The sequence below is a fragment of the Sulfitobacter sp. OXR-159 genome, from assembly GCF_034377145.1.
Taxonomy (GTDB): Bacteria; Pseudomonadota; Alphaproteobacteria; order Rhodobacterales; family Rhodobacteraceae; genus Sulfitobacter.
Genome location: NZ_CP139707.1, coordinates 2,492,501 through 2,547,332, shown reverse-complemented (window position 1 = coordinate 2,547,332; position 54,832 = coordinate 2,492,501). Strand labels below are relative to the sequence as shown.

Annotated in this window: 56 protein-coding genes, 1 tRNA gene and 1 pseudogene (2 of these 58 cut by a window edge); 36 read left to right on the top strand and 22 right to left on the bottom strand. The window is 61.0% G+C overall.

Features of this window, described 5'->3' with window-relative positions:
• From rpsA to T8A63_RS13045, 4 genes are all read left to right on the top strand, one after another.
• Nucleotides 1-1,565, top strand: the 3' portion of a protein-coding gene (gene rpsA, locus T8A63_RS13060) for a 30S ribosomal protein S1 (protein WP_322344050.1). Its footprint begins 379 nt before the window's first position; only the last 1,565 of its 1,944 coding nucleotides appear in the window; its start codon lies off the left edge, out of view; its stop codon occupies nt 1,563-1,565.
• Nucleotides 1,566-1,849: 284 nt separating this feature from the next.
• The gene (gene ihfB / locus T8A63_RS13055) at nt 1,850-2,134 is read left to right on the top strand and encodes an integration host factor subunit beta (RefSeq protein ID WP_067626061.1); all 285 of its coding nucleotides are present in this window, start codon (nt 1,850-1,852) and stop codon (nt 2,132-2,134) included.
• A complete protein-coding gene (locus T8A63_RS13050; RefSeq protein ID WP_067626059.1) occupies nt 2,134-2,484 on the top strand; it encodes a lipopolysaccharide assembly protein LapA domain-containing protein in 351 nt (116 codons plus the stop codon). The genes ihfB and T8A63_RS13050 overlap by 1 nt, the downstream gene beginning before the upstream one ends.
• 9 nt (nt 2,485-2,493) lie before the next feature.
• A complete protein-coding gene (locus T8A63_RS13045; protein ID WP_067626056.1) occupies nt 2,494-3,141 on the top strand; it encodes a phosphoribosylanthranilate isomerase in 648 nt (215 codons plus the stop codon).
• 77 nt (nt 3,142-3,218) lie between these two features.
• Here the strand turns inward: T8A63_RS13045 and T8A63_RS13040 are convergent, their stop codons facing one another.
• The 5 genes from T8A63_RS13040 to T8A63_RS13020 all read right to left on the bottom strand — a co-directional run bounded on the left by T8A63_RS13040 (nt 3,219) and on the right by T8A63_RS13020 (nt 8,784).
• Nucleotides 3,219-4,715, bottom strand: coding sequence for a phosphomannomutase/phosphoglucomutase (locus T8A63_RS13040; protein ID WP_300055231.1), 1,497 nt, complete (start codon nt 4,713-4,715; stop codon nt 3,219-3,221).
• Nucleotides 4,716-4,742: 27 nt separating this feature from the next.
• On the bottom strand, nt 4,743-5,576 hold the full coding sequence (kdsA, locus tag T8A63_RS13035) for a 3-deoxy-8-phosphooctulonate synthase (protein ID WP_067626052.1): 834 nt from the start codon (nt 5,574-5,576) through the stop codon (nt 4,743-4,745).
• Complete coding sequence (locus T8A63_RS13030) at nt 5,573-7,309, bottom strand: capsule biosynthesis protein (RefSeq protein WP_322344049.1); 1,737 nt, start codon at nt 7,307-7,309, stop codon at nt 5,573-5,575. The genes kdsA and T8A63_RS13030 overlap by 4 nt, the downstream gene beginning before the upstream one ends.
• Nucleotides 7,287-7,946 (bottom strand): ABC transporter ATP-binding protein, encoded by a 660-nt coding sequence (locus tag T8A63_RS13025; protein WP_067628983.1) that lies wholly within the window; start codon nt 7,944-7,946, stop codon nt 7,287-7,289. The genes T8A63_RS13030 and T8A63_RS13025 overlap by 23 nt, the downstream gene beginning before the upstream one ends.
• 244 nt (nt 7,947-8,190) lie before the next feature.
• Complete coding sequence (locus T8A63_RS13020) at nt 8,191-8,784, bottom strand: acyl-homoserine-lactone synthase (protein ID WP_322345727.1); 594 nt, start codon at nt 8,782-8,784, stop codon at nt 8,191-8,193.
• A gap of 423 nt (nt 8,785-9,207) precedes the next feature.
• On the opposite strand from T8A63_RS13020, the gene T8A63_RS13015 reads away from it, so the two are divergent.
• Complete coding sequence (locus tag T8A63_RS13015) at nt 9,208-10,683, top strand: sensor histidine kinase (RefSeq protein WP_067628987.1); 1,476 nt, start codon at nt 9,208-9,210, stop codon at nt 10,681-10,683.
• A 102-nt stretch (nt 10,684-10,785) separates the two neighbouring features.
• Complete coding sequence (locus tag T8A63_RS13010; protein WP_174857890.1) at nt 10,786-11,829, top strand: IS5 family transposase; 1,044 nt, start codon at nt 10,786-10,788, stop codon at nt 11,827-11,829.
• Between the two features lie 171 nt (nt 11,830-12,000).
• Here the strand turns inward: T8A63_RS13010 and T8A63_RS13005 are convergent, their stop codons facing one another.
• From T8A63_RS13005 to T8A63_RS12995, 3 genes are read right to left on the bottom strand one after another with little or no spacing between them, the layout of a single operon-like run.
• A complete protein-coding gene (locus tag T8A63_RS13005) occupies nt 12,001-12,909 on the bottom strand; it encodes a cation diffusion facilitator family transporter (RefSeq protein ID WP_322344048.1) in 909 nt (302 codons plus the stop codon).
• Nucleotides 12,909-13,940, bottom strand: a complete 1,032-nt coding sequence (locus T8A63_RS13000) for a permease (RefSeq protein WP_067939083.1) — start codon at nt 13,938-13,940, stop codon at nt 12,909-12,911. Before T8A63_RS13000 ends, T8A63_RS13005 begins: the two co-directional genes overlap by 1 nt.
• Nucleotides 13,933-14,274 (bottom strand): ArsR/SmtB family transcription factor, encoded by a 342-nt coding sequence (locus T8A63_RS12995; protein ID WP_067939079.1) that lies wholly within the window; start codon nt 14,272-14,274, stop codon nt 13,933-13,935. The genes T8A63_RS13000 and T8A63_RS12995 overlap by 8 nt, the downstream gene beginning before the upstream one ends.
• A gap of 109 nt (nt 14,275-14,383) precedes the next feature.
• Here T8A63_RS12995 and T8A63_RS12990 point away from each other — a divergent pair, with 109 nt between their 5' ends.
• Both T8A63_RS12990 and T8A63_RS12985 read left to right on the top strand, forming a co-directional pair.
• Nucleotides 14,384-14,983, top strand: coding sequence for a uracil-DNA glycosylase family protein (locus tag T8A63_RS12990; RefSeq protein WP_322344047.1), 600 nt, complete (start codon nt 14,384-14,386; stop codon nt 14,981-14,983).
• A gap of 16 nt (nt 14,984-14,999) precedes the next feature.
• Nucleotides 15,000-15,782: an SseB family protein gene (locus tag T8A63_RS12985; RefSeq protein WP_067939085.1), complete on the top strand. Its 783-nt coding sequence runs from the start codon at nt 15,000-15,002 to the stop codon at nt 15,780-15,782.
• Between the two features lie 74 nt (nt 15,783-15,856).
• Here T8A63_RS12985 and T8A63_RS12980 read toward each other — a convergent pair whose 3' ends face one another.
• Nucleotides 15,857-16,471: a GcrA family cell cycle regulator gene (locus tag T8A63_RS12980; protein WP_067939078.1), complete on the bottom strand. Its 615-nt coding sequence runs from the start codon at nt 16,469-16,471 to the stop codon at nt 15,857-15,859.
• Nucleotides 16,472-16,834: 363 nt separating this feature from the next.
• Between T8A63_RS12980 and T8A63_RS12975 the strand changes: the two genes are divergently transcribed.
• From T8A63_RS12975 to T8A63_RS12965, 3 genes are all read left to right on the top strand, one after another.
• Nucleotides 16,835-18,010: an aspartate aminotransferase family protein gene (locus T8A63_RS12975; protein ID WP_322344046.1), complete on the top strand. Its 1,176-nt coding sequence runs from the start codon at nt 16,835-16,837 to the stop codon at nt 18,008-18,010.
• A gap of 71 nt (nt 18,011-18,081) precedes the next feature.
• Nucleotides 18,082-18,987, top strand: coding sequence for an ornithine carbamoyltransferase (gene argF / locus T8A63_RS12970; protein ID WP_067627797.1), 906 nt, complete (start codon nt 18,082-18,084; stop codon nt 18,985-18,987).
• Nucleotides 18,984-20,018: a 2-dehydropantoate 2-reductase gene (locus T8A63_RS12965; RefSeq protein WP_322344045.1), complete on the top strand. Its 1,035-nt coding sequence runs from the start codon at nt 18,984-18,986 to the stop codon at nt 20,016-20,018. Before argF ends, T8A63_RS12965 begins: the two co-directional genes overlap by 4 nt.
• Nucleotides 20,019-20,037: 19 nt before the next feature.
• Here the strand turns inward: T8A63_RS12965 and T8A63_RS12960 are convergent, their stop codons facing one another.
• Together T8A63_RS12960 and T8A63_RS12955 are read right to left on the bottom strand one after the other, a co-directional pair.
• On the bottom strand, nt 20,038-21,519 hold the full coding sequence (locus T8A63_RS12960; protein WP_322344044.1) for an inorganic phosphate transporter: 1,482 nt from the start codon (nt 21,517-21,519) through the stop codon (nt 20,038-20,040).
• A 163-nt stretch (nt 21,520-21,682) separates the two neighbouring features.
• Nucleotides 21,683-22,144 (bottom strand): NUDIX hydrolase, encoded by a 462-nt coding sequence (locus T8A63_RS12955; protein WP_300055264.1) that lies wholly within the window; start codon nt 22,142-22,144, stop codon nt 21,683-21,685.
• Between the two features lie 135 nt (nt 22,145-22,279).
• Here T8A63_RS12955 and gndA point away from each other — a divergent pair, with 135 nt between their 5' ends.
• Nucleotides 22,280-23,728: an NADP-dependent phosphogluconate dehydrogenase gene (gene gndA, locus T8A63_RS12950; RefSeq protein ID WP_322345723.1), complete on the top strand. Its 1,449-nt coding sequence runs from the start codon at nt 22,280-22,282 to the stop codon at nt 23,726-23,728.
• A gap of 175 nt (nt 23,729-23,903) precedes the next feature.
• On the opposite strand, the gene truA is transcribed toward gndA, so the two are convergent.
• Complete coding sequence (gene truA / locus T8A63_RS12945) at nt 23,904-24,677, bottom strand: tRNA pseudouridine(38-40) synthase TruA (protein ID WP_322344043.1); 774 nt, start codon at nt 24,675-24,677, stop codon at nt 23,904-23,906.
• 89 nt (nt 24,678-24,766) lie between these two features.
• On the opposite strand from truA, the gene T8A63_RS12940 reads away from it, so the two are divergent.
• From T8A63_RS12940 to T8A63_RS12930, 3 genes are read left to right on the top strand one after another with little or no spacing between them, the layout of a single operon-like run.
• Nucleotides 24,767-26,194 (top strand): YcjX family protein, encoded by a 1,428-nt coding sequence (locus T8A63_RS12940; RefSeq protein ID WP_322344042.1) that lies wholly within the window; start codon nt 24,767-24,769, stop codon nt 26,192-26,194.
• Nucleotides 26,191-26,655, top strand: a complete 465-nt coding sequence (locus tag T8A63_RS12935; RefSeq protein WP_322344041.1) for a GNAT family N-acetyltransferase — start codon at nt 26,191-26,193, stop codon at nt 26,653-26,655. Before T8A63_RS12940 ends, T8A63_RS12935 begins: the two co-directional genes overlap by 4 nt.
• Nucleotides 26,655-27,659, top strand: a complete 1,005-nt coding sequence (locus T8A63_RS12930) for a TIGR01620 family protein (RefSeq protein ID WP_322344040.1) — start codon at nt 26,655-26,657, stop codon at nt 27,657-27,659. Before T8A63_RS12935 ends, T8A63_RS12930 begins: the two co-directional genes overlap by 1 nt.
• 4 nt (nt 27,660-27,663) lie before the next feature.
• Here T8A63_RS12930 and T8A63_RS12925 read toward each other — a convergent pair whose 3' ends face one another.
• Nucleotides 27,664-28,443: a sulfotransferase gene (locus tag T8A63_RS12925; protein WP_322344039.1), complete on the bottom strand. Its 780-nt coding sequence runs from the start codon at nt 28,441-28,443 to the stop codon at nt 27,664-27,666.
• Nucleotides 28,444-28,589: 146 nt separating this feature from the next.
• On the opposite strand from T8A63_RS12925, the gene T8A63_RS12920 reads away from it, so the two are divergent.
• Genes T8A63_RS12920 through T8A63_RS12905 form a run of 4 tightly spaced genes read left to right on the top strand, consistent with a single transcriptional unit; the run spans nt 28,590 to nt 33,865 of the window.
• Nucleotides 28,590-30,641 (top strand): HAD-IIB family hydrolase, encoded by a 2,052-nt coding sequence (locus T8A63_RS12920; RefSeq protein ID WP_322344038.1) that lies wholly within the window; start codon nt 28,590-28,592, stop codon nt 30,639-30,641.
• A complete protein-coding gene (locus T8A63_RS12915; protein WP_322344037.1) occupies nt 30,638-31,795 on the top strand; it encodes a glycosyltransferase in 1,158 nt (385 codons plus the stop codon). Before T8A63_RS12920 ends, T8A63_RS12915 begins: the two co-directional genes overlap by 4 nt.
• Nucleotides 31,767-32,711, top strand: a complete 945-nt coding sequence (locus T8A63_RS12910; protein ID WP_322344036.1) for a glycosyltransferase family 2 protein — start codon at nt 31,767-31,769, stop codon at nt 32,709-32,711. The genes T8A63_RS12915 and T8A63_RS12910 overlap by 29 nt, the downstream gene beginning before the upstream one ends.
• Nucleotides 32,708-33,865: a glycosyltransferase gene (locus T8A63_RS12905; RefSeq protein WP_322344035.1), complete on the top strand. Its 1,158-nt coding sequence runs from the start codon at nt 32,708-32,710 to the stop codon at nt 33,863-33,865. Before T8A63_RS12910 ends, T8A63_RS12905 begins: the two co-directional genes overlap by 4 nt.
• Here T8A63_RS12905 and T8A63_RS12900 read toward each other — a convergent pair.
• Nucleotides 33,862-34,611, bottom strand: a complete 750-nt coding sequence (locus tag T8A63_RS12900; protein WP_082849462.1) for a Crp/Fnr family transcriptional regulator — start codon at nt 34,609-34,611, stop codon at nt 33,862-33,864. The genes T8A63_RS12905 and T8A63_RS12900 overlap by 4 nt on opposite strands.
• Before the next feature lie 371 nt (nt 34,612-34,982).
• Between T8A63_RS12900 and ileS the strand changes: the two genes are divergently transcribed.
• From ileS to T8A63_RS12885, 3 genes are all read left to right on the top strand, one after another.
• Complete coding sequence (ileS, locus tag T8A63_RS12895; protein ID WP_322344034.1) at nt 34,983-37,910, top strand: isoleucine--tRNA ligase; 2,928 nt, start codon at nt 34,983-34,985, stop codon at nt 37,908-37,910.
• A complete protein-coding gene (locus T8A63_RS12890; protein WP_300055299.1) occupies nt 37,907-38,167 on the top strand; it encodes a hypothetical protein in 261 nt (86 codons plus the stop codon). Before ileS ends, T8A63_RS12890 begins: the two co-directional genes overlap by 4 nt.
• 159 nt (nt 38,168-38,326) lie before the next feature.
• Nucleotides 38,327-38,782, top strand: coding sequence for a methylated-DNA--[protein]-cysteine S-methyltransferase (locus tag T8A63_RS12885; protein ID WP_322344033.1), 456 nt, complete (start codon nt 38,327-38,329; stop codon nt 38,780-38,782).
• Between the two features lie 15 nt (nt 38,783-38,797).
• Here the strand turns inward: T8A63_RS12885 and T8A63_RS12880 are convergent, their stop codons facing one another.
• Nucleotides 38,798-39,493, bottom strand: a complete 696-nt coding sequence (locus T8A63_RS12880; RefSeq protein ID WP_120350612.1) for a CDP-alcohol phosphatidyltransferase family protein — start codon at nt 39,491-39,493, stop codon at nt 38,798-38,800.
• Between the two features lie 268 nt (nt 39,494-39,761).
• Between T8A63_RS12880 and rpmB the strand changes: the two genes are divergently transcribed.
• Nucleotides 39,762-40,061 (top strand): 50S ribosomal protein L28, encoded by a 300-nt coding sequence (rpmB, locus tag T8A63_RS12875; protein ID WP_067625199.1) that lies wholly within the window; start codon nt 39,762-39,764, stop codon nt 40,059-40,061.
• 256 nt (nt 40,062-40,317) lie between these two features.
• Nucleotides 40,318-41,970: a BCCT family transporter gene (locus tag T8A63_RS12870; RefSeq protein WP_067938383.1), complete on the top strand. Its 1,653-nt coding sequence runs from the start codon at nt 40,318-40,320 to the stop codon at nt 41,968-41,970.
• Nucleotides 41,971-41,991: 21 nt separating this feature from the next.
• Here T8A63_RS12870 and T8A63_RS12865 read toward each other — a convergent pair whose 3' ends face one another.
• Complete coding sequence (locus T8A63_RS12865; RefSeq protein WP_322344032.1) at nt 41,992-42,690, bottom strand: NAD-dependent deacylase; 699 nt, start codon at nt 42,688-42,690, stop codon at nt 41,992-41,994.
• A gap of 6 nt (nt 42,691-42,696) precedes the next feature.
• Nucleotides 42,697-43,692 carry a LysR family transcriptional regulator gene (locus T8A63_RS12860; RefSeq protein WP_322344031.1) on the bottom strand — a complete coding sequence of 332 codons (996 nt, stop codon included), beginning with the start codon at nt 43,690-43,692 and terminating at the stop codon, nt 42,697-42,699.
• A 191-nt stretch (nt 43,693-43,883) separates the two neighbouring features.
• Here T8A63_RS12860 and T8A63_RS12855 point away from each other — a divergent pair, with 191 nt between their 5' ends.
• The 9 genes from T8A63_RS12855 to T8A63_RS12815 all read left to right on the top strand — a co-directional run bounded on the left by T8A63_RS12855 (nt 43,884) and on the right by T8A63_RS12815 (nt 49,422).
• On the top strand, nt 43,884-44,759 hold the full coding sequence (locus T8A63_RS12855) for a carbon-nitrogen hydrolase family protein (RefSeq protein ID WP_067625298.1): 876 nt from the start codon (nt 43,884-43,886) through the stop codon (nt 44,757-44,759).
• A gap of 81 nt (nt 44,760-44,840) precedes the next feature.
• Nucleotides 44,841-45,059: a translation initiation factor IF-1 gene (infA, locus tag T8A63_RS12850; RefSeq protein WP_005978431.1), complete on the top strand. Its 219-nt coding sequence runs from the start codon at nt 44,841-44,843 to the stop codon at nt 45,057-45,059.
• An 89-nt stretch (nt 45,060-45,148) separates the two neighbouring features.
• Nucleotides 45,149-45,727 carry a nucleoside triphosphate pyrophosphatase gene (locus T8A63_RS12845; RefSeq protein WP_322344030.1) on the top strand — a complete coding sequence of 193 codons (579 nt, stop codon included), beginning with the start codon at nt 45,149-45,151 and terminating at the stop codon, nt 45,725-45,727.
• Nucleotides 45,724-46,758 (top strand): ribonuclease E/G, encoded by a 1,035-nt coding sequence (locus T8A63_RS12840; protein WP_322344029.1) that lies wholly within the window; start codon nt 45,724-45,726, stop codon nt 46,756-46,758. Before T8A63_RS12845 ends, T8A63_RS12840 begins: the two co-directional genes overlap by 4 nt.
• On the top strand, nt 46,755-46,946 hold the full coding sequence (locus T8A63_RS12835) for a DNA gyrase inhibitor YacG (RefSeq protein WP_322344028.1): 192 nt from the start codon (nt 46,755-46,757) through the stop codon (nt 46,944-46,946). The genes T8A63_RS12840 and T8A63_RS12835 overlap by 4 nt, the downstream gene beginning before the upstream one ends.
• A gap of 115 nt (nt 46,947-47,061) precedes the next feature.
• Nucleotides 47,062-47,136, top strand: a tRNA-Phe gene (locus T8A63_RS12830).
• Nucleotides 47,137-47,326: 190 nt separating this feature from the next.
• Nucleotides 47,327-48,400, top strand: coding sequence for a DUF262 domain-containing protein (locus tag T8A63_RS12825; RefSeq protein ID WP_322344027.1), 1,074 nt, complete (start codon nt 47,327-47,329; stop codon nt 48,398-48,400).
• Nucleotides 48,384-49,031 (top strand): hypothetical protein, encoded by a 648-nt coding sequence (locus tag T8A63_RS12820; protein ID WP_322344026.1) that lies wholly within the window; start codon nt 48,384-48,386, stop codon nt 49,029-49,031. Before T8A63_RS12825 ends, T8A63_RS12820 begins: the two co-directional genes overlap by 17 nt.
• Before the next feature lie 181 nt (nt 49,032-49,212).
• Nucleotides 49,213-49,422: a helix-turn-helix transcriptional regulator gene (locus tag T8A63_RS12815; RefSeq protein WP_322344025.1), complete on the top strand. Its 210-nt coding sequence runs from the start codon at nt 49,213-49,215 to the stop codon at nt 49,420-49,422.
• A 177-nt stretch (nt 49,423-49,599) separates the two neighbouring features.
• On the opposite strand, the gene T8A63_RS12810 is transcribed toward T8A63_RS12815, so the two are convergent.
• Both T8A63_RS12810 and T8A63_RS22415 read right to left on the bottom strand, forming a co-directional pair.
• On the bottom strand, nt 49,600-49,905 hold the full coding sequence (locus T8A63_RS12810; protein ID WP_322344024.1) for a hypothetical protein: 306 nt from the start codon (nt 49,903-49,905) through the stop codon (nt 49,600-49,602).
• A 124-nt stretch (nt 49,906-50,029) separates the two neighbouring features.
• A pseudogene (locus T8A63_RS22415) lies at nt 50,030-50,497 on the bottom strand (MobA/MobL family protein); the annotation flags it as partial.
• Nucleotides 50,498-50,725: 228 nt separating this feature from the next.
• On the opposite strand from T8A63_RS22415, the gene T8A63_RS12805 reads away from it, so the two are divergent.
• On the top strand, nt 50,726-50,995 hold the full coding sequence (locus T8A63_RS12805) for a hypothetical protein (protein WP_322344023.1): 270 nt from the start codon (nt 50,726-50,728) through the stop codon (nt 50,993-50,995).
• Nucleotides 50,996-51,003: 8 nt separating this feature from the next.
• Here the strand turns inward: T8A63_RS12805 and T8A63_RS12800 are convergent, their stop codons facing one another.
• Complete coding sequence (locus T8A63_RS12800) at nt 51,004-52,137, bottom strand: AAA family ATPase (protein WP_322344022.1); 1,134 nt, start codon at nt 52,135-52,137, stop codon at nt 51,004-51,006.
• Between the two features lie 120 nt (nt 52,138-52,257).
• Nucleotides 52,258-53,646: an integrase family protein gene (locus T8A63_RS12795; protein ID WP_322344021.1), complete on the bottom strand. Its 1,389-nt coding sequence runs from the start codon at nt 53,644-53,646 to the stop codon at nt 52,258-52,260.
• Nucleotides 53,647-54,054: 408 nt separating this feature from the next.
• On the opposite strand from T8A63_RS12795, the gene T8A63_RS12790 reads away from it, so the two are divergent.
• Nucleotides 54,055-54,228, top strand: a complete 174-nt coding sequence (locus tag T8A63_RS12790; protein WP_082849461.1) for a CsbD family protein — start codon at nt 54,055-54,057, stop codon at nt 54,226-54,228.
• Nucleotides 54,229-54,291: 63 nt separating this feature from the next.
• On the opposite strand, the gene T8A63_RS12785 is transcribed toward T8A63_RS12790, so the two are convergent.
• On the bottom strand, nt 54,292-54,450 hold the full coding sequence (locus T8A63_RS12785) for a YqaE/Pmp3 family membrane protein (RefSeq protein WP_243265093.1): 159 nt from the start codon (nt 54,448-54,450) through the stop codon (nt 54,292-54,294).
• Nucleotides 54,451-54,635: 185 nt separating this feature from the next.
• Between T8A63_RS12785 and T8A63_RS12780 the strand changes: the two genes are divergently transcribed.
• On the top strand, nt 54,636-54,832 hold the start of the coding sequence (locus T8A63_RS12780) for a mechanosensitive ion channel (RefSeq protein WP_322344020.1). The gene runs 664 nt beyond the window's last position; 197 of the gene's 861 nt are visible here — the first part of the coding sequence; it begins with the start codon at nt 54,636-54,638; its stop codon lies beyond the right edge, outside the window.

Here is a 54,832-nt window from a genome sequence, read left to right as displayed (position 1 = left end):
AAGCCATCATCGACGTCGGCTACAAAATGGAAGGCCGCGTTGAGCTCAAAGAATTTGCTGATCCCGGCGAATCCCCCAAAATCGAAGTTGGCGACGAAGTCGAAGTTTTCCTTCGCCAAGTCGAAAACGCGCGTGGCGAAGCTGTCATCAGCCGCGAAATGGCCCGCCGTGAGGAAGCCTGGGATCGTCTGGAAAAAGCCTATGCTGCAGAAGAGCGTGTCGAAGGCGCGATCTTTGGCCGTGTCAAAGGCGGCTTCACCGTCGACCTCGGCGGCGCAGTTGCGTTCCTGCCCGGCAGCCAAGTCGACGTCCGCCCCGTGCGCGACGCGGGCCCGCTCATGGGTCTCAAGCAGCCGTTCCAGATCCTCAAGATGGATCGCCGTCGTGGCAACATCGTTGTATCGCGTCGTGCGATCCTCGAAGAGTCCCGCGCCGAACAGCGTGCCGAAGTCATTGGCAACCTGACCGAAGGTCAAACCGTCGATGGTGTGGTCAAGAACATCACCGAATACGGTGCGTTTGTTGACCTTGGCGGCGTCGATGGTCTGCTGCACGTCACCGACATGGCATGGCGCCGCGTGAACCACCCCTCTGAGATCCTGTCGATCGGTGAGACCATCAAGGTCCAGGTCATCAAGATCAACAAAGAGACGCACCGCATCAGCCTCGGCATGAAGCAGTTGCAAGAAGATCCGTGGGATCTGGTTGGCGCGAAATACCCGCTTTCCTCCGTGCACAGCGGTCGTGTGACCAACATCACCGATTACGGCGCATTTGTTGAGCTGGAGCCGGGCGTTGAAGGTCTGGTTCACGTGTCCGAGATGTCTTGGACCAAGAAGAACGTGCACCCCGGCAAGATCGTGTCCACTTCGCAAGAAGTCGAAGTCATGGTTCTGGAAATCGACAGCGCCAAGCGTCGTGTTTCCCTTGGTCTCAAGCAGACCATGCGCAACCCATGGGAAGTGTTCGCTGAAACACACCCCGAGGGCACCGAAGTCGAAGGCGAAGTCAAGAACATCACCGAATTCGGTCTGTTCGTCGGCCTGCCGGGCGACATCGACGGCATGGTTCACCTCTCCGACCTCAGCTGGGACCAGCGCGGCGAAGAAGCGATCCAAGACTACCGTAAAGGTGACGTGGTTCAGGCCGTCGTCTCCGAAGTCGACGTTGAGAAAGAGCGCATATCGCTCTCGATCAAGAACGTTGGCGGTGACAAGTTCGCCGAAGCCGTTGGCGGCGTAAAGCGCGGCTCGATCGTGACCGTGACCGTGACCTCCATCGAAGAAGGTGGCATCGAAGTCGAATACGAAGGCATGAAGAGCTTCATCCGTCGTTCCGACCTCAGCCGTGACCGTGCCGAACAGCGCCCTGAGCGTTTCTCGGTCGGTGACAAGGTTGACGTGCGCATCACCAACGTTGATGCCAAGGCACACCGTCTGGGCGTCTCCATCAAGGCGCGCGAGATCGCAGAAGAGAAAGAGGCGGTACAGCAGTACGGTTCCTCCGACTCCGGCGCGAGCTTGGGCGACATCCTTGGTGCGGCGCTGAAAGGCGACGACGAGTAAACACATTCAACGTTGAATGTGTGTAGTTAGCGAAGGCCCCGCATGGCAACATGCGGGGCCTTTTTGCCTTCGCGCCCCGCAGTCGAATCGCAAAGCGGGATTAGGGATGTGCGCCCAATCCCTGTGCATCAGGGCCTTCGCGGGCAGTATGCGGCGGAAAAAAGCCGAAATAACAGGGGTTTCGCTGCGAAAAATCTATCGCAGTGCTGGTGGAACACCTTCCCGTGTGGGGCGTTATTTCCTATAGTCGGTTAAGACATCAATAAATTCTCGGGGGACGTGCCATGATCCGGTCGGAACTGATCCAGAAGATCGCTGACGACAATCCGCATCTTTATCAACGTGATGTTGAGCGGATCGTAAACACGGTCTTTGACGAGATCACGGGCGCCATGTCGCGTGGGGACCGGGTTGAACTGCGCGGCTTTGGCGCTTTTTCCGTCAAAAAACGCGATGCCCGCGTAGGGCGCAACCCGCGCACCGGTGAGACAGTGAACGTAGAAGAAAAGCACGTGCCCTTCTTCAAGACCGGCAAGTTGCTGCGTGACCGGCTGAACGGGAAAAGCTGATGCGTTACATTCGTTATGCCTGCATCGCGCTGTTCGCGGTTGCGCTGGTTTCCGTTGCCTTGGCGAACCGAAATATCGTGACACTTCAGGTGCTTCCAACCGAGATTTCAGGTTGGTTTGCGGTGAACCCATCCGTGGAACTGCCGCTCTTTATTGTAATCCTTGGCGGGATTATCGTGGGTCTCTTGGTTGGTTTTGTCTGGGAATGGATCCGAGAGCACGGCCACCGGGCCGAACTGGCGCGACAGGCCCGCGAGCGGCGTCGGCTGGAGCGCGAAGTGATCCGCCTTAAGGAAGAGAAGCATCAGGGCAAGGATGAGGTGCTGGCGCTGCTGGACGAAGCAGGCTAAACCCCACCCATGCCCGAGAATGTTAACGTAAAAATTTGCGGTTTGACCGACCCCGCGGATGTGCCCGCCGCCCTTTTGGCGGGCGCACGGACACTGGGCTTTGTCTTTTTCGAAAAATCCCCCCGCCATCTGTCACTTGAGGCCGCAGCCCATATGACGGAAGCGGTTCCAGATGGCATTTGCAAAGTCGCACTGACCGTCAACGCGGATGATGCAGCGCTTGATGCGCTGCTCGCGGCGGTGCCGTTTCTCGACATGCTACAGCTTCACGGCAGCGAAAGCCCCGCGCGGGTGGCCGAGGTCAAGGCCCGGTATGGGCTGCCGGTGATGAAGGCCGTCGGCGTGGCGGACCGCGCTGATTTGGCGGTGCTGAACGACTATGTGACGGTCGCGGATCAGCTTTTGGTCGATGCCAAACCGCCGAAGGACGCGGTTCTGCCCGGTGGGAACGGTTTGGCATTTGACTGGCGGCTGATCGCAGGGCGGCGCTGGCCGAAGCCTTGGATGCTCGCCGGTGGTTTGAATGCAGACAACGTCGGAGAGGCGATTGCCCTTACCGGGGCGCGGCAGGTCGATGTGTCCTCTAGCGTTGAAAGTGCGCCGGGTGTGAAGGATGCGGAGCGTATTCGCGCCTTTTGCGAAGCGGCGCTTAAGTAAGTCCTTTCAGATCAAAAGAAAAAAGGCCCGGTGGCATTGCCCCGGGCCTTTCTTATTCAAGTCGCCGAAGGGCCGGATCAGATCGATTGATCGTAGTCGCCGACGCCCGGCTCGGTTCGGATCACTGCGTCGATATCGGCAAAGATGGCGCGCATTTCGGCTTCGGATTCGGGGCTTTCGCAAACCACGACAAGGTTCGGCGTGTTGGACGACGCCCGCACGAGGCCCCAGCCGCCGTTGTCGAGCATGACGCGCGCGCCGTTCACGGTGATCACCTCGGCAATAGCGCGCCCGCCAATCTTGTCTCCGGCCTCTGCTTTGGCGACCAGCTTTTCAACCAGACGCTCGAGGATGTCGTATTTCTCGGTGTCCGCGGCGTAGGGCGACATGGTTGGCGTGGCCCAAGTTTGGGGCAGGGCGCGGCGCAGGTCGGACATGGACATGTCCGGGTTGCGGTCCATCAGCTTGCAGATTTCCACGGCCACGCGCATGCCGCAGTCATAGCCACGGCCGATCGGCTCGGCCAAGAAATAGTGGCCGGATTTCTCAAAGCCCGCCAGCGCGCCCAGTTCTTTGACGCGGCGCTTCATGTGGCTGTGGCCGGTTTTCCAGTAGTCGGCCTTGGCCCCGTGTTTCTGCAACTCAGGGTCAGAGGCAAAGAGCCCGGTGGATTTCACATCCGCGACGAAGGTGCTGTTGGGGTGAAGTTTCACCAGATCGCGGGCCATGATGACGCCCATTTTGTCGGCAAAGATCTCTTCGCCTTCATCGTCCACCACACCGCAGCGGTCGCCGTCACCGTCGAAACCAAGCGCGAAATCAGCACCGGAAGCGCGGACACTGTCGGCCATGTCATGCAGCATTTCCATGGCTTCGGGGTTCGGGTTGTAGTGGGGGAAGGTGTAATCGAGCGTGTTGTGGCTATCGACAACTTCGACCCCCAGACGGCGGAACAGCTCAGGCGCGAAGGCCGAGGCGGTGCCGTTGCCAGTGGCGCAGACGACCTTGAGCTTGCGGGTCATCTTGAAATCCCCCACCAGATCGTCGAGGTAGGCTTCGCGCACGCCGTCGACGAACTCATAGGCGCCGCCCGGGCGCTTCTCGCCTCGGCCATTCAGGACGATGTCGCGCAGCTCGCCCATCTCATCGGGGCCGTGGGTCAGGGGGCGCTGGAAGCCCATTTTGACGCCGGTCCAGCCGTTCGGGTTGTGGCTGGCGGTGACCATGGCGACCGCCGGAGCATCAAGGTGGAACTGCGCGAAATAGGCCATGGGGGAAAGGGCGGGGCCGATGTCCTTGACCGTGATCCCGGCCTGCATCAGCCCAAGCATCAGAGCATTTTTGATCGACAGCGAATAGTCGCGATAGTCATTGCCCACGGCGATGACAGGCTCGATCCCGCGCGCGTGCATCTGCGTGCCAAGGCCAAGGCCAAGCGCGGTGATGCCGGGCAGGTTGATGTCGTCAGGATATTTCCAACGCGCGTCATACTCGCGAAAGCCTGTCGGGGTGATCATCGCATCGCGGAGAAATTCCCAAGTGTTCGGGGTCACGGTGGAGGCCGGTTTACTCACGTCAAATACTCGCTTTTTGGGATAAATTTAGAAAGTCAGCGGATGGCTTTTTGCCAGCGCATCGAATTGCATCAGCAGATTGATCAGCCCCGGCATCTGGTCGAGGTAGATCATATTGGGCCCGTCACTGGGGGCGCGGTCGGGGTCTTCGTGGGTTTCCATGAAGATCGCCGCAACGCCGATGGCGGCAGCTGCCCGGGCCATGACCGGGGCAAACTCACGCTGCCCGCCCGAAGAGCCGCCCTTGCCACCCGGCTGCGCGACGGAATGTGTCGCGTCCATCACCACCGGATAGCCGGTTTGGGCCATCTGCGGCAGGCTGCGCATGTCGGCAACCAACGTGTTGTATCCAAAGGTCGTGCCGCGCTCGGTCAAGAGGATGTTCTTATTGCCGGTGCTTTCGATCTTGTCGACGATGTTCTGCATCTCCCAAGGGGCGAGGAACTGGCCCTTCTTGACGTTCACGGCCTTGCCCGTCTCGCCAGCGGCCAGCAGGATATCGGTCTGGCGGCAGAGAAACGCAGGGATCTGCAGCACGTCGACCACTTCACCAGCCTGGGCGCATTGCGCTTCGTTATGCACATCCGTCAGCACAGGCACATCATTGGCGCGGGCCACGGATTGCAGGACTTGCAGACCCTTTTCAATGCCCAAACCGCGCTTGCCCGAGAGGGAGGTGCGGTTGGCCTTGTCATAGCTGGCCTTGAAGATGAACTGCGCGCCAGCCGCGTCACAGGCTTCTTTCAGGATGCCTGCGATCATCTGCGCGTGGTCTTCGCTCTCCAACTGGCAGGGGCCAGCGATCACGGTGAGGGGACGGTCGTTGCCGACGGTCAGGTTGCCAATGCGCAGCTGGGTCATGAAGTTACCTGTTCTCTTAGAATGGACGCTGTCAGGGACAACATCAGGTAGATGCCTGCAAAGATAAGGAAAGCCAATATCGTGTTTTCGAACTTGCGGGGGTAGGTCGCCTCGTCCGGGGCCACGGGGTTTACGGCCACGGTGAGGTAGCGTACCTGCCGCCCGGCCTCGGTTCGGGCTTGCTCCATTGCGGTTTGCGCGCTTTGCAGCACCATGTCGGCGGCGGCCAGATCGGCCTGCGCAAGCTGCGCCGCGACCGCCTGTTGCGCCAGCGAGTTTTCGCCTTCGTTGGCGGCGGTCATGCGTTCGCGCAGTTTGGTCAGCTGTTCGCGAAGCCGCCGCACATCGCCGCGCGCGCCGTCGACCTTGGCTTGGTTCGGGCGTTGGTTGTCGAGCAGAGCGGCGAGTTCGAGTTCTTTTTCAATCAACAGGGTTTCGTAATTGGTGATCTGGGTCCGGATCGAGGCGATCATCGCTTCGGGATCGACGTTGTTGTCGACCTGCAGTTTGATCAGCGCTTCTTGTGCCGCGCGGCGGTTTGTCTGCGCGGTCTCATAGCCTTCGAGCGCGTCACGCATGCCGTCTTCGCGCTTTTGCTTGCTCAGGTCGTTGACCCGCTCTTCGGCATAGGTGAGCAGGCGTTTCGAGAATTCTTCCGACACCTCTGGATCGGCGGCGATGACCTCCATCCGGATCACGCCTTCGGTCGGATCATAGCCGATTTTGACGTTCTTTTTGTAGGTCTTGTAGGATTCCTCATTGGTGGGGTTTTCCGAAAGCCGTTGGATCGCGTCGATCTGCGGGTCTGCGAAATGCGTGCGAAAGCCTGCGTCCTCATCAAGGCGGAGCATTGCGTCTTTCGATTGCAGATAGGCCTGCGTGGCGATGCTGTCTGCGCTATTGGCGAATTGCGTGGGCAGTAACCCGCCAAAGGGGCTGGTGCCGCCGCCGCCTTCGTTCTGGATGATCAGAAACTGGCTTTCAGTGGCATACATCGGCGTGGCGATTTTGTAGAAATAATAGCCCGCCGCGAAGGTCGGCAGCATGACAAAGAAAGCGAGCCGCACCATCAGCATAGCCGCTTTACGGCGACGGCGGCGGGTGATGTCGCGCTGAATATCCGAAATCTCGCGCTGGCGGCGTTCTGCGGGGCTCACATCGGTCGAGGGCAGGCCGCGGGGGCCGCGCGGGGTGGTCTGCGGCAGCTGCACCTTTGCGTCGCCGGGCTGCCCACGGGTGGCGGGCAGAGCGTTGCCGCCCTGATCGCCCGATTGCGGCACCACGAGTTCCAGCATGTTGGACCGCTGAAACGGGTCGATCCCCTTGGCGCGCAAAAGGCGCACCGCGTCGAAATCTGAGGTCGGTGCCAGCCCGTGTTTCTGCGCCACGCGGCGCGCCATGCGCAATTGGCGGCCCGTCAGCCCTTCGCGGCGGATCGCGTCGATATCCTGCTCGGCCGACACTTCCTTGGCCGACGACACCTCTCCGCTGCGGGGGCTTTCAGGATCCGAGGTTTTGCCGCTGCGCGCGGCATGTTCCAAGGCTTCCTTGCTGTACGACGGTTCTACCTGCGTTGCATCGGCCACGGCGCGCAGCTTGGCCGTTCTCTCGGCCTTTTCGGCATCGGTCTGCGGTGCCTGCGCTTTCGCTGCACTGCTCGGCGATGCGCCGGAGGCCGCGGGCGGCGGTGCCTTGCGGATGCGGAATTTCCTAGCCTTGGGTTTCGTAGTCATAGAGCTGTTTCGCTTCTTCCAAGGTGTCGAACATATGTAATTTACCATCCAAAAGGACAGCGGCGGAGCGGGCGAACTTTTCAAGCGTATGGGCCTGATGCGAAACGATGATGATCGTCGTGGTTTGCAGCCGTTCTTTCAGAATGTCGCCCGCCTTGCGGTTGAACTCTACGTCTGTCGTGCCGGGCATGCCTTCGTCAATCAGATAGATGTCAAAATCCAGCGCCAGCATCAGCGCGAAAGAGAACCGCGCCCGCATCCCCGCGGAATAGGTGCCAAGCGGTTGGTCGAAATATTCGCCCAAGCCGCACAGCCAGCGGCAAAAACTTTCGACGTAATCCGGGTCAAGCCCATAGAGCCGCGCGATATAGCGGGCGTTTTCCATGGCTGAGACTTTGTTGACGACGCCACCCATAAAACCCAATGGAAACGAGATGTTACAGCTGCGCCTGATCTCACCATCATCCGGTTTCTCAAGCCCGGCCATCATGTTGATCAGGGTGGTTTTGCCGGTGCCGTTGGGGGCCAGAATGCCCAAGGACTTGCCAAGTTCCACGCGAAAAGACACCCGGTCAAGGATGACCTTGTGCTGCGATCCCGTCCAAAAGGACTTGGACACATTTTCAAATTCCAGCATTCCCTGCTCCGGTTGGTGCTGAGCGCGGCCTCTCGGCGCCTCTTGTATCAGAGGTACCTTAACCGTTTATTCACCGAATTTGACCACAATATGTCGAAATGCTGGCGGTGGCCGCCGCAAGTCGCCGTGCGGGCAGGGCACGAGCAGCGCTGCGGCGGCTCAAACCGCCGCCTGTAGCGCGGTCGCTGGGCAAGCCGCCGGGGCGATGTCGGCTTGCTCATCGGCGCAGCACTCGGTGCGCTGGTCAATGCAGCGTGTGGGTGCTTTCGGTCGGGGTCATCTCGCCGATGTAGCTGACGTTCATCAAGGCCGCCTGCGTACGGTCACCGTCGATGTTTTGCACAGGGCCTACAGGCACGGCGCTCATCAGGCCAAGCCGGGTCATCCACCGGCTAAAGGTGGCAGGCACGATGCCCAAAACGTGGCTTGCGCCCATGGCATAGGCGGCACCGGCCATTTGGTTCATGAGCATACGTTGCACGACAATGCGGCGCTGCGCGGGGACCGCGCTGGTCAGGAAAAGGCGGGTGGCTTCCCAGATGTCATCGCGGACGGGCGCTTTGAAAAACAGCACGTCCTGCGGAATGTCCGGCAGCATCCCGAGCTGCGCATCGCGCAGCATGTAGCTGTACTGCGCGCAGGTCGAGGTGGTGGGCATCAAACGCACACCGCCCATGACCTCTCCATACTCGTGCAGAACGATCCAGCGCGCGCGGGGCGTGTCGTATTGGTCAAACTCCATCCCATCAACCTGAGGGAGATCCCATTGCTTGTCATCGATAAAGATTCGGCGTCGGGCCCGGAGGAAATTGACGAATAATTCACCGTGCTGATGCATGTTTAAAAACGACAAAGTTGTGGCGCGCATGTACGGATTGGCCCGGGCGAGGGCCTCTGGGCTGTAGGGATCAGGTTCAGCCGCTTTGGGGCCAAGGAGTTTACGGGGGAAGCGATTATTTTTAATTTCCAACGCTTTAGCGTCTTGTGGCGTCAGTTCGGGAAGAACATCCTGCCAAGATTTCCCACTGAAGCTCCGTCCTTGCAGACTCATGTTTGACCTCGAAAATTCGCTGTAAAAATAACTCTTATCAAGAGGCTAACCTCTAGTTGCATGAAATGGCCATACTTATGTCCCATTTCCGGGTGTAGAAGTGGGGAAGATCGCGTCTAACATGTGCGAAGATGCCGAAATGCAACATGTTAAGGGCGTTTGTCGGCAGAATGCTGACATTCGAGCAGCCGACCGAAGAAAACGAGAGCGATGTCGCAGGAAAAAGTAACATACGGGCCGATTCATACGCCGCATCTCGCTGACGCGACTAAGGTGCAGCAGATGCGGGATTATTCCCAAGTCGGCGTTAACCTGTTCTGGCAGCGGCAAATGATTTTTGCGGCGGCCATTTGCCTGTCCGCTTTCTACTACGAACTTTGGCTGTCGATCACGACGTTGATCTTTATCGCGATTTCCGAGACCTTTGACTACCTTCTCTTCTTGCGCATCACCCGGTGGCGCGGGCGCAGCCCCCGTTTGGCGCGGTTGTTCATGAACCGCATCTACCTCGGGACGGTGCTAAGCGCCGGGGTGATCAGCTATTTCGCGCTTGGGATTGCGCTTCAGCAGGGGGCGACGACCCATTTCCTGCCGCTGTTCTTCCTATTCGCGGCAGCGCTTTTTGCGTCGATGAACAACCATCATATCCTGCCAGTGTTGATGCTGCGGCTTGCGATCTATGGGGCGACATTCCTGTTCATTCCAATCTGGGACATCGTCCGCACCGGAGCGAGCATAGAGTCCGAGCTCTGGACCCAGTTGTTCACCGTGGTCTTCGTGCTTTATTTCATCGTCGATTGCTCGCGTATCTTCATGAAAATGTACCGCACCAACCTGCGCCAGTTGGAAGAGTTGAAAGCAGAGCATGAGAAGACCAAGATCGCGTTTAAGGTAAAAACCGAATTCGTTTCGACCATTAGCCACGAGCTGCGCACGCCGATGACATCGATCAAAGGGTCGCTCGATATGGCCTGCGCCGGGGTTCTGGGTGAAATGACCCCGCAGATGGAGAAGGTCTTGAAGATCGCGCAGCGCAATTCGGCGCGGCTCACGTCGATCATTAACGAGATTCTCGACCTGCAAAAGTTCGAGGCGGGCAAGGTGAGCTTTGATATCGAACCGCTTGAAGTGCAAACGATTATCGAAGACGCGATTGAGCTTAATCAGGCCTTTGCAGGCAACTTGGGCGTGACGCTGCGCTATGCCAAGCCTTCGGATGCGGCGGGAATTGCCACCGATGAAAAACGCCTGCAGCAGGTGATGTCCAACCTTCTGTCCAATGCGGCCAAATTCTCGCCCGCGGGGTCGACGGTGAAGGTCACCTCCGTCAAGCACGAGGATAAGGTGCGGATCAGCGTGATTGATGAGGGGATCGGCCTTGCGGAATCCAAGCGGGAGAAGGTCTTTGACGAATTCTCCCAGATCGACTCGTCTGACCAGCGCGCCGTGGGTGGCACCGGTCTGGGCATGAACATCTCCAAGCGGATCATCGAAGCCTTGGGCGGTCAGATCGACTACTTCAAAAACGCGGGCCCCGGCACGACGTTCTATATCGATATGCCGTTGGGCAATGGGTCCGGGCGCGAGCTGGCGCATGGGATACATGTCAAAGATATGGTCAACGGGGACGGGCCGATCGGCGATGAAGAGCCCCAGAAACCCTCCGGGGATCGGGCCGCGGCCTAGGTTCGCGGCGGCCCGGCCCGTCTTTAGGGCACCTCTAAAAATTGCCCCAACCCCGGTGCTGCGTTATCTTTGATGGGACGAACCGGCACAGGGGAGACGGCAATGACGCAGATGGGTTTCTTTGATCTTTCCGACCGCTATGCGAGCCTTGACGCGAAGAAGGACCCATTGGTTGAGATCGATGCGGTCGTGCCGTGGGAGGAGTTTCGTTCTATTTTGGATGAGGTTTGGCGCAAGCCTGATGCGGAGCGCAAGTCGCGCGCAGGCCGCAAGCCGATGGACACTGTGCTGATGTTCAAGACGCTGGTGCTGAGCGCACTCTACAACCTGTCGGACGATCAGATCGAATATCAGGTCCGTGACCGGCTGTCCTTTATGAGGTTTCTGGGACTTAGCCTTGCGGACCGGGTGCCGGATGCAAAGACGGTGTGGCTGTATCGCGATGCGCTGGCGCAGGCGGGCAAGGTGGAAGAGCTGTTTCGTCAATTTGACGGGTATTTGGCGCGGCAGGGGTATATCGCTCGGGGTGGGCAAATTCTTGATGCCTCTATTGTGGCGGTGCCGCGCAATCACAACACGCGCGACGAGAACGCGTCAATCAAGAAGGGCGAGAACCCCGAGCATTGGGAAAACAAGCCCGCCAAGCGCAGCCAGAAGGACGTGGACGCGCGCTGGACGAAAAAGCACGGCAAGAGCCATTACGGCTACAAGAACCATGTGAACGTCGACCGAAAGCACAAGCTGGTCCGGCGCTATCACGTCAGCGATGCCGCGCTGCATGACAGTCAAGCGGTGGATCACCTGCTGATGCGAGGCAATACCGGCTCCGGTGTGTGGGCGGATGCGGCCTATCGGTCCGAGGAGACGGAGGCGAAATTGCGCGCGCGGAAGCTGAAAAGTCACATCCACCGTAAGGGGAAACGCGGCAAACCTCTCACAGATCAGGCCAAGGGCAGCAATCGGACCAAATCCACCGTTCGGGTCCGGGTGGAACATGTATTCGGCGCACAGACCAACGACATGGGTGGCACCCTTGTGCGTAGCATTGGTCTGGTGCGAGCCAAGGCTAGGATCGGGATGAAGAACCTCGCATATAACATGCGACGCCTCGTTCAACTGCGCCGCATCAACCCGTGTCCGGCGTGAATACCGGGCGATCCAAGAACCGATCACGCGTCAAAGCATGACAAACAAGGCTTGAAGGCCGCAATACAGCGGTTGCGAGGCTCTGCCAATTGCCAGACGAAAGCCACGATCCTGCTTCAGGCCGCCCGCGCCGCCAAACTACCAAAAATTGTTCAAAAATCGAGGTGCCCTTTAGTGACCGATGACCTTCGCTTCCGCGCAGCACTGCTGTGCGTTTTCCATTTCCAGCGTGCTGTGGTGCAGGTGGTAGCGTTCTGCCAGCGCCGCTTTGATCTGGTCCCGAATCCCGGCAGGCGTAGCTTGGGTTTCTGCCGTCAGCACCACATGGGCATCCACCGCCGCGGCATGTTCATCCATCATCCAAAGATGAAGATGGTGAACAGAGGCGACGCCGGGAATGTCTTTGATCGTGGCGATCACCGCATGGGCATCGATGTCAGGCGGGCTGCCCAGCATCAGGATACGCACAACGCCCGGCATTTCGGTGAAGGATTGCCAGAGGATATAGCCCGCGATGAGCAAGGTGGCTGCCGGATCAACCCAATGCCAGCCAAAGAGAATCACGGCGCTGCCAGCCACGATCACGGCGACTGAGCCGAGCGCATCGGCCAGATTGTGCAAAAAGGCGGCCCGGATGTTCACGCTGGACTTCGACAGGCGGTAGGTCAGCGCCGCCGTGCCCAGGTCGAACAGCAGCGCGATGCCTGCGACTATGACAATGATCCACCCGGCGACGGGGGAGGGATCATAGAACCGCAGCACAGCTTCGTAGACAAGATAGAGACCGATCACGATCAGGGTCGTGTAATTGACCAATGCGGCCACCGCCTCAATCCTGCCATAGCCAAAGGTCATTTGCGCATCTGCCGGGCGGCGAGCGATCTTGCGCGCGGCAAAGGCGATGATCAACGCTATGGCATCGCTGAAATTATGCAGGGCATCAGCAATGAGCGACAGGCTGCCCGCCACGATCCCGCCGATGACTTGGGCCACCGTCAGGACGATGTTGATCCCGACCGCGGCGGCGACCTTGCCGTCGCCGCTTTCGGGATCAACGTGGTGATGATGTCCGTGCCCCATTATGCCACCCATTGCCAAGCCATGCCCGCGAAGATGGCGCCAACAAAGGCAAAGGCAAGGTAGGCGGCAAAGACATGCGGTTTGACCAGCGCCCAGACTGCGATGGCCGCCGGAATGCAGCTTACCCCGCCTGCGATGACAAAGGACATGGCCGCGCCTTGGGTCATGCCTTGGGCCAGCAGCGCGTCGATCAGTGGCACGGCGGCATAGCCGTTGAGATAGGCCGGTGCCCCCACCAAAGCGCCGAGGATAATGGGCATGATCCCGGTGCCGCCCAAGATATTGGCGATCCATTCTGCGGGCACGTAGGTCAGCATCAAGGCTTCGACCACATAGGCGAGCGTAAGCCATTTCACGAGGAACAGCGCGTTGGTCAGCGCCGTGTCGTTGAAACTTGCCCGGCGATCGGCGTCTTGCCAAAACTTCCAAACCGGCGCGCCGGAGAAGGGTTTGGCCGAAGAACAGCAGCTGCTTTTCGCGGGCTGGGCGCGCAGCGGATCATTAAAGAGCGGGGTCCGCGATAGAGCCAATACGGTGAAGCCGCCGACCATGCCAACGCCGAGTGCTGCGATGGTTTTCGCCACGGCGAAATCGAACCCCAGCGTGCCGGAGGTGATCGCGAACATGGCCGGATCCATCAAGGGGGAGGCAAGCCAGAAGGCCATAACCGCACCCAGCGGGGCGCCAACGGCGAGCAGGGCAGCGATAAAGGGGATCACCTCGCAGCTGCAAAAGGGCGACAGCCCGCCAAGGGCGGCGGCCATGACCACCATCCGGGCCGGATTGCCCTCAAATGCGCGGGCGAGCAGGCTCTCGGCGCCGCTGGCTTTGAGATATGCCACGGCCAGCACGGCGAAGGCGATGAACGGGGCGGTGCCCAAAAGCGCTTCGGCGGTGAAGATAACGGTCGGCACGATTTGCGGGGGATCCAGCAGGGCGATGAGGGCAAGAAGAGCCAAGGTGATGCCCCAAGCGCCTTTCAAAAACGCCAGTCGATGGAGCACGGGAGGGGATTGCGTGGTTTCAGCCATGATCACGCTCCGTACATTCGTTGATTGCGTCTGCGCAGCATTCGGTGAGCAGGAAATTCGCCAGCGCCCGCACTTCTTCATAGGCGACGGCGGCGCAAATTGTGCTGCGGCCTTGCTTTTCTTGTTTCACCAATCCGGCAGAGGCCAAGAGTTTCAGGTGATGCGTCAGGGTCGAGCCGGTCACCCCGGTGCGTTCGCCCAGCGTGCCGATGCTCAGCCCCGCCGATCCGGCGCGCACCAAGGTGCGCAGCATCAAGAGGCGCTGTTCCGATCCAAGTGCTGCAAAGCTGCTGGCGGCGAGGGTGAGGGCGGGGGTTGCGGATTCTTGTTTCATGATTCTAGAAATATCGAAATGTCAGCTTAGCGCAAGCTTTATTTCGATATTTGTCGAAGTGATCTGCTACGGCCCTTTATCTTTCGGCCCTACCGCTTATCTCCTCCTCATGAAGGATATCCGAGATGATCTGGCGGCCTGTCGCCTTTGTGCCGAGCGTTTTGCCGTGACGGCGACCCAGCATCGCCCACGGCCCATCGTCTGGTTCAAACCCGGCGCGCGGCTGCTTATTGCCAGCCAAGCGCCCGGCAAACGGGTGCATGAGGCGGGAAAGCCGTTCTGGGACATGTCCGGCAGCCGCCTGCGCGACTGGTTGGGGCTGGATGAGGCGACATTTTATGACCGCAACCGTGTGGCCATCGTGCCGATGGGCTTTTGCTTTCCGGGCTATGACGCCAAGGGCAGTGACCTGCCGCCGCCGCGTATCTGTGCGCAGACATGGCGCAAACCGGTGCTTGAGATGCTGCCCGACCTGCGTCTGACGGTGCTGATCGGGGCCTATGCGATGAAATATCACCTTCCCGGATTTCGCAATGTGACCGAGGCCGTGGCGGGGTGGCGCGATCATCCGCCGGGGGTCTTTGCCTTGCCTCATCCGTCGTGGCGCAATACCGGATGGTTGAACAAGAATCCCTGGTTCGCGGAAGAGGTCCTCCCCCGTCTGCGCGCCCCCGTGTCCGAGGTGATGAATGACCGAGCCCCAAACTGACCCCAAGACAGCCCGGCTGATTGAGCCGACCCCGCTGGACCAAGCCCATGCCGCGATGACGGCCGCCCCCGAGGATGACGCCGCCCGCCTCCGCTTTTACGAGCGTATCGCCGATGTTGAGCTTTTCATGTTGTTGGAGGATGAACCGCAGGGCGATCAGATCAGCCCGGTGCTGCTCGACGATAGCTATGTCATGGTCTTCGACCGCGCCGCGCGGCTCTCGGCTCATGTGGGAGAGGCGTCTCCCTATGTGGCGCTTTCGGGCCGGGCGATTGCTGCAATGTTGGAGGGGCAGCCGCTTGGCATGGCGGTGAACATCGGCGTGGCCCCGTCGGAGATCCTCTTGCCTGCCGAGGCGATGGACTGGCTGCGCAGCACCTTGGCCCATGCGCCGGGCGAAGTGGAGGCAGGCATCGACCGCGTGTTCCCGCCGCAGGGCTTGCCTGAGACGCTGATCGCCGCGATTGATGCGAAATTGGCGACGGCCACCGGCATGGCGGCAGGCGCGTTCCTCGTTGGGGTTGAATATACCGGCGGCGGGCGCGGGCATCTGCTGGCCTTCGTCGGCGCGATCCCCCGCGCGCAGGATGCGCTGGTGCGGGCGGCGTCCGAGGCGTTGACCTTCTCGGGAATTGAGGCAGGGGCGATGGATGTGGGCTTCTTTGGTCCCAAGGATGCGGTGGTCGAAAAACTGGCCCGCGTTGGTCTGCGCTTTGACCTGCCACAAATGGAGCCTTTGCAGAACACGCCCCGGATGGCCCCCGGCAGTGATCCGGCAAAGCCTCCGAAACTGCGCTGATTGTGCCTTGAGGCAAAGAAAAAGCGGGCAGGGCAATCACACCCACCCGCCTTTTTCATTCCATCGCGCCGGTCTTAGCGGCGGCGGTCGCGCCGGGCGCTCATGGGTTGGAAGGCGACGCCGACGTGGGCCTCGCAATAGGGTTTGCCCTGTTGCACGGGCAGGCCACAGAACCAGAAGTCATCGGTCGCGGGGTCGCCGACGGGCCATTTACAGGTCCGCTCGGTCAGTTCCATCAGGCCGATCTTCTTGGCCTTCTTCTCGATTTCGCTGACCTTGGCGAGCGCCTCTGGGCTGATCTCATTGGCCGAAGGCTGCGGCGGCAGCGGTTGGCCTGCGGGGATGATCTGTTTGCGCGCGGGCAGGTTGGGCTTGGGCGCCGGGGCTGCGGCGGGCTCTTCGGCTTCGGGCGCAGGGGCGGCTTCGACCTCGGGTTCCGCTGCTGGCTTGGTGGTGGGCTTTGGCTTGGCCTCGGCCTTGGGCGCTGCGGGCTTGGCCTTGGGCTCTGGCTTGGCGGCCGCTGCGGCGGCGGGTGCCCCGGCGGTGCGGTTCGACAGGCCCAGACGGTGCACCTTGCCGATCACGGCATTGCGCGTCACCCCGCCCAGTTCTTTCGCGATCTGGCTGGCGGACTGGCCTTCGCCCCACATCTTTTTAAGTGTCTCTACGCGCTCATCAGTCCAGGACATACGGGGTTCCCCAGTTAAAAAGCGGCCCCATAGCCCGGACCGCTTTGTCAGTGTATCGGCCCCCATTTTATCTTCTGGGGCCGCAGGTGCAAGCGCCGATGCCCCTTGAGTGCGGCGCGCTGCGATTGGGGCTTTACGTGGGGGATGAAGGGCGGCTATGCAAGGCCCATGATCAAATGTGCCACATATTCCATCCGACGACGCTTCGTTCGATAAACATGGCGCCCTTTAGGGGGCGGCGTGATGGCCTGATCCCGCAGCAGACATGCTGCACCCTTTCAAAAACAACCAAATCCCATTGACCCTACGCCAGCCCCATGCCCTTTTACCGGCGTGACGCGGCCCTCTTTCAAGGACAAACAGATGATCCCTTCCGTTCTGCCAACCTACAATCGCGCCCCTTTGACCTTTGTCAAAGGCGAAGGCACATGGCTGATCGAGGCGGATGGGCGACGTTTTCTCGACCTTGGCGCGGGGATCGCAGTGAACGCGCTTGGTCATGCGCATCCAGCGCTGGTGAAGGCGCTGACGGATCAGGCCCAAGCGCTGTGGCACACGTCAAACCTTTACCACATCCCGCAGCAAGAGGCGCTGGCTGACCGGCTGGTGGCCGAGACTTTTGCCGACACGGCATTTTTCTGCAATTCAGGGACCGAGGCTTGCGAGTTGGCCGTGAAGATGGCGCGCAAGTATTTCTATGAAGCAGGCCAGCCCGAGCGGGTTGAGATCATCACTTTCAGCGGGTCGTTCCACGGCCGTTCATCTGCCGGGATTGCCGCGGCGGGGTCTGAGAAAATGACCAAAGGTTTCGGCCCGCTGCTGCCGGGTTTCGTACATCTCGATCTTGGCGACAGTGACGCGCTGGAGGCCGCCATCACCGATAAAACCGCCGCCATCATGGTGGAGCCGGTTCAGGGCGAAGGCGGCATCCGCGCCGTGCCTGACGCCGAGTTGCAGCAGATGCGCGCGCTATGTGACCAACATGGGCTGTTGCTGATAATGGACGAGGTGCAGTGCGGCGTGGGCCGGACCGGACGGCTCTTTGCCCATGAATGGGCCGGGGTGACACCCGATATCATGATGGTCGCCAAGGGCATCGGCGGGGGCTTTCCGCTGGGCGCGGTGCTGGCCACGGAGAAGGCCGCCTCGGGCATGACCGCGGGCACCCATGGGTCGACCTATGGCGGCAACCCGCTGGGCTGTGCCGTGGGCTGCGCCGTGCTGGATGTGGTCGCCGACGCGGGCTTTCTGGCAGAGGTGAACCGCAAAGCGGGGCTGATGCGTCAGCGCCTTGAGGGGCTGGTGGCCGACCATCCGGGTGTCTTTGAAGAGGTCCGTGGCGCGGGGCTGATGCTGGGGCTGAAATGCAAAGTAACGAACGCGGATGTGGTCGCTGCGGGCTATGCCAATGAGTTGATCACCGTACCCGCCGCGGACAATGTGATCCGCCTTCTGCCGCCGCTGACCATTTCCGACGATGAGATCGCCGAGGCCGTGACCCGCCTTGACGCCATCGCGCGCGCGCTGACCCCGGCCTGAACGCCATTCACCTAGAATATTCCTCGGGCACCGGAGGCCGTGGCCTTAAACCCGCAAGACAGAGACGACAGATGAACCATTTTCTTGATATCCACCAAACCGACCCCGCCGATTTGCGGCAGATCATCGACAACGCCGCCGCCATGAAGGCCGCGCGCCAAGGCCGCCCGCGCGGCGCGCCGGATGAAGATCAGCCGCTGAAAGACCACATGGTTGCGCTGATCTTTGAAAAACCTTCGACCCGGACGCGCGTGTCTTTCGACGTGGGCGTGCGTCAGATGGGCGGGCAGACCATGGTCCTTTCGGGGGCGGACATGCAACTGGGCCATGGTGAGACCATCGCCGACACCGCCCGCGTGCTGTCGCGCTATGTCGACATGATCATGATCCGCACCTTCGAAGAGCAGACCCTGCTTGATATGGCCGAACATGCTACCGTGCCGGTGATCAACGGGCTGACCAACCGCACGCACCCCTGCCAGATCATGGCCGACATCCAGACGTTTGAGGAACACCGCGGCCCGATCAAGGGGCGAAAGGTGGTCTGGTCGGGCGACGGCAACAATGTCTTTGCCAGCTTTGCCCATGCGGCGAAACAGTTCGACTTTGATCTCGTCTTTACCGGCCCCGAGCCGCTGGACCCTGAAGCGGCGCTCGACGGGCTTTATACCGTCGAACGCAATCCGCAAAAGGCTGTCGAGGGCGCCGATCTGGTGGTGACCGACACATGGGTCAGCATGCATGATCCGCAATCGGCCCGCGAACGGCGGCACAACCAGCTGCGTGGCTATCAGGTGAACGACGCGCTGATGGCGCTGGCGAAACCTGACGCGCTCTTCATGCATTGCCTGCCTGCGCACCGCGATGATGAGGCGACAAGCTCGGTCATGGATGGCCCGCATTCGGTGATCTTTGATGAGGCCGAAAACCGTCTGCACGCCCAAAAAGCTGTCATGCGCTGGTGTCTGGGGGCATGAGCGACGGCCCCCGCATCGTTGTCGCGGGCGCGGGGGCGATCGGTTGTTTCATCGGCGGGTTGCTGGCCGGGGCGGGGCATTCCGTAACCCTGCTGGCCCGGCCTCGTATTCAGGCCGAGATCCGCACCCACGGGCTGACGTTGACCGATTTTGGCGGCATGGCCCGCTACCTCTCGGCGGATGATCTGACCCTTGCGGGTGATGAGACCTGCCTGCGCGATGCCGATATCGTGCTGGTCACGGTTAAATCGCGCGACACCGAAAACATCGCCCGGCAGATCGCGCGCCACAGCGCGCAGGGCGTGCAGGTTATCAGCCTGCAAAACGGCATGGGCAACCGCGCGGCCTTGGCCCAGCACTTGCCGCAGCATGATCTGCGCGCCGGGCTGGTGCCCTTCAACGTCGTGGCCATGGGACAGGGGTGCTACCACCGGGCAAGCTCGGGCGATCTGGTGATCGAGGGCGGACCGGCGGATCTGGCGGCGCGGCTGTCGTTGCCGGATCTGAAGGTGGTGGAACACGCGGATATCACGGCCCTGCAATGGGGTAAGTTCCTGATGAACCTCAACAACGCGCTGAACGCGCTAAGCGGTCTGCCGTTGCAAGCGCAGTTGCAGGATCGGGCGTGGCGGCGGCTGATGGCCGATCAATGGGCCGAGGCGCTTGCCATTCTGCGGGCAGAGAAGATCCGCCCCGCTATGACCACGCCAATCCCGGCGCGTCTGGTCCCGGCGCTGTTGCGCCTGCCGACACCGCTGTTCACACGCATCGCCTTGGCCATGTTGCAGATTGATCCGCAGGCGCGGACCTCCATGGCGCAAGACCTTGCCGCGCGCCGCCCGACCGAGATCGACGCGTTGCAAGGCGAGGTGCAGCGCCGCGGGCAGGCGCTTGGCCGGGCGACACCGGTAACGGATATGGTCTTGCGGGTGATGGGCTGGGCAGAGCTTGCAGGCGAGGGGCTGCCGCATTTGCCGGTCACCGCCTTGCGGGCCGAGATGGCAGCAGGGCAGGACCAGCGGAAAGGGTGAGGCGCGGACGCGCCTGACCTCAGTTCACGAGGGTGTTGAGCACCCAAAAGACCATGGCAGAGAGCAGGGCCGCGGCGGGCACGGTAATTACCCAAGCCGCGACGATGGTCATGAAATGCGACCGGCGCACCAGCTTGCGGCGGCGGCGCTCTTCCTTGGCGATGCGTTTCACTTCGTTGGTTTGGCCGCCGATACGGCGCAAGCGCCGCTCCATATGCCATTCACGGTAGAACCCCACGCCAAAGACCCCGCCCACGGCGATATGGGTGGAGGACACAGGCAGACCCAGCCAGCTTGCCACGATCACGGTGATCGCCGCCGAAAGGGCCACGCAATAGGCGCGCATCGGGTTCAGCTTGGTGATCTGGCTGCCGACCATACGGATCAGTTTCGGCCCAAAAAGGAACAGACCAAAGGAGATGCCGAAGGCGCCGATGATCATGACCCATGTGGGAATGCTGACCTTATCCTCAAAGCCGCCGAACTCTGTCGCATGTACGATCGCCGCCAGCGGCCCCACCGCATTGGCCACGTCATTGGCCCCATGCGCAAAGCTGAGAAGGGCGGCAGACAGCACCAGCGGCAGGCCAAAAAGCGTTTTGACCGAGCGGTTGCGGTTCTCCATCCCCTCGGACGCGCGGCGGATCAGCGGGGCGGAGATGGCATAGACCACCAGCCCCGTCACCAGCCCGATGATCAAGGCCATGGGCATGTCGATACTGATGATTTTCTTGAGGCCCTTCAGCGCCAAATAGGCCGCAAAGACCCCGGCCATCAGACCCACAAGCACCGGCACCCATGTGCGCGCGGCGGCGATTTTGTCGTCTTGATACAGGATCCGTGCCTTGATGAACGCAAGGAACATCGCCGCCACCGCACCGCCCAACACGGGAGAGATCACCCAGCTTGCGGCGATCATGCTCATCGAGCTCCAGTTCACCGCGCCGAGGCCCGCCGCCGCGATGCCCGCGCCCATGACACCGCCCACGACCGAATGGGTCGTCGACACCGGCGCGCCGACCCATGTGGCAAGGTTTACCCAAAGCGCGGAAGACACCAGCGCTGCCATCATCGCCCAGACAAAGATGCGTGTGTCGGCCACGCTGGCCGGGTCGATGATGCCCTTGGAGATGGTCGAGACAACATCGCCCCCCGCCAGCAAGGCACCGGCGGATTCGCACAAGGCCGCAATCACGATCGCCCCGCCCATGGTCAGCGCATTGGCCCCCACAGCGGGGCCCATGTTGTTGGCCACGTCGTTCGCGCCGATGTTCACCGCCATATAAGCGCCGAAGATCGCCGCCGCGATCACGACAAAGCTAGAGGGCTGATGCCCGAAGAAGACCGCCGCAACAGCACCTGCCACCACGATAAAGGCCAGCGCAATGCCCGGCGCCACAAGAGGGCGGGCGACATAGGTCGCGGCCAGTTCGACTTGCGAAATGCGGTTGAGGTCCTTGTCCAGCGTCTTCCACTGGCTGCCCTGCGGTTCCGTTGCCATTCCTGTATGATCTCCCAACGATCCTAACGTTCAGCGGGGGGTGACATAAGGCTATCGAGGGCGCAAGTCACCCTGTCACAAAATTGTAACATTCGGCGGGGGCGGCATTGGGGGTGGGAGAAGGGCAATGGGGCACCGAGCAGAGGCCCGGTGCCGCTAGACTTTAGTGAAAGGCGGTCAAGATTGCTTTAAGATCAGGCTCATCCACCAGTTCGGATGCCTCCTGTGGTGTGAACCACGCGCGCTTGCGCATGCCCGCTTCGGGGTATTCCTCGCTTAGATCGCGCACGCGGGTGAGATAGACCTGTGTGGTCACGGGCACGGTCAAGCCTTCGCCGAGACCCTTGTCATAGTCGAAAATGCCCATCGGATCGGATTCGATGTCGGCTTTTGTCACCCCGGCCTCTTCCCATGCTTCTTGCAAGGCGGCTCCGGCACCGTCCAACCCGTCGATCGGCCAGCCCTTGGGCAAAATCCAGCGGCCCGTGTCACGGCTGGTGATCAGCAGCACCTTTTTGCCTGCCTCGGTGTCGCGGTAGCAAAGGGCCGCAACCTGCACGCGGCGGGGACGTTTGAAAATAGGAAGGACCATATCCTCCCAAGCGCGTCTAAATACTTGTGTCATTACAGAACTATGCCTCGGTCGGGTGTTTTTCTTGTTATCCCCGCATTATATAGTGTTCCCGAACGCAAATCAAACTGCGGCGCGCCGGATCGGCGGGCTTGCAGTATGACCGGCTAGAAATGAGGCATGATCGTTATGGCAACTGGCACGCAGGCGGACGGGGGCGCGGCACGGGGGGCAGGCGCCGATATCGGGGTATACGGGCTAGGCACCATGGGCTCGGCTCTGGCGCTGAACTTGGCCGACAACGGCTTTACCGTGGCGGTGAGCAATCGTGAGACAGAGTGGATCGCGCCTTTCCTTGACGAGGCCGGCCCGCTGGCTGAGCGACTGATCGGGGCCGAGCGGCTGGAAGATTTCGTCGCCGCCATCGCCCGCCCGCGCAGCATCTTGTTCATGATCCCCTCTGGCGCGCCGGTCGATGCGATGATCGAGACGATCAAACCGCTGCTGGATGAGGGCGACACCTTGATCGACGGCGGCAATGCCGATTTCCACGACACCCGCCGCCGCAGTGCCGCATTGGACGGCACCGGTCTGCACTTCGTCGGCATGGGCGTGTCGGGCGGAGAGGCCGGGGCGCGTAATGGCCCGTCGATGATGGTGGGCGGCAGCGAACATTCGTGGACCCAGTTCAAACCGATGGCCGAGACGATTGCCGCCCATTTCGAAGGCTCCCCCTGCGTGGCGCATTTGGGCCCCGACGGGGCGGGGCATTTCGTTAAGACGGTGCATAACGGTATCGAATATGCCGATATGCAGATGATCGCCGAAGTCTACGGCCTGCTGCGGGATGCAGGCGGGCAGGGCGCGGTAGAGATCGGCAACCTTTTCGCCGACTGGCGCAAAGGGCCGCTGAATTCCTATCTGATCGAAGTGTCGGCAGCCGCGCTTTTGTCAGTCGACACCCAAAGCGGCACGCCGATGGTCGACGTGATCCGCGATCAGGCGGGGCAAAAGGGCACTGGGCGCTGGACCTTGATCGAAGCGCTCAAGATGGGGCAATCGGCCAATACCATCGAAGCCGCCGTCGGCGCGCGTGGCTGGTCGAGCGAAAAGGCCGTGCGCGAGATGGCCGAACCGCTGCTGCCAGAGGGCGTGCAAGACGCGCCACTGCCTGAGGTGGACGATCTGGAGATGGCGCTTTTGGCCGGGCGGATCATCGGCCACGCGCAGGGCTTTCGCATCCTTTCGGCGGCGTCGGAGGAGTTCGACTGGTCCCTCGATATGGCGCGTATTTCCGAGATTTGGCGGGCGGGCTGCATCATCCGCTCGGCGCTGTTGGACGAGTTTGCCGATGCCTTCCGGGGTGAGTTGCCGGGCGGGCATCTGATCCTTGCCCCCGCCATGCGCAAACGGCTGGAAGAGAGCGTTCCCGCGTTGCGGCGTGTGGTGGCGGCGGGCGCGCTGCTCGGCGTGGCGCTGCCTGCGCTGTCGGCGGCGCTCGCGTGGTATGATAGCATGCGCCGGGCGCGCGGCACGGCCAATATGATCCAAGCTCAGCGCGATTTCTTCGGCGCGCATGGGTTCGAGCGGATAAGCGAAGAGGGCAAGTTCCACGGGACGTGGACGCCTTTGCCGTAAGGGTGCTTACGGGTCCGGAAACAAGCCGAAGGCGCCGGACCATCGCCTGCCCGCCCGGTCGGGGAGGCGATTTAGCCACGGGCGGAACACGACTAAAAGCCCTCCCATGGTTGCGCCATAAAGTGGCATGAAGATACCGTAGCATCGCCACCGCGCGGGCAGGCGATGGTCCTCGTCACACCTTAGCGAACGGGTCCACCGGATAGCTCACATGCGCCAGATAAAGCCCCTGCGGCGGGCAGACCGGCCCGCAGGCTGCACGGTCCTTTGCCGCAAGCGCCGCACCCATATCCGCCACGCTCCAAGAGCCCGCGCCGACACGCTCTAACGAGCCGACGAAGCTGCGCACTTGGTTGTGCAGGAAAGACCGCGCGCGCACGTCGAAATGATATTCCGTTCCGGTCATGGTCTCGACCTGCGAGACCTGCAAGCGGTCCAGTGTTTTCACCGGGCTTTCCGCCTGACAGACGGTTGAGCGGAAGGTGGTGAAATCATGTTTACCCACCAAGAGATCCGCCGCCGCCTGCATCGCCTCTAAATCCAAGCCATGTTTGATCTGCCAAACCAGCCCCGCCTGATGCACCGCCGGGGCGCGGCGGCTGAGGATGCGGAAGTGATAGCGCCGCTCAAGCGCCGAGAAACGGGCGTGGAAATCATCGGGGGCCAGTACGCAATCGGTGATCGCAATGGGCTGCGGTTTCAGATGATAATTCAGCGCTTCGCCCAGACGAAAGGGCCGCCAGTCGCGGGCCATGTCGCAATGGGCGACCTGCGCCAGCCCATGCACGCCGGTATCGGTGCGCCCGGCGGCGGCGATGGTATGCGCGCCCGGCTCCAACTTGGCCAAGGCGGCCTCGATCGCGCCTTGTACTGTGGGCTGGTCAACCTGACGTTGCCACCCATTGAAGGGCGCACCGTGGTATTCGATTTTCAAGGCATATCTGGGCATGGACGGGGCATTAACGCGGGCGGGCGCTTCTGGCAATCCCCGGCTGCCGACCCTATGTTAACGGCAAAGACAAAGGGACGGGCGCAGCTTTGGGTATCACAGGCATTGCCGACGGCATTTGGCGGCAGTTTGAGAATGTCACCGACACGGTGGGAGAGACGTTTTTCGAGCCGGTGATCCGGCTGGGCGTCACCGGGCTTGCGCGCTCGGGCAAGACGGTTTTCATCACCTCGCTGGTGGCGAACCTGCTGGACCGGGGGCGGATGCCGGGGCTGCTTGCGGCCTCCGAAGGGCGGATAGAGGCGGCGTTTTTGCAGCCACAGCCCGACGATACCGTGCCGCGTTTTGACTATGAGAACCACCTCGCCGCGCTGACCGGCAAGACGCCGCATTGGCCGGAAAGCACGCGGGCGATCTCGGAATTGCGGCTGTCGCTCAAGGTGCGGCCCAATGGGTTGCTGGCGGGGCTGCAAGGGCCACGCACGCTGCATCTGGATATCGTGGATTACCCCGGCGAATGGCTACTTGATCTGGCGCTGATGGATGTCACCTACGCCGAATGGTCGGCGCAGGTGATTGAGCGTATCGCCTCGCGTGAGGAGGCGGCGGGCTACCGCGCGCTGGCCGGGCAGACCGACCCCCATGCCGAGTTGGAAGAAACCACCGCCCGCAGGCTTGCCGACAGCTTTGCCGATTATCTGCAAACCGCCCGCGCCAATGGCTATTCCGACTGTACGCCGGGGCGGTTTCTGCTGCCCGGTGACCTTGCAGGCTCACCGGTGTTGACCTTCGCGCCGCTGCCGGGCTCCGACGGGGCACCGCGTAAGTCGCTGATCCGCGAGATGGCGCGGCGGTTCGAGGCCTATAAGAAACAGGTCGTGCAGCCCTTCTTCCGGGATCATTTTTCTAGGATCGACAGGCAGGTGGTGCTGGTCGACGCGCTTGGCGCGATCCACCAAGGGCCGCGGGCGGTCGAAGACCTGCGCGGCGCGATGGCCGATATTCTGGGCGCCTTCCGTCCGGGGACAAACAACTTCCTGACCAGCCTGCTGCGCGGCAAGCGGGTTGAGAAAATCCTGTTTGCGGCCACCAAGGCCGACCACTTGCATCACAGCCAGCACCCCCGCTTGAGCGGCATCATGCAGGCGCTGATCCGCGACGCGCGGGACCGGGCGCAATACGCAGGCGCGGGCACGCGGGCGATGGCCATCGCCAGCCTGCGCGCCACGACCGAAGACGTGATGACCCATGGCGGTGAGCCGCTCGACGTGGTGTGCGGCACGCTTTTGAACGACGATGAAACACGCGGGCGGCAGGCGGCATTCTACCCCGGAGAGTTGCCTGAAGACCCGGCGCATTTGCTGACCCCCGCCCGGCAGGGCGCGCAGGAATGGCTGGGCGCGGATTACCAGATCATGCGTTTTGCGCCGGCGGTGTTGGACCTGCGCCCCGGCGACGGCCCGCCCCATATCCGGCTCGACCGCGCGGCGGAGTTTCTGATCGGGGACCGACTATGACCGCGGTGCTGACCCGCCCCGCCACCCTGCGCCCGGCGCAACCCCTAGACGCGGGTGCCGTGGGCGGCATCATGAGCGATTTTGCCCGCGATACTAAATGGTTGCCGCGCATTCATACGGCGGCTGAGGATATCGCCCACGCTGACGCTATGATCGCCCGCGGCTGGGTCACGGTGGCCGAGCAGGCAGGCCGGATCGCCGGTTTCGCGGCCTGTGAGGGCGGGGAGTTGGATGCGCTTTATGTGTCACAGGCGGCGCGGGGACGGGGCATCGGATCGGCCTTGTTGCGAAGGTTAAAGACGCGCCATAAGGCACTGACTTGCTGGACATTTCAGGCCAATGCAGAGGCCATCGCTTTCTACCGCCACCACGGGTTTGCCGAAACCGCACGCGGCGATGGCAGCGCCAATGACGAAGGGCTGCCCGATCTTACATTGCACTGGCAAAGGGAGGCCGCCTGATGGCCCGGGGACCGATCCTGTTTGACCTAGAAGAAGACGCCAAGCCCCAGCCCTCGGTCGCCGACGCGCCAGCCGTGCCGGAGTTGGACGTCGAAGCGCCGCCGCCCAAGGGTCAAGCGATGCAGATCGCAGCACGGCTCGCGGCGCGCAAACCCTCGCGGCTGGTGCGGATGTTCTGGGCGCTGGCCGGTGCGCTGGTGACGGCGCTGGTGTCGATCGCGGCTTGGACCTTTGTGACCGACCTGATGGCGCGCTACCCGCTGCTGGGCTGGGCGATGACGCTGCTGATTGGGGCGTTCTTGCTGGTGCTACTGCTGCTGTCGCTGCGCGAAATGGCGGCCTTTGGGCGTCTGGCGCGGCTGGACGGGCTGCGCCATGACGCGGGCGAGGCGCTGGCACAGGGGGATTTATCCGCCGCACGCAGCGTGACGGATCGGCTGGAAACGCTTTACAAACACCGTGAAGACACCCGCTGGGGCCGCGACCGGCTGACCGAACTGCGCGGCGATCAATTCGATGCCGAGGCGCTGCTAGGGCTGGCCGAGAGCGAGGTTCTAGCCCCCCTCGACCGCGCCGCCACCCGCGAGGTCGAGGCCGCCGCCCGGCAGGTCGCCGCCGTCACCGCGCTGGTCCCCTTGGCGCTGGCTGATGTGGCCGCGGCGCTCAGCAGCAACCTGCGGATGATCCGCCGCATTGCCGAGATCTATGGCGGGCGTTCGGGCTTTTTCGGCTCGTGGCGGCTGACCCGCGCAGTGCTGTCGCATTTGGTCGCCACCGGGGCCGTGGCGGTGGGCGACGACCTGATTGAGCCGCTTTTGGGGGGCTCCATCGTGGCCAAGCTGAGCCGACGTTTTGGCGAAGGGCTGGTAAATGGCGCGCTGACAGCTCGGGTCGGGGTGGCCGCGATCGAGGTCTGCCGCCCGCTGCCCTTTGCCCGCGAAAAACGCCCCGGCGTGCGGGGCATCGTCAAACGTGCGCTGACCGGGGTGTTTGGCAACGGCTAACGGATCAGGCCGCTGCGACCGCCTCCCGCACGGCGCGCAGCGGGTGTTGGATCAGGCCGGGCCAAGGTGAGACCTGCAACCCGGGGGCATAGCCCCACCGCGCGGCTTCCTCCGCCTGTTCCGCCGTCATCTGCGGGACCCCGGTATAGCTTTGATTTCCATCCGCGATGCCTTCGGGCAGCGCCGCTTCGGAGAGGTCAATGAAACGCGCGATCCGGCGCAGGGCGCGGGGGGCGTCGGCGACGATATCCTCGTAGCGCAGCACCATCACCGCATGAAGATAGGGCAGGTCGCCCAACATCTGCGCCTGCGCCCCGATCCAGTGATCGATCAACGCCTGTGGCGGGGCATCGACCCATGCGGCGACGGAGGCCGCGACCACTTCGGGGTGGCGCAGAACCACGATGAACTGCGACATCGGAAAGAGGTGCTGCATCAACCGCATGCGGGTCAGGTTCACCGGCGATTTCTCGACCCGCCAGCGCAGGTCGGGGGCGAACCACGGCGCCCAGTCCTGCGTCAGCCGGGTCTTTGTCTCCAAAGTGTTGAGCGGGTGGGCCTCGGTCAGATGTTCCTGTGGATTGGTGGCGAAATGCATGGGCCGTCCGGATTGCGCCGTATGGGGGATGGCCCCTTGCAGGTAGACGCCTTCATTCTCGGGCGCTGCCGATCCGGTGATGCCGCCCGCGCCGGGCAGGGCATTGGCCAGCCGATTGACCAACGACGTGCCAGAGCGGTGCAGCCCGCCGATGAACAGATAGCGCGGAGGGGGCTGGGAAGGCATTGGCGGGCTCTGATTGGGGCTGGGCAGGGTACAGTGGCTAGGAGCTAGGACCGCCATGCCCGTCGTCGAGAAATGTTTGCATTAACATTTGTTATCGGAACGGAGGGGGCGCGAGGGGGGTCACCTCTCCATAAGGAGACCCGCTCATGTTCATTTGCCACATTGCCCTCGGGGGCTGCCTCACAGCGCCGTCTGTCAACTATGGCGTGACCGAAGATACCGGCGGTCACATCGCCTATATCTTGGGGGCCGCGCGCGCGCAGGCGGCACGGGGTGATGTGGATGCACTGCAGATCGTGACCCGTGCTTTCGATGAGCCGGCGCTCGGGGCGGTTCACGCCCAGGCCGAGCAGCAGGTCAGCCGCAGCCTGTCGATCCGGCGGCTTTGGACCGCGCAGCGGGGGTATCTAAGCAAAGAAAACCTTGCCGCGGAAATTCCCGCACTGGTGGATGCTTTTCTAGAGGATTTGGCGCAGGCGCAGGGGTTGCCGGATGTGATCCACGCGCATTTTGCCGATGCGGCGCAATTGGCACTGGCGGCGCGCGCTCGGTTCGGCATCCCGGTGATCTATACCCCGCATTCGCTGGCGCTGAGCAAATCGGGGTCTGCAGTAGATACCGACCGGATCGCGGCGGAACGGCGCGCGCTGCTAGAGGCGGATGCGGTGGTGCTGTCTTCGCGCGATGAGGCAGAGGTGCAGGTCGCCGCCTATGGGGCGGATGCGCAGGCGCGGGTGCACCGCGTCTCTCCGGGTGTGTCGCTGCGCCGCCCGGCAGAGGCCGGGGCGGGCCGCGCCTTGCTGGCGGATAGGCTGAGCGATCCCGACCGCCCTACGCTGCTGGCCGTGGCGCGCCCCGTGGCCCGCAAGAACCTTGCAACCTTGGCGCGGGTCTATGCGGACAGCCCTGCGCTACAGGCGCGGGCGAACCTTGTGATCCTCGCAGGGCAGCACGGCGATGCGCTGCAGGCGAATGCAGAGGCCCGCGCGGAACTGACCCGCCTGCGCGAGACGCTGGAGGTGCCAGCGTTGCGGGGCAAGGTGGCATTGCCGCCCAGTCATACGCAGGGCGATGTGGCCGCACTTTATGACCGCGCGGCGCAGACGGGCGGGGTTTTCGTGAACCTCGCGCTGCATGAACCCTTTGGCCTGACCATGTTGGAGGCGGCCTCTCATGGATTGCCGGTGGTGGCGACGCAAGAGGGCGGGCCTGCCGATATCGTGGCGGACCTTGGCCATGGCATCTGTGTGCCGCCCCGCGATGTGGAGGCGATAGAGGCGGCGCTGTTGAAGCTTTTGGACGAGCCTGCGTTCTGGGCCGAGGCTGCACGAGCCGGGCGCGCCCATGTCGGGCGTTACGATTGGTCGAAATGGGCCGAAGAGGTGCAACATATCTGCGAGGAGGTTTGCAACCCCGCGCCAGTGACGGCGCAAGCGTCGGTCATGCTGGCCAGCGACATCGACAACACGCTGACCGGCTGCGCGCCTTCTGCTGCTTTGTTCAACGCATGGATCGCCCGCGACCGTCCGATGTTTGCCGTGGCCACGGGCCGCAGCCTGCCGGAGGCCCGCCGCATTCTGCGCGATTGGAACCTGCCAAGCCCGCGCGTTTTCATCACCTCTGTCGGCACTGAGGTCTATCTGGCCGATGCGGAAGGACGGCTTTGTCTGGATGAGCGTTTCGCCCAAAAACTCGACGCCGGATGGCAGCGCGACCGGGTGGAGCGCGCGCTGAAGGAGTTCGGCTTTAACTGGCAGGCACGGGTCGAACAGCGGCGCTGGAAGCTCAGCGGTTTCGGCGACATGCGCACCGCGCGCCGGTTGGAACGGCATCTGGCACGGCGCGGCGTGGCGGCGCAGATCGTGGCCTCCCACGGGCGGCTGATTGATGTCTTGCCTCTGGCCGCGGGCAAGGGCCCTGCGGTCTGTGCCGCGGCGCGGCGGTTGGGCATGCCAATGGACCGGGTCGTGGTGGCCGGGGACAGTGGCAATGATTTCGATATGTTGCAGGCCGTGGAGGATGGGCCGGGCCGTGGCATCTTGGTCGGCAATGCAATGGACGGGCTGCGCGAACGTCTGAGCGGTAGGCGGCTCTACCATGCCCGCGCGGCCCATGCGGCGGGGGTTTTGGAGGGGCTTGAAACCTTTGGTTTCACCCTCAACGCGATGGAGCCGCCGGTCAAGATGGTGGCGCAATGACCCGGCCCATCGGTTACTTCGTCCACCATCAGGGCCGGGGCCATGCGGAACGTTGCGCCGCAGTGGTCAACGCGCTGCCGGAGAGCCAGCCGGTGACCGTCTTTTGCGCCAAGCCCGATATCTTTCCGGCCTTCACCCGGCAGGTTGAGGTTATTGCCTTGCCGTCGCTCTTTGAGCCCACAGGAAACGAAGACATCAACGATACCACCAACGCGCCGGATACGGTGCATTGCGCGCCGCTCGGCTGGCCGGGTATTCGGCAGGCCATGGCGCAACTGGCCTCTTGGTTCGCCAGCGCCAATCCGGTGTTGATGATCAGCGATGTCTCGGCTGAAGTGGCCCAATTGGCACGGATCTGTTCGGTGCCACATGTCAAAGTATTGCAACACGGTCTGCGCAGCGATCCGGGGCATCAGGCGGCCTATGACGGGGCAGTCGGACTGCTGTGTCCTGCCGCAAAGGCGCTGGCGCAGCCTGATTGGCCCGCACGGCATATGGCAAAGACGCATTTCGCAGGGGGCTTGGGGGTCGACGTAAAACGCCCCGATCCGGCGCGGCGCGCCATGTTGCGCGACCAGCTTGGCATCGCGCCGGATCAGCGCATGGTGGTTGTCATGTCAGGCGGGGGCGGCACCGGATTTGCCTCGGCGCCCTTTGGCATCGCGGCGCGGGCGCTGCCTGAGACGGCATTTGTCACCATCGGTCGGATGGCGCGGGATTGGCACGCGACCGAACCTGCGAACCTGCACCATCACGGCTGGGTCGATAACGCGGCGGATTATCTGGCGGCGGCGGATATGGTCGTGGCCTCGACAGGCAATACCACCTGTCATCAGATCCTCGCTGCCGAGACGCCGTGGTTGGCCGTACCGGAGTGGCGCTATTTCGATGAACAGATTGAAAAGGCCGCGGCGCTGCACCGCGCAGGGGCGGCGCATCATCTGCCGCACTTCCCATCCTCTGCCGCGGCATGGCGCACGGCGATCCAACGCACGTTCGATACACATAACCCGGCCCTGCAGCGCGGCCTGGTCGATGAAGATGCCGCGGCTCAGACCGCCCGTTGGCTGACCGGCTTGACCGATCAGTTGCTATCCGAAACATCCAATGAAACCGGAGATTTACATGACGTCGTTCACCCCATCCGTGCCTGAAACCACCACAGTCAGCGCGCTGACGCTTGCGCGGGGGCGGGCGGCGCATCTGCGCAATGTGATCCTTGGCCTGACCCGTCAGACCCGACAGCCGGATGAACTGGTGATCGGGGTCATGCAAGACACGCTTTATGACGATCTGCCGCAGACCGATTTCCCGATCCGACAAGTGCAGGTCACGGGCCGCGAATTGCCGCTGTCACGCGCGCGCAATACCGTCGCGGCAGAGGCCATGGGCGATTGCCTTGTCTTTCTCGACGTGGATTGCATTCCGGCCCCAGAGTTGATCGCCGACTATATGGGCTATGCGGTGCCGGGCAACGGGCTGATCATGGGCGAGGTCAATTACCTCCCCGCGGGCACGGCGACCGAGGGATGGAGCTATGACACGCTCAAAACCGTGGCCGTGCGCCATTCCGACCGCCAAGGACCGCCCGCAGAAGGGCTGAAGCGCTGCAACGATTACCGCTGCTTCTGGTCGCTGAACTTTGCCATTCACCGCGCGGATTGGGACCGCTCCGGCGGGTTTGACGAACGTTTCACCGGCTACGGGGGCGAGGATACCGACTTTGGCCGCGAATTGGATGAACGCGGCGTGCCGATCCACTGGGCAAAGGGGGCGAAGGTGTTTCACCAGCATCACCCGCATTGCATGCCGCCGATCCACCACATCCCGTCGATCCTGCGCAATACCGAGATCTTTGCTGACAAATGGGGTCACCGCACCATGAACCACTGGCTCACCGCTTTTCGCCTGATGGGTTTGGTGGGGGCTGATGGCGATACGCTGGTGCAGCTGCGCGAACCGGATGCGGATGATTTTGCGCTTTGTGAACAGCAGTCAGACCAGCCCTATGCCAATACCGCGCGTGTGCTGCGCCACCTCCGGGGCGAAGAGCGGATCGCGGCGGAATGACCCTGCGCATCGCCATCGTCGGCCATATTCGGCACCCCATCGCCCCGCCGTTTAAGGGCGGGATGGAGGCTTTTACCCATAGCCTTGCCCGTATGCTGGCCGAGCGGGGCCATGACGTGACCCTGTTGGCCAGTGGCGATAGTGCAACGGGCTTGCCGCCTGGGGTCAAACTGCTGCCGATTTGCGAAACGCATTACGACGCACGCTATCCGTGGCATGAGTTTCACGGCACCGATGCGCTGAACGACCACCTCGATGCCTGCTATGCCCGCGCCGCTCGGCTGCTGCTGGAGGGGCGCTTTGACGTGGTACACAACAACGCGCTGCACCGCTACCTTCCGCGGCTCTCGCGGGCGGAGCGGCTGCCGATGGTCACTTCGTTGCATATTCCGCCCTTTAAGGTGCTGCGCGGCGCGTTGATGGATGGGGCGGCGCCATGGCATCTGTCCTCTGTGGTGTCGGCCCGGCAGCGCGGCATCTGGTGGCCCGAGGGCGCGCCGGAAACGGCGCATGTGGTGCACAACGGGATCGACCTATCCGAATGGCCCCAAGGCGGGCCGGGCGACGGAAGCGCTGTCTGGGCCGGGCGCATTACCCCGACCAAGGGCACCCATCTGGCGGCAGAGGCGGCGCAGATCGCAGGGGTGCCGCTGCGCATCTACGGCGTGGTGGAGCATCAGGACTACTTTAACGATATGGTAAGACCGCATCTTTATGACGATGTGGCCTATGTTGGGCATCTGGATACAGAGGTCCTTGGGCGGGCCTATGGCAGGGCGTCGGTGGCGCTTTTCACCCCGCAGTGGGAGGAACCCTTTGGCCTCGCGGCGGTAGAGGCGATGGCGACGGGCCTGCCAGTGGCGGCAACGCCGCATGGGGCGGTTGAAGAAGTGTTGGGCGAGGCGGGTGTCATTGCTGGGGATGACACCCCCGAGAGCTTGGCTGAGGCACTGCGACAGGCGCTCGCGATCCCCGCCGAGGTGCCGCGCGCCCGTGTGGCGCGGCTGTTTGATGCGCAGGCGATGGTGACAAAGTTCGAGCGGCTTTATCACGCGGCCCTAGCGCAGGGCGACGCGGTGGTGCCGCACAGAACATATCCGGCGATCGCCCTGCATGTGGAGGGTGCGGATCGGCCTTTGGCAGAGGCAGGTTAAAGGGCCGCTTCGGACTGCGGCATATAGAGGTATGCAGGCTCGAACTGGCCGACCTTATGCAGCCCCGCGCGGTCATGGATCAGCAGTTTGCCGCCCGTCACCGCACAGCAGCCGTGTTCGCGCAATTCGCGCAATGTTCGGCTGACATGCACCGAGGTGAGGCCGGTAGCATCGGCGATGTCGGTCTGGCGCAGGCTGAAGGGCAGGCTTTGACGCTCCATACCGTAGGCGGCGGACATGCGGGCATCAAATTCGCTCAGGAAATTCGCGACCCGCGCGAGCGCGCGCATGGCGCTGTTGCGCATCACCCAATGGCGGTGGATGGAGGCATCGACCAAAGTCATGAGCCAGAGTTTCCGGGCCATTTCAACATCGCCATTCAGCAATTCGCGCAGCGGCTCATGCGCGATCATGGCGACCCGCGTATCGGTCAGCGAAATGACATCATGGTCTAGCCGTTTGAGCGGGAAGGCATGGAGATCGACAAACTCTCCGGGGAACTGCAGGGCGACGAACGTGCTCCGCGCGCGCTGCCCGCGGGGCACGCTGCGGGCGATGAGCCCATCCAGCAGCAGCAGGCTATAATCCAAGAAATCACCCCTGCGGCTGATCACGGCGCCCGGCGTAAATTGCTTGTGCTGGGTCAACAGCGGCGCAAGCCTAGCCCATTGCGCACCGTCTAGATGGTCCACCATGCCACAGGGCTTGACCGACATATCGTTGTAAAAGGAGTCTTTGATCGTCACACGTAAGTCTTTCGCCCAATGAAAATGACGCGGGTCCTTAAATGCAGGGTCCGCGGGCTATATCTTTTATCGAAAGGCTTATGATGCTGATTTTGCCGAAAAATTCAAGGGAAGGCCGGGGATCATAAAAAATGTTAAGTTTGGCGGGCGGCGCATGTGGCGGGATTTTCAGCACGGATTGTTGCGCTTCTTCCGGGGCTTGTCGGGGCAGGGGGGGCTGTTTATAAGCGCCCCTATGACACGCCTCACCGCGATCATTATTCGAATTATATCCCCGGCGCTCTGAGCAATTGAGACGCCGGGCCGAGGTGCTTGAGCCATTCGCACCGACCGAGATTGAATAACCCCCATATGCCTAAAGGACGCTCCCCATGTGCGCCGAGACCCCCGACTACAAAGCCACGCTGAACCTGCCCAAGACCGATTTCCCCATGCGCGCCGGACTGCCCAAGCGCGAGCCCGGCTGGCTGGAGCGGTGGGAGAAGATCGGCGTCTATGACCGCTTGCGCGAGAAAGAGGGGCGTCAGCCCTTCACGCTGCATGACGGCCCTCCCTATGCCAACGGGCATTTGCACATCGGTCACGCGTTGAACAAGACGATCAAGGACATGATTGTGCGCAGCCATCAGATGATGGGCTATGACGCGCGCTACATCCCTGGCTGGGACTGCCACGGCCTGCCGATCGAATGGAAGATCGAAGAGCAGTACCGCAAGAAGGGCCGCGACAAGGATCAGGTGCCGATCAATGAATTCCGCGCCGAATGTCGCGAGTTCGCCCGCGGTTGGGTCGACGTGCAGCGCGAGGAATTCAAGCGTCTGGGCATCACCGGCAATTGGGAAAACCCCTATCTGACCATGGATTTCCATGCCGAGCGTGTCATCGCCGAGGAATTCATGAAGTTCCTGATGAACGGCACGCTTTATCAAGGCTCCAAGCCTGTGATGTGGTCGCCGGTTGAGAAAACCGCGCTGGCCGAGGCCGAGGTTGAGTATCACGACAAGGAAAGCCACACCGTTTGGGTGAAGTTCAAGGTGGTCGGGACCGAGGGCGATCTGGACGGGGCGCAGGTGGTGATCTGGACCACGACGCCTTGGACCATGCCCTCGAACAAGGCCGTGGTTTACGGCGAGGGCATTTCCTATGGCCTTTACGAAGTGACCAGCACACCGGACGAATGCTGGGCCAATGTGGGCGAGCGTTTCCTGCTGGCCGATGATCTGGCGGCGGATGTCTTCGCCCGTGCCCGTCTGGAAGACGGCATGTGGAGCCGTGTGCGCGGTGTCGAGAATGACGAATTGGCCAAGATTTCGCTTTTGCACCCGCTGGCCGGCGCCGAAGGGGCGGAGGGCGAGTGGGATGATCCGCGAGATTTCCGTGCCGCCGATTTCGTGACTTCGGACGAGGGTACGGGCTTCGTGCATTGCGCGCCGTCGCACGGTCTGGAGGAATACGAGCTTTACCGCGATCTGGGCATGCTGCCGCAGGTCATCACCTATAACGTCATGGAAGACGGCCGTTTCCGCGACGATCTGCCGTTCTTTGGCGGCAAGGCAATCCTCAAGCCGAACGGCAAAGAGGGCAACGCCAATAGCGCGATCATCGACAAGCTGGTTGAGGTCGGCGGGCTGCTGGCGCGTGGCAAGATCAAGCACAGCTACCCGCATAGCTGGCGCTCCAAGGCGCCGGTGATCTACCGCAACACGCCGCAGTGGTTTGCCGCGATCGACAAGGTTGTCGGCGACGGGCTGGACCAGAACGGCAAGACCATCCGCGAACGCGCATTGACTTGCATCGACAAGGTTAACTGGGTGCCGAAATCTGGCCGCAACCGCCTGCATTCGATGATGGAAGCACGGCCCGACTGGGTGCTCAGCCGCCAGCGCGCCTGGGGCGTGCCGTTGACCTGCTTCGTGCGCAAGGGTGTGGCGCCGACAGATGAGAACTTCCTGCTGCGCAATCCTGAAGTGAACCAGCGCATCGTCGAGGCCTTTGAGGCCGAAGGCGCGGATGCGTGGTATGCCGACGGGGCCAAAGAGCGCTTCCTTGAGGGTATCGTCGATCCGGCGGAATTCGATCAGGTGACTGACATTCTCGACGTCTGGTTCGATAGCGGCTCAACCCATGCTTTCACCCTGCGCGACCGTGAAGACGGGACCGAGGACGGCATCGCAGACGTTTACATGGAAGGCACCGACCAGCACCGCGGGTGGTTCCACTCCTCGCTGTTGCAGTCTGTGGGCACTACGGGTCGCGCGCCTTACCGCAACGTGGTGACACACGGTTTCACGCTGGACGCGAAGGGCATGAAGATGTCCAAATCCATCGGCAACACCATCGTACCCGAGAAAATTGTGCAGCAATATGGCGCGGATATTCTGCGGCTTTGGGTGGCGCAGACCGATTACACCGCCGATCAGCGGATCGGGGATGAGATCCTCAAAGGCGTGGCCGACAGCTATCGCCGCTTGCGCAACACCATGCGCTATATGCTCGGCGCGTTGAATGATTTCAGCGAGGCGGACCGGGTTGATCCGGCAGATATGCCGGAGCTAGAGCGGTGGGTGCTGCACCGGGTGGCGGAACTCGACAAGGTGGTGCGCGACGGCTTTGCGCGCTTTGATTTTCAGGGCGTGTTCCAGGCGGTCTTTACCTTTGCCACGGTCGATCTCTCGGCGTTCTACTTCGATATCCGCAAGGATGCGCTCTACTGTGATGGCGATACTCTGCGCCGCCGTGCCGCGCGCACGGTGCTGGATATCCTGTTCCACCGTCTGACCACATGGCTTGCACCTGTGCTGGTCTTCACGATGGAGGAAGTCTGGCTGGAGCGCTTCCCGGGCGACGACTCCTCGGTGCATCTGGTGGATATGCCCGAAACGCCTGAAGCATGGCTAAACCCGGAACTGGCGGCGAAATGGGCCAAGGTCCGTGCCGCGCGCCGTGTGGTGACGGCGGCGCTGGAGGTGCAGCGGACCGAGAAGGTGATCGGTGCCTCGCTCGAAGCGGCCCCTGTGGTGCATGTTGATGACGCGGCGCAGCGCGAGGCGTTGGAGAGCGTGTCTTTCGAAGATGTGGCGATTACCTCGGACATCACCGTAACCGGCGACGCGGCCCCGGCTGAGGCTTTCCGCATGCCCGAGGCGCAAGGCGTGGCTGTGGTGTTCGAAAAGGCCGAAGGCGCCAAATGCGAGCGTTGCTGGAAGGTGCTGCCGGATGTCGGCACGCATGAGCATCCCGGCGTTTGCGGGCGCTGTGATGAGGCGGTGCGTGAGGCTTTGGCGGAGGAAACAGCATGAAAACTATCAATGAGGCTTTCGAAACGGCACAGGGGGCGCTGGCGGCATTGAAGGCAGCAGTAAGAACTGTACTTGAAAATGGCCCTGAAGAAGGGCTGAGAAATGTGGATGTCGGAAAATGTTTGGGTATCTACGGCGGACATGTCGAACATGTGGGTCACATTTCTAGAACGGTCCTTGCAATGCTTGAGTGTGACGGCGTTGCAGAACAGTTCGGCCCAGAGAAACGTTGGCGGCTAGTTCGCCACGTTCAGTAAGGGGGGCTGCGGGCGTCGGGATAACCGGCGCCCGTTTTTCTTTTTCTGGTCACCAATGCCCCGCCCGTGGGAACCACGAGCGTCGCCCTCCCTCCCTCCAGAGGGGGCGATGCCCTAAGCGCTCTTTCGCAGGCGCGTTTTCTGGCGCAGAGTGGCGCGATGAAACAAGCCTCCCTCTCCACGCCCTTCGGCGATCTGACCCTGACCGAAGAGGATGGGGCGATCACGGCACTTGGGTGGGGGCAGGCAGCGCGGCAGGATCGCTCGGACCTGCTGGATGCCGCGCTGCGCCAACTCAAGGAATACGCGACAGACGAGCGTCAAAGCTTTGACCTACCGCTGCGCGTTATGGGGAGCGACTTCCAGCGCGCGGTCTGCACCGCGATTCTTGCGATTCCCTTTGGCCACACCCGCACCTACGGAGAGATTGCCCGCGACCTCGGCGTGCCTGCGCAAGCGGTGGGCGGGGCCTGTGGCGGCAATCCAATCCCGATTATCATCCCCTGCCACCGCGTGATGGGGGCGAAGGGCCTGACTGGCTTTAGCGGGGCAGGCGGGGTCGAGACCAAGGTCGCGCTGCTGCGCCATGAGGGCGCGGCGGGGCTGTTGATTTAACCTCGTGAGGCAGGATCAGTCTTCTGCGAGGGGGATCAACTGCTGCGCAGCACCAGCGCAGATGAGGTAGATTGAGGTGATCACCAGCCCCCAGTGGGCCCAGCTTTCGGGGTGAAAATTCACCCAAGCCGACCAGCCCGCGAAGAAGGTCCATGCCAGCGCCATGGGCAATGTCACGGGACGCCAACGCTCAGTCCGGACGGGGTGCACGAATTTGATCGGCAGAAACATCGCCGCGGCAAGGATCGTGACCACGATCAAGCTGATCCACCATTCGGGCTGCAAAGCAAATAGCACCAGCACCAGCATGTTCCAGCAGCCGGGAAAACCTTTAAAGGAATTGTCCTTGGTTTTCATGCGGGTGTCGGAAAAATACATGACGCTGGCAAAGGTGATGATAATGATCATCGCCCAACCGCTCCAGCCATCCATCAGGCCCGAGGTGAACAGCGCGAAGGCCGGAATGAAGACATAAGTGAGATAGTCGATGATGAGGTCCATCAAGACGCCATCGAATTCGGGGGCGTTGGTCTTCACATCGTATTTGCGCGCCAGCGGGCCGTCGATACCATCGACGAAGAAGGCGATCACCAGCCAAAGGAACATCAGGTCCCATTTCTCTTCCACGGCGGCGAGCATGGCAAGCATTGCCAGCACCGCACCGGTGGCAGTGAAAAGGTGAACGAAGAGGGCACGCATCTGTATGGTCATGTGTCTGCATCGCAAATCCGCCGGGGGGATGCAAAGGAAACTCTGGCGCGGGCGGCAAAAACCAGCGTAGCAGAGGCGGGGCAACGGGGGCGCAGTTGACGGGGCCAGTCGTTGCGCAGGAAATATGCCCAAGTCCCGCGCTTCGGGTTGACGGCTACCGCGATTCCCCTTAAAGCCAGCGAACCAATTCAGGGTCGGCTCTGCGCGGCCCCCACGTTATGTGTTTTTCCGGATCGCTGGAAGGACACAACAGCAAAAGGATGAACCCATGTCGCGCCGTTGCGAATTGACCGGAAAAGGCCCGATGACGGGCAACAACGTAAGCCACGCCAACAACCGTACACGCCGTCGGTTCTTGCCGAACCTCAACGACGTGTCGTTGCAGTCCGAAGCACTGGGCCGCGCGTTCAAGCTGCGCATCTCTGCCGCAGCCCTGCGCAGCGTCGACCACCGCGGTGGTCTGGACAAGTTCCTGGCGAAAGCCAAGGACGTTGAACTGTCCGACAATGCGTTGAAAATCAAAAAGGCCATCGCGAAAACCAGCGCGACCGCCGATGTGCTGAGCTAAGGCTTACCACAGACCAGATTGGGGCCTCGATCCGAAAGGATCGGGGCCTTTTTCGTTTTGGGCTTAGGTCTTTCTTAAGGGTTTCCCGGCTATCAGGATGGCACCCCGCGCTGCCATTGGCGGTTTTGTTGCGCAGGGGTATGTTTTTATTCGGGAAACCTTGGAAATGCGCGCTAATTGATCCTCTGACATTTGTTGTTCTGGCCATGCTACCTGCCAAGCGGGGCTCAGACCGTGCATCAAGATCGGAGATTTCATGACTGACCCCACCCCCGGCACGCCAAACTCTAGCCCGCCCTCGGGCACGCCCGCCGACACGAATGAGATCGAGACTGATTTCGAGGTTGGCCAAGACAACATCGACGGGACATTGGGCCCGCTGGGCTTTGACATCCACAACCCGGTCTTCATGGTGTCCGGCCTGACGGCAGTGGCCTTTGTGCTGCTGACGATGCTTTTCCCGGATCAAGCCGGGGTGGTCTTCCTTGCTGTTCGGGATTTCGCCACCACCAAGCTGGACTGGCTGTTCATGATCATCGTGAACATCTTCGTTATCTTTTGTATCGTGCTGATTTTCTTGCCCATCTCCAAGGTCAGGCTTGGCGGGAAAGAGGCCGTGCCAGAGTATTCCTACCTTGCTTGGTTCGCCATGCTTTTTGCCGCGGGCATGGGCATCGGGCTTTTGTTCTTTGGCGTGCTTGAGCCGGTGTATCATATGAACGTCTCTGGCCCCTTGGGGGTGCCCCTGCCGATTGCCGAAGATGGGTCGATCATACCTGAGAATGTCGAGGCCGCCCGCGCCATGGGGCTCGCGGCGACCTTTTACCACTGGGGGCTGCATGGCTGGGCGGTCTATGCGATCATGGCGCTGGCCTTGGCCCTGTTTACCTATAACAAGGGGCTGCCATTCTCGATCCGGTCCTGTTTCTATCCGCTTCTGGGCGATCGGGTCTGGGGCTGGCCGGGACATATCATTGATATCTTGGCGGTTTTCGCGACGCTTTTTGGTCTTGCCACATCGCTTGGCTTGGGCGCGCAGCAGGCCAACGCGGGGTTCAACTTTGCCTTCGGGCTTGAGATTTCGACCAACGTGCAGGTGGTCATTATCCTTTTGGTCACCGCCGTGGCGCTGGTGTCGGTCTGGCGCGGGTTGGACGGCGGGGTAAAGATCCTGTCGGAGGTGAACATGATCGTGGCGGTCCTGTTCTTCCTCTTTGTGCTCTTCGTTGGCCCGACGTTGGTGGGGCTGGATGGCTTTTGGACCGGTTTGGTGGCCTATACGCAAGAGATCATTCCACTTTCCAACCCCTTTGGCCGCGATGACGATGCCTACCGCGAAGGGTGGACGGCGTTCTATTGGGCGTGGTGGGTATCTTGGGCGCCTTTCGTGGGGATGTTCATCGCGCGGGTCTCGCGCGGGCGCACGGTGCGGGAATTTATCATCTGTGTGCTGCTGATCCCCTCCCTCATCATCTTTATCTGGATGGGCGTCTTTGGCGGTATTGCGATTGATCAAATCCTGACCAGCCCCGAAACATCGTTGGTGAAGGCCAATGTGATCGACAGCTATTCGCCGGAACTGTCGCTTTTCGGGATGTTGAATGAACTGCCTTTCACCAAGGTGGCCTCGACCATCGCGATTCTCTTGGCGCTGGTGTTCTTTGTTACCTCGTCGGATTCGGGGTCGCTGGTTGTCGATACGATCACGGCGGGAGGCAAAATCGACGCGCCGGTCCCGCAGCGTATCTTTTGGTGCATCGTCGAAGGGTTGATCGCCATCGTGCTGTTGATCGGCGGCGGGCTCTCGGCCCTGCAGGCCGGGGTCACGGCGACGGGTGTGCCCTTTGCGATCTTGATGCTGGTCATGTGCTATACGGTCTACAAGGGTCTGCGCAGCGAACCGCGCTGAGGCTATCTGGCGTGCCGTAACTTAGCGGCGCGCCGCCAAAACCTCTGCCACCCATTCGGGGACCGTCTGGCTGGCTGGCCCGATGCGATGCTCCGCGAACTGATTGCCCACGGCAGAGCGTTCGAGATTGAATTCAATCGTATGCGCCCCGGCGCGGCGGGCCTCGGCGACGAAGCCGGCGGCGGGGTAGACGTTGCCGGAGGTGCCAATCGCGGCAAAGACATCCGCCTCGGCCAGATGATCAAAAAGTGCGTCCATCTCATAGGGCATCTCGCCAAACCAGACGATATCGGGTCGCGCGGCGGGGGCGTTGCAGGCGGGGCAGGCATCGCCCGGTGCCATGACCATGGGCGCAGGCCAGCGGTGATCGCAGGCGGCGCAGAGCGCGCCTTTGAGGGCACCATGCATGTGCATCACCTGTCGCGAGCCGCCCTGTTCGTGCAGATCATCGACATTCTGGGTGATGACGACCACCTCGCCGTCAAGCTCGGCCTCTAGCCGGGCGAGGGCGCGATGCGCGGCGTTGGGTGACACCTCGGCCGCCTGTGCGCGGCGGGCGTTGTAGAAATCGACCACCAGTTTTGGATTACGGGCGAAGCCTTCGGGGGTGGCCACGTCTTCGACGCGGTGCTGCGCCCAAAGGCCATCGGAGGCGCGGAAGGTTTCAAGCCCGCTTTCGGCAGAGATGCCCGCGCCAGTAAGGATCACGATCTTGGTCATGGGGTATTATTCTCCGATCGGGTCTTCGGCTTCAAGCAGGTGAAACCCATCCGCCAGCCACGGCAGCTGCGCGATGGCAGGGGCAATCATATGGGTTTGCATCAACTGCCGCATGGTCTGGGCAATGTCGCGCGGCACCGGGCCAGACCATTCGGCCCCGGCGAAGAGCGAAATCGTCCGGGCGGGCAGCGGGGTGTTCAGGGGGGCGGGCAGGGGATGCGCGGCCAGCCGGTCGTGGAAACGGGCGGCGCGCATGTAGCCCAAGGGCGTCGTTATCGCCCAGCCAATGCCCCGTGCCACCATGGCCATTAATGCCAGATGGCTGCCGATCTCGAACCGTGCGCGCAGGTTGTGGCCCTGAGCGGTAAGATGTGCCTCGATCTGTCGCGCGATCAACTGGTCGGCGGCGTAGCGCAAAAAGGGTAGGTCGGTGCTGCCGCGCAGCAGGGCCTCGGGGGCATAGGGCGCGCCCGCAGGGGTAACGAGGATGAAGGGGTCGCGGGCCAGCGGGTATTCCAAAACCCCGTCAATCGGTCCGTCGATCTGCGCCGAAAGCGCCATATGCAGGCTTTGATCGCGGAGCGCCTTGGCCAGTTCGTTGCTGCCTGCGGTGATCATGCGAAAGCGGCACCCGGTCAGGCTGTCGCCAAGGATTGTGGCAAGGCGCGGGGTCAGGTCATCGTCGAAATCATCAATCACACCGAGGTTCAGCGCCTCCAGATGGGCCAGATCCATCACCGTGACTTCGCTCTGCGCTTGGCGCAATTCGCTGAGCGCCTGTTCGGCCCGGCGCAGAAACATCTGCCCGGCTTGGGTCAATCGCATGGGGCGGCGGGTGTGATCGACCAGTTCCGCCCCGATGGCGGCTTCGAGGTTGCGCATCTGCTGGCTGACGGCGGGCTGGCTGAGCCCCGTGGCCTCTGCTGCCTGCGCCACCGATCCGCTGCGCGCGAGCGCCTCAAACACTTCGATGCCCCGAAGGGTGATGCCTTTGTTCAGCATGTGGTCCCAACTCTTTCGGATCTTGTGAAACCACGGGCGGCTCAGGTCAAGCATTTGCCCATCGAAGTGGCAGCATATCTGTTGATTTCGGGAAAGCGACGGGAGGCGCTTCGGGCCCACGGGCCGCCCCCTTGAAGCCGCCGCCAAAGCTGCGCAGACTGCGGGCAAACAGCCCTCAGGAGCCTCTCCGAATGAAAATCGCCACAGCTGCCTATCCGCTCGATGTTCTGACCTCATGGGCGCAGTACGAAGACAAACTGGCCCATTGGGTCGCCGAGGCCGCGGTGCAGGGGGCGGAACTGCTGGTTTTTCCCGAATATGCCGCGATGGAATTGGCCACGCTGGATGGGGCCGAAGTAGCCGCCGATTTGGAGCGATCGCTTTTCTCGGTCTCGGACAAGCTTGAGGAAGCCGACCGGCTGCATATGAAGCTCGCCACAGAGCACAATGTGCATATCGTGGCAGGCTCTGGCCCCGCGGCGACCGAGAGCCGTCCGGTCAACCGCGCGCGGCTGATTACGCCTACGGGGCAGGTGGGGGTGCAGGACAAGCAGATCATGACCCGTTTCGAGCGTGAAGAGTGGGGCGTGATCGGAGGCAATGCGCTTCAGGTTTTCGAGACCGCGATTGGCAAGATCGGGATTTTGATCTGTTATGACAGTGAGTTTCCCCTGCTGGGCCGGGCGCTGAGCGATTGCGATGTGATCTGCGTGCCCAGTGTCACCGAAACGCTAGCGGGCTATTGGCGGGTGCGCATCGGCTCCATGGCCCGCGCGTTGGAGAATCAGTGCATCACGGCGATGTCTTCGGTGGTGGGCGCGGCGGATTGGTCAGAGGCTTTGGGTCAATCTTTTGGCGCGGGGGGGATTTTTTGCCCGCCGGATCGCGGCTTCCCGCCGACGGGCATTTTGGGACTGCGCGAGGTGAACGCACCCGGCTGGACCATTGCAGAAGCCGATTTGGCGCAGGTCGCCGAGGTTCGCGCAGATGGCATCGTTTTGAACCGAAGGGACTGGCAAGACCAGATTGGCCGCGACGGAAAGGCGATAAACGTCGCTTTGCGCTGAATCCCCCTTGAAAAAGCGCAAAAATGCGCCCATTTAAGCCTGCGCCCTCAAATTGGAGGGTTTTGTGCTCAAGGAGAGACCATGGCCAAGGAAGATACGCTCGAATTTCCCGGTGTCGTGAAGGAACTCCTGCCTAACGCGACGTTTCGGGTCGAGCTGGAAAACGGCCATGAGATCATCGCGCATACGGCAGGCAAGATGCGGAAAAACCGCATCCGTGTTCTGGCTGGCGACAAGGTTCAGGTGGAAATGACACCCTATGATTTGACCAAAGGTCGGATCAACTATCGCTTCAAGTAAGCGGCACCGCGTTCGCGCGTTGCGCGGCGCAGGCGGGGCCGTGCGCGGCCCCGACCGGGCTGCCGGCCTCAGGCAAAGAGGCCCATAAGATGCAGTTCATTCTCGGATCAGGATCACCGCGCCGATTGGAGCTTTTGGCCCAGATCGGCGTGGTCCCCGATGCCATCCGCGCCCCCGACATTGACGAGACACCCCACAAGGCCGAATTGCCGCGCCCCTATTGCGCCCGCATGGCGCGTGAAAAGGTGGCGGCCGTGCCTGCTGAGGCGGATGATATCGTGCTCTGCGCGGACACCACCGTCGCGCTAGGGCGGCGCATCCTCGGCAAACCCGAAGATGAGGCCGAAGCCGAAGCTTTCCTGCGGTTGATGTCGGGCCGTCGGCATAGGGTGGTCACTGCCGTTGCCGTGAAACGGGGCGAAAAGCTTTGGCAGCGCGATGTGCAAAGCAACGTGAAGATGAAATCCCTGTCTGAGCCGGAGATTCGCCGCTACCTTGCCACCGGCGATTGGCGCGGCAAGGCGGGTGGATATGGCATCCAAGGCCCCGCTGGCGCGCTCATCCCATGGATCAGCGGCTCATTCACTGCAATCGTCGGCCTGCCTTTGGCCGAGGCTGCGAACCTGCTGCAAGCGGCAGGCTACCCATTTGACGGAGGTGCCGCATGAAGGGCCGTACGATCATTCTTGACCATCTTGGCGATGTTGAAGCTGCAGCACTCATTGTGGATGGCAAACTGGACGATTTTCTGGTCGACAGCGACGCGCCGCGCGTTGGCACAGTATATCGCGCGATTGCCGATCGCCCGGTAAAGGGGCAGGGGGGGATGTTCCTCAAGACCCCCGATGGGGCGGCTTTTCTGCGCCAGATCAAAGGGCTGGCCCCCGGCCAGACGATCCTTGTGCAGGTCTCGGGTCATGCTGAACCGGGCAAGGCGATCCCGGTGACCAATAAGCTGCTGTTCAAATCGCGTTATGCCATCGTGACGCCAGATGCGCCGGGGCTGAACATCTCGCGCTCTATCAAGGACGAAGAAGAACGTGACCGACTGCTGGAAATCGCTCATGAGGCCGCAGGCGGTGCTGATCTGGGCCTGATCCTGCGGTCCTCCTGCGCCGGGGCCGATGGCGAGGATATTGCCGAGGATATCGCGAATATGTTGGCGCTTGCGGATACCGTGGCCAATGACGACGCGCAGGAGATGGAGGTGCTGAGCGAAGGCGATGGGCCGCATCTGCTCGCATGGCGCGATTGGACCGCGCCCGCCGAGGTGGTGATCGAAGCCGGGGGCTTTGCCGATCATGGGGTATTGGAAGAGCTTGACCGCGTGTCCTCCTCCAAAGTGTCGCTTGGTGGCGGGGCGTCGATCTTTGTTGAGCCGACCCGCGCGTTGGTGGCCGTGGATGTGAACACGGGCAGTGACGCCTCGCTCGCGGCTGGGGTGAAAGCCAATATGGCCTGCGCCAAGGCGCTGCCCCGCGCGTTGCGCCTGCGCGGGCTGGGCGGGCAGATCACGCTCGATCTGGCCCCCATGCCCAAGAAAGACCGCCGCACCTTCGAAAGCGCGCTGCGTGCGGCCTTCCGCGCCGATGACGTGGACACGACGCTGGTCGGTTGGACGCCTTTGGGTCACTACGAATTGCAGCGTAAACGCGCCCGTCCGGTGCTGGCGGAGGTACTTGCGAGGGCAGGGCAATGAGCTGTCCGATCTGCAAAGCCGAAACCATCAAGGTACACCGCCCCTTCTGCTCGCGCCGCTGCGCCGACATCGATCTGGGCCGCTGGTTCAGCGGAAGCTACGCCGTCCCCTCGCGCGATCCGGAAGACGTTGAAGCAGCCATCGAGGCCGCCGAAGCAGCACAAGACCGCCCTGCAAAGCCCCATTAAGACAGGATAATTTGCGTTTCGTGAAAAGAAGTGGGTTTCGGGGCAAAATGGGGCTGGACACCCCGCGCTACAGGTCCTAGAACCCGCTCACCCGACCTCGAAAGAGGTGACCCGTGCCCGGGTAGCTCAGGGGTAGAGCAGTGGATTGAAAATCCTCGTGTCGGTGGTTCGATTCCGCCCCCGGGCACCATTTTACATAAGCTTATCATGTATTTAGCGGACTGGCCGTTGCTGCACCTCTGTGGTTGATTGCTTGGGACTGCATCTGGACTGCATTGCAGCCATCCTCAATTGATGCAAAATATTGCGGGAGTGTCCAGCAACAATGCGCGGCGAAGTTTGCCACCGCACGCAATAACCGTTCAGAGAGAGATAGCGTCTTGCAGATCAACAACAGCTATTACAGCATAATCGAGATTCTCCAAATGCTTGAACGGCGCGAATTGATCGTCAATGCGGACTATCAGCGCGGGTCAGGTATATGGCCGAAAGGCCCAAGCAGCTACTTCATCGACACGATCCTCGAAAACTTCCCATTTCCGAAAATCTATATGTATGAGTTTATCAACCGGGAGGATCGAACAGTCCGTAGAGAGATCGTGGATGGGCAGCAGCGCATCAGTGCGATCAAGAGGTTTTACGAGAATGAGTTCGCGCTTGGCTCCGAAACCTCCCGCGTTGGCCGAAAGTTCGAAGACTTGGACGATGAGGACCAAGAGCGTTTTCTTTCCTATACCGTTTCTGTCGATGTTATTCGAAGTGCGCGGCGCAGCGAAATTCTGCAAATGTTCAGAAGGATGAATGCATACACTCTCCCGTTGAACGAGGCAGAGAAAAGGCATTCATCCTTTCAGGGGGCGTTCAAATGGTTTGTTAATGAACTGGCAGATGAGCTGAATGAGTTCTTTGTTGAATTTGGTGTATTTTCTAACCGTCAGATTGTTCGCATGTCGGATGCTGCTTTCATCTCGGATTGCATTGTCGCCGTAGAGAAGGGCGTCGTAAGTGCCAGTCCGAAAGATCTGACAGGTCTATACAAAAAGTATGATGTTCTGTTTGATGCTCGCGACTATCACGAGATGATAGCGGGGGCTTTCGATTATATTTCCGAGCATTTTCCTATGTTGCGCAGGACTTTCATGATGAAACCGTATGCGCTGCATTCTTTGATTACCGCATTGATTCATAGTCGGTATGGAATTCCAAGTATCACAGAGGAGTGGGGCGCGCAGAGCATAGGACAATTCGCTGCGGATCCTGAGGACGCGGGTAGGCAGCTCCTTGAACTCGCTCAAGCTCATGAAGCGAAGGAGGAAGAAGGCGCACATGGAAGGTATGTGTGGGGTTCCCTGAGCACTACCGATAGGAAGCTACGGAGGACGGCGCGCGTTGCTGCAATTCTCCGTATTCTTGGCGTGAATGTTCCGGACACGGTGGATGCCCATCTCGCTTGAACTCATACAGCAGAAGCTAAATTGCCGCATTAGCACACTCGATAGTGGGTTTGATCGCCATGTGGTCAAACGATCTCACACCCGGAGACTTGATCGTTTCGCCCTGCAAGAGGGGTATGTTTCTGCGCTCTGGCAGGCCTGGTGCGCTTTCTGCCGGGAACTCCTGATTTGTTCTGCTCAGGGTGCTACTACAGCAAGGGGGGCGGTGATAGCTTCACCATACACGGTTCACAGCGAGATGGAGATCGCTTTTATTGCCAGGCAATTGGCTAATGGCAATGTTGTGAGGACCATCCGGCCATTGCTTGGCAGCCATCAAGAACATACTTGGGGAGACCTTGGGAAGCTGAATAGCGTGGTCTCTGGCTTGGGTTGCGGAAACGCTCCGCAGGTCTTGACTGCATTGTCGGCGTGTTTGCGCATTGAGGATTTGCAGTTGTGCCGAAATGCGTCAGCTCACATTGGAAAATCAACTATTCAGGAAATCAAGAAGGCGCGGGTTCGATATCTGGACACAAGAATGCAGCATCCATCTGATATGATGTATTGGGTCGATCCGGGCAGCAGTCATTTCCTGTGGAAGTCTTGGATCGAGGAGATCGAATTGTCATCGCAACTCGCAGTTCAATAGATGCAGTCTCTTTTAGTGTCGATCGTCTTGATAAAGCACTTGGCCAGCCGCTAACTATCCACCGTGCTGATCGTTGCAAAGGGGCAACACATCTGGAGCGCTGCAAGATAATTTCTGTCTCACCCTTCGGATTTTAGCCAAGTAGGTCGCTTTACACTGTGTAGCAACCACAGGAACCCCAATGAAAGCCCATCACTATACCGCACCTATCGAAGACAGGTTGATCGACATCAAGACTGTATGCGAGACACTTTGCCGCTCTCGTGCCAGCATCTACCGAGATATCCAGCGAGGTGATTTCCCGAAGCCGATCAAGCTGCGCGGATCATCGCGTTGGAAGTTGTCGGACCTCACCAATGTCATGAACGGAAAGCGCGCGTTGGCCGCGTAGCCCTGCTTAAATTTGTAAAAAGCCTCCATCATATATCCAGCTCGCCCCCCCTTAGGTGGGGCCTGCCCGACCGGGGGCGTTGTTCTTCCGGCAGCGTTTGGACACCATTGATCGGCGTCAATCGCCGCACTGCACCGACAGGAAGTAATCGCGCACGCAAAGTATCCCGCAACATGATCAACTCATGAAATAGCCGCCGAATGCGACTCCTATAGCGAAGATGCTGAGCGAACCCAGAACGCGCAGTTGGCATGAGCGCTGGGAGGGAACGGGGACCTGTCGATGCTGTTCTTGCGGGGGCCGGGCCTCGTCCAGCTTCTCGACTGCTCTGGTCAAGCTGGCGAGCTTGATTGAATGGCGGTCGATCTCGCGCAATAGCTTGGCCATTCCCGCGACCGCATGCTCGCTGTTTTGCGAAGCTGCTGCTGCGCTCCGGCGTGTTGTCTCCATCGCCTTTTCCCAGTCGTAGGGGTCCTGCATCATGCTGTGCCTCCTTCAATGCATTGATTTCGCGGATTACAGCATTCGCTTCGGCTCGAGTGTGGCCTTGGTCGATGTGCCGCCATTCATTCTTTCGGGCCTTTTGGGACCCAGCCGTTGCGCGGGCAGATGCGCCCTCATGGATCGTAGGAACCTTGTCGATCCCTCGATCCGAGTAGGACAAGTGGCTGATTTCCGAGCTGCTTCCGAACCCCCAGTTGCGCATCATCCGGTTATGCAGCTCTGCCCATAGACTTGCAGCGCTCTCGATGGCGTTTTTCCTGGCCATGCCCAGCGTGCTTTTCGGTCGGCCTCGCCCGCCTGTCTTCTGCTGGACATCGAAGAACACCAAATGGGCATGTGGGTTATTGATGTCGTTGCCCTGCTGATCATGGATCGCCGCGACATATCCCGCGACCCCCTTGCTAAATTGCTCTGCCAGGGACCGCACCAGGGCTTCCCGCTGATAAGCCGACGCCTCTACTGGTAGCGCGATCATGAACCGCTCGCAGACGCGCCCTTTGCGTCTCTGAGCCTCGTTCTCTGCTTTGTGAGCAGCCTCTACCCGTGATCGGCCCGGAAGCCGTTCCTGCATTACTACACGGGCGGCTTGCGGGCGGGTGATGTATCGCAAATGAGCGGCGGTTTGGCCCAACACCGCCGCTCGTGAATCGTCAGTGCGTTTCTCCGAGAATGTCTTGACTGAATGCCGAAACGAAAACAGTGCCATCTCTTTCCTGAGGGTGGCGGGGATAAAAACCATGTTTTTATCCGTTGTGCGCCTTCCCTATCTCCTTCCCGGACTGGAAATAGGGATATGTCAATGAAAGCCGAAAACTCTGATATCTTGGCCGACAAGCGAAAGCAGAACGGACAGATTCTGATGATGATCTCGAACTACTGCCGCAAACACCGCATGCTCGATGTGGGGCTTCGGAGCCTGTCTGCGGAAGCGGCCAATGCTATCGGCAATGAGATCGTTGATATGTTCGTGGAGCGTGTAGCTGAGTGCCAAAAGGAAACGCCCCCTGACATGGGGGCGTTTGGCGAGGGCAATGTCGTTGATCATCGGGTTCGCCACCGGGCGCGGTAGATGGCGGGTCAGACCGTCGCTCTGTCCCCCGCTGCGCAAAGCCTGACGCTATCGCCAGCTTTTTCAATCTTGCCCTCGGAAAGTAGCGCGTTCAACGCCGCATTCACCTGTTTTCGCATGGTGTCGGAGTTTTGGCGAATTTGGTTAAAGGGTTCGCCGGACATTTGACCAACTTCCTTTCGTTTGTGCCATTCGCCGCCGTCTTGTTGGTGTAGATGGGTGAGGACCCGCAGCAAGTCTTTAGCGCGCCGACTGGCCAGCGTCGGTTCAGGTTTGTTAGCTGACTTGATGGTTTGGCTCTCGATCAGCGAACTGTCGGGCTTGAAGGGAACCGCCCACGGCACAGTGGTCTTCTCGCCGTGCCGGTTGTAGCCGATTTCGAAGCCCTTGATCTTGAAAGCCAGGGGCGCGGGCTTTTCGTCTTCGCGTTGCTTATTGACCCGAATGAAGACCGTTCCATCGGGATGGGATTCGTCCGCTTTGTGCAGCGTGAATCCCGTATCGACATTCGCGGTAAGGGTTGTCGAGCCGCGCGGCCTTGATGTTTCGGATGCCCCCATATGATGGACGATCAGAACATGGGCGTTTGTTGTCTTCGCAAGGTAGTTCGCATTTGCAAGGACGCGCCCGGTATCCCGAGACGAGTTTTCATCGCCATCACCCATGCAGAGGTTTAGGGTGTCGAAGACCACGACGAGATCATCGCATCCGTGGTAGTCCCGGAATGCTTTCGCATCTGCCGCGAAGCGCCTGACGAGTTCGGGGTCTGACAGATCCACCGGCATATCCAGCACCCCGAACGCGGCGGCCCTGCCGGATTTCTGGCGCAAAAAGGGGAATGCCCGTTTTAACACGCCCTTTGCTGCCTCTGCGGCGACATAGAGGATGGCGGCGCGGGAAACGCGCATGCCACAGAAGTCGCGTCCCATGGCGACATGTGCTGCAATGCTGGCTACGATTGCCGACTTTCCCAGGTTCGACGGTCCCGCGAACATGCTGACCTCGCCTGGGAACAGAAATCGCTGCACAATGTAGTCGGGATCGGGGTTGGGTTGATGTGCGTTAGCGGAAACTGGTTCCTGTCCAAGGATCCGAGGGCGTTGATTGACTTCAGTTGCTTGGAGATCGTTGATTTTTTTCATATTATACCTGTGTCTTAAAGTGTTGATGGCCCGTTTTCGGCGCCGAGCGGGACATGGTTCCGTTTGGTCCGGACGAAAAACGAAAATCGAACATTTCTTCCGGACGGACGGACGCTCCCCCTAATGGGGGGCGTCCGTCCGTCCGGTGTCCCCTCCAGATTTCGCGTCGGCGACGATATGGTCCAAGGCTGCGCTGAGCTTGTTCAGGGCTACGAGCTTGGGGTCTTCCACCTTGTTCAGAATCCGTGTCGCAACCATGTAGTGCCCCGCCGATCCGCTAACGCCCGCGTTTGCGAAGCGGTTGCTGTGATCGAGAATGGCTTCAATGGTTTGGACCGGCACTTGTAGCTCTTCGAGAAGGGTCGCACCGGTGCGACGGAGGTCGTGCCGCGTCCAGTCCCTTGTATTGCTACCCTTCTGAATTTGCTCGGCAATCCGATTCCAGTTGTCGAGCTTTCCGCCATCGCGGTTTGGAAACACCAGCGCATTTCCATCACGCTTCAGATAACCGGGTAGATACCGGAGGAAGTCCAAGGCCGCGTTGGAGAGAGGCAAGCGTTGGCTTCGCCCCTTACCGGTCGTGTCCTTTACATCATGCTTGACCCATACCCCATTCGTGAAGTCGATGTCGCTCCAGCGGGCGTTGGCTACCTCCTCACGGCGAGCCAAGGTCAGCAGGAGAAAACGCATCGCCGCAGGTCCGAAATCATTCTTCGGAAGGATGTTCCGGCGTCGGATCTTCTGTGGGGCAGGGTATTGTAGAAGTGGGAAGATGGCAGCGATCTCCTCGACGCTGAGAACGCGTTGCCGCTTGCCCTTAATCGTAGGGTCGTTGGTTGCGGGGTCATGGACGCGGCGCAACTCAGCGACATCGAGACGAGTAGCGCGACCCGCTCCGATCTTGTCAAACTTGCGGCCGCGATGCGCTGCCCAGTCCAGCACCGGCGATAAGTAGGATAACGCCCGGGAAACTTGGCCATTCGCCGTATCCTTTCCCTTCAATGGACGAACTGGTTGATAGCCATTGGCAGCTCGACCAAAGTCCTCCGGCGTTAGTCTTTCGACTGGTTTGTCGAGGAGTGGTCCAAAAACCCGCTCAATGGTATTTCGAGTGTAGGCGGACGAACCTGGGCCTCCCCTTGGGCGCCAACCCTTCTTGGCGTGCGCGAAGACCGGCTGCACCTCGTCCAGCAGTTCTCGGAGGGTGATCTTTCCAACCTTGGAATTGGCGGATGTGCGGGGCTTTTCCAATCCCTTGGTCTTCATATCCACCCGGATTTGGCATGCGACTTCACGCGCCTCCTTCAACGAAAGGTCGGGATAGGTGCCGATGGTGATAGTAGTGTATTTGCCGGCCTTGTTGCGCATCATGACTGCAAACGACTTGTGGCCGGTGCGCGAAACGCGCAACTTTAGCCCCTGTGTTCTGGCATCGGTGATCTGGATGCGGCCCGTGTCGGCCTTGATGTTCTGGATAAGCCTGTCGGTAAGGGGTTGAGTGCTTTTCATGTGGTTCCTCGCGTTGTTTGCGAGGTGCAGATTGGCCACTGTCCTTTTGCCCAAAGCGGGACTGCACGGGACTGCAAAGTAGCTTAGATTGCCTGAAATCGGCTGAGACGATGTGAGACAAAGGATGCGTCAGAATGTCGCAGGTTGGCTAATGAAATCCCAGTGATTTTATGGGGTTAGCTTGTCTCACCCAGTCTCATGTCGTGCCAGTCAATATCCGCCTGTTCTGGATGCAGAATGATTGAAAATCCTCGTGTCGGTGGTTCGATTCCGCCCCCGGGCACCATTTTTACCGAACAAAACAAATCGTACCCTCCGCCCCTGCCGCGCGCGCGACTTCCGCACCCGGCCCGGAACCTCCGCCAGCTTTCTGACGTTGTCCCTCTACTCATATAGAGGAGAGCAACCATGGCGAATGACGACCAAGCTAAAGGCAAGGCGAAAGACATCGGCGGCAAGCTGAAAGAAGAAGCTGGCGATGCCACAGGCAACGACGACCTCAAGCACGAAGGTCAGGCCGATCAGGCTGAAGGCAAGGTGCAAAAGGGCGTCGGCGACGCCAAAGATAAGCTATCAGACTAATCACAAAAGCGCGCCTCTGACCGGAGGCGCGCTTTTCTGTCTGAGCTACAATGCTAGGCGTACTCACCTCTTAATAATGATGTAGATCGCATGGACGATCCCTGGAATGTAGCCCAGTAGGGTTAGGATGATATTAATCCAGAAGTGCTTTCCTAGACCTTCCTGCAAGAACACCCCCAGAGGGGGCAATAGAATAGCGATAATAATGCGAATGATGTCCATAGTGTCACGCCGGGGCCGCCGGGCTCCTTTCTAGGTGGGTTAGTGGCTGGTCTAAGCTAGCCCTCATTGGTCAAGCGGCCAGGGATGGTGTGGCAGGCGCGGGCAATTAACACTCGCCGCAGCAAGGGTTTTGCGGCACTCTATCGAAAAGCAAGAGGAGGGGCAGGGTGGAGCCAGTCAGGATTATGTGGCGCCAGATCATGGAGATGGCGCGGGATACTATTGCGCTTTTGCCGCAGATTGCCGTCGCCACCCTTGTATTGATATTGACTTGGGCGATCGCCGCGCTTGGCCGTTCGCTGGTCACTAGAACCCTGTCGCGAACCAAACTCCGCCCAAGCCTGCAAGACCTCTTTACGCTCCTGACGTCGATCCTCATTTG

What these genes read in the sequence shown, in the direction of transcription:
- ihfB (WP_067626061.1), top strand. Translation starts at nt 1,850, where the DNA reads ATGATCCGGTCGGAACTGATCCAGAAGATCGCTGACGACAATCCGCAT.
- T8A63_RS13050 (WP_067626059.1), top strand. Translation starts at nt 2,134, where the DNA reads ATGCGTTACATTCGTTATGCCTGCATCGCGCTGTTCGCGGTTGCGCTG.
- T8A63_RS13045 (WP_067626056.1), top strand. Translation starts at nt 2,494, where the DNA reads ATGCCCGAGAATGTTAACGTAAAAATTTGCGGTTTGACCGACCCCGCG.
- kdsA (WP_067626052.1), bottom strand. Translation starts at nt 5,576, where the DNA reads ATGACCCAGCTGCGCATTGGCAACCTGACCGTCGGCAACGACCGTCCC.
- T8A63_RS13030 (WP_322344049.1), bottom strand. Translation starts at nt 7,309, where the DNA reads ATGACTACGAAACCCAAGGCTAGGAAATTCCGCATCCGCAAGGCACCG.
- T8A63_RS13025 (WP_067628983.1), bottom strand. Translation starts at nt 7,946, where the DNA reads ATGCTGGAATTTGAAAATGTGTCCAAGTCCTTTTGGACGGGATCGCAG.
- T8A63_RS13020 (WP_322345727.1), bottom strand. Translation starts at nt 8,784, where the DNA reads ATGCATCAGCACGGTGAATTATTCGTCAATTTCCTCCGGGCCCGACGC.
- T8A63_RS13015 (WP_067628987.1), top strand. Translation starts at nt 9,208, where the DNA reads ATGTCGCAGGAAAAAGTAACATACGGGCCGATTCATACGCCGCATCTC.
- T8A63_RS13010 (WP_174857890.1), top strand. Translation starts at nt 10,786, where the DNA reads ATGACGCAGATGGGTTTCTTTGATCTTTCCGACCGCTATGCGAGCCTT.
- T8A63_RS13005 (WP_322344048.1), bottom strand. Translation starts at nt 12,909, where the DNA reads ATGGGGCACGGACATCATCACCACGTTGATCCCGAAAGCGGCGACGGC.
- T8A63_RS13000 (WP_067939083.1), bottom strand. Translation starts at nt 13,940, where the DNA reads ATGGCTGAAACCACGCAATCCCCTCCCGTGCTCCATCGACTGGCGTTT.
- T8A63_RS12995 (WP_067939079.1), bottom strand. Translation starts at nt 14,274, where the DNA reads ATGAAACAAGAATCCGCAACCCCCGCCCTCACCCTCGCCGCCAGCAGC.
- T8A63_RS12990 (WP_322344047.1), top strand. Translation starts at nt 14,384, where the DNA reads ATGAAGGATATCCGAGATGATCTGGCGGCCTGTCGCCTTTGTGCCGAG.
- T8A63_RS12980 (WP_067939078.1), bottom strand. Translation starts at nt 16,471, where the DNA reads ATGTCCTGGACTGATGAGCGCGTAGAGACACTTAAAAAGATGTGGGGC.
- T8A63_RS12975 (WP_322344046.1), top strand. Translation starts at nt 16,835, where the DNA reads ATGATCCCTTCCGTTCTGCCAACCTACAATCGCGCCCCTTTGACCTTT.
- argF (WP_067627797.1), top strand. Translation starts at nt 18,082, where the DNA reads ATGAACCATTTTCTTGATATCCACCAAACCGACCCCGCCGATTTGCGG.
- T8A63_RS12965 (WP_322344045.1), top strand. Translation starts at nt 18,984, where the DNA reads ATGAGCGACGGCCCCCGCATCGTTGTCGCGGGCGCGGGGGCGATCGGT.
- T8A63_RS12960 (WP_322344044.1), bottom strand. Translation starts at nt 21,519, where the DNA reads ATGGCAACGGAACCGCAGGGCAGCCAGTGGAAGACGCTGGACAAGGAC.
- T8A63_RS12955 (WP_300055264.1), bottom strand. Translation starts at nt 22,144, where the DNA reads ATGACACAAGTATTTAGACGCGCTTGGGAGGATATGGTCCTTCCTATT.
- gndA (WP_322345723.1), top strand. Translation starts at nt 22,280, where the DNA reads ATGGCAACTGGCACGCAGGCGGACGGGGGCGCGGCACGGGGGGCAGGC.
- truA (WP_322344043.1), bottom strand. Translation starts at nt 24,677, where the DNA reads ATGCCCAGATATGCCTTGAAAATCGAATACCACGGTGCGCCCTTCAAT.
- T8A63_RS12935 (WP_322344041.1), top strand. Translation starts at nt 26,191, where the DNA reads ATGACCGCGGTGCTGACCCGCCCCGCCACCCTGCGCCCGGCGCAACCC.
- T8A63_RS12930 (WP_322344040.1), top strand. Translation starts at nt 26,655, where the DNA reads ATGGCCCGGGGACCGATCCTGTTTGACCTAGAAGAAGACGCCAAGCCC.
- T8A63_RS12925 (WP_322344039.1), bottom strand. Translation starts at nt 28,443, where the DNA reads ATGCCTTCCCAGCCCCCTCCGCGCTATCTGTTCATCGGCGGGCTGCAC.
- T8A63_RS12920 (WP_322344038.1), top strand. Translation starts at nt 28,590, where the DNA reads ATGTTCATTTGCCACATTGCCCTCGGGGGCTGCCTCACAGCGCCGTCT.
- T8A63_RS12915 (WP_322344037.1), top strand. Translation starts at nt 30,638, where the DNA reads ATGACCCGGCCCATCGGTTACTTCGTCCACCATCAGGGCCGGGGCCAT.
- T8A63_RS12910 (WP_322344036.1), top strand. Translation starts at nt 31,767, where the DNA reads ATGACGTCGTTCACCCCATCCGTGCCTGAAACCACCACAGTCAGCGCG.
- T8A63_RS12905 (WP_322344035.1), top strand. Translation starts at nt 32,708, where the DNA reads ATGACCCTGCGCATCGCCATCGTCGGCCATATTCGGCACCCCATCGCC.
- ileS (WP_322344034.1), top strand. Translation starts at nt 34,983, where the DNA reads ATGTGCGCCGAGACCCCCGACTACAAAGCCACGCTGAACCTGCCCAAG.
- T8A63_RS12890 (WP_300055299.1), top strand. Translation starts at nt 37,907, where the DNA reads ATGAAAACTATCAATGAGGCTTTCGAAACGGCACAGGGGGCGCTGGCG.
- T8A63_RS12885 (WP_322344033.1), top strand. Translation starts at nt 38,327, where the DNA reads ATGAAACAAGCCTCCCTCTCCACGCCCTTCGGCGATCTGACCCTGACC.
- T8A63_RS12880 (WP_120350612.1), bottom strand. Translation starts at nt 39,493, where the DNA reads ATGACCATACAGATGCGTGCCCTCTTCGTTCACCTTTTCACTGCCACC.
- rpmB (WP_067625199.1), top strand. Translation starts at nt 39,762, where the DNA reads ATGTCGCGCCGTTGCGAATTGACCGGAAAAGGCCCGATGACGGGCAAC.
- T8A63_RS12870 (WP_067938383.1), top strand. Translation starts at nt 40,318, where the DNA reads ATGACTGACCCCACCCCCGGCACGCCAAACTCTAGCCCGCCCTCGGGC.
- T8A63_RS12865 (WP_322344032.1), bottom strand. Translation starts at nt 42,690, where the DNA reads ATGACCAAGATCGTGATCCTTACTGGCGCGGGCATCTCTGCCGAAAGC.
- T8A63_RS12860 (WP_322344031.1), bottom strand. Translation starts at nt 43,692, where the DNA reads ATGCTGAACAAAGGCATCACCCTTCGGGGCATCGAAGTGTTTGAGGCG.
- T8A63_RS12855 (WP_067625298.1), top strand. Translation starts at nt 43,884, where the DNA reads ATGAAAATCGCCACAGCTGCCTATCCGCTCGATGTTCTGACCTCATGG.
- infA (WP_005978431.1), top strand. Translation starts at nt 44,841, where the DNA reads ATGGCCAAGGAAGATACGCTCGAATTTCCCGGTGTCGTGAAGGAACTC.
- T8A63_RS12845 (WP_322344030.1), top strand. Translation starts at nt 45,149, where the DNA reads ATGCAGTTCATTCTCGGATCAGGATCACCGCGCCGATTGGAGCTTTTG.
- T8A63_RS12840 (WP_322344029.1), top strand. Translation starts at nt 45,724, where the DNA reads ATGAAGGGCCGTACGATCATTCTTGACCATCTTGGCGATGTTGAAGCT.
- T8A63_RS12835 (WP_322344028.1), top strand. Translation starts at nt 46,755, where the DNA reads ATGAGCTGTCCGATCTGCAAAGCCGAAACCATCAAGGTACACCGCCCC.
- T8A63_RS12820 (WP_322344026.1), top strand. Translation starts at nt 48,384, where the DNA reads ATGCCCATCTCGCTTGAACTCATACAGCAGAAGCTAAATTGCCGCATT.
- T8A63_RS12815 (WP_322344025.1), top strand. Translation starts at nt 49,213, where the DNA reads ATGAAAGCCCATCACTATACCGCACCTATCGAAGACAGGTTGATCGAC.
- T8A63_RS12810 (WP_322344024.1), bottom strand. Translation starts at nt 49,905, where the DNA reads ATGATGCAGGACCCCTACGACTGGGAAAAGGCGATGGAGACAACACGC.
- T8A63_RS12805 (WP_322344023.1), top strand. Translation starts at nt 50,726, where the DNA reads ATGAAAGCCGAAAACTCTGATATCTTGGCCGACAAGCGAAAGCAGAAC.
- T8A63_RS12800 (WP_322344022.1), bottom strand. Translation starts at nt 52,137, where the DNA reads ATGAAAAAAATCAACGATCTCCAAGCAACTGAAGTCAATCAACGCCCT.
- T8A63_RS12795 (WP_322344021.1), bottom strand. Translation starts at nt 53,646, where the DNA reads ATGAAAAGCACTCAACCCCTTACCGACAGGCTTATCCAGAACATCAAG.
- T8A63_RS12790 (WP_082849461.1), top strand. Translation starts at nt 54,055, where the DNA reads ATGGCGAATGACGACCAAGCTAAAGGCAAGGCGAAAGACATCGGCGGC.
- T8A63_RS12785 (WP_243265093.1), bottom strand. Translation starts at nt 54,450, where the DNA reads ATGGACATCATTCGCATTATTATCGCTATTCTATTGCCCCCTCTGGGG.